General features: G+C 43.3%; 54 protein-coding genes and 2 tRNA genes (1 of these 56 only partly in view). 22 read left to right on the forward strand and 34 right to left on the reverse strand.

From position 1 onward, the window contains the following. A protein-coding gene (locus NWE93_04495; protein MCW3999476.1) for a methyl-accepting chemotaxis protein crosses the window boundary here: on the reverse strand, positions 1-742 show its start. Its footprint begins 752 nt before the window's first position; the window shows 742 of its 1,494 coding nt (coding positions 1-742); the start codon lies at positions 740-742; its stop codon lies off the left edge, out of view. A gap of 117 nt (positions 743-859) precedes the next feature. Continuing rightward, positions 860-944 (reverse strand) — tRNA-Ser (locus tag NWE93_04500). A gap of 95 nt (positions 945-1,039) precedes the next feature. Here NWE93_04500 and NWE93_04505 point away from each other — a divergent pair. Continuing rightward, positions 1,040-1,471 carry a Mov34/MPN/PAD-1 family protein gene (locus NWE93_04505; protein MCW3999477.1) on the forward strand — a complete coding sequence of 144 codons (432 nt, stop codon included), beginning with the start codon at positions 1,040-1,042 and terminating at the stop codon, positions 1,469-1,471. A 318-nt stretch (positions 1,472-1,789) separates the two neighbouring features. Beyond that, complete coding sequence (locus NWE93_04510) at positions 1,790-2,806, forward strand: hypothetical protein (GenBank protein ID MCW3999478.1); 1,017 nt, start codon at positions 1,790-1,792, stop codon at positions 2,804-2,806. A gap of 56 nt (positions 2,807-2,862) precedes the next feature. Here NWE93_04510 and NWE93_04515 read toward each other — a convergent pair whose 3' ends face one another. The 5 genes from NWE93_04515 to NWE93_04535 form a co-directional block, all read right to left on the reverse strand. Then, positions 2,863-3,237 carry a hypothetical protein gene (locus NWE93_04515; protein MCW3999479.1) on the reverse strand — a complete coding sequence of 125 codons (375 nt, stop codon included), beginning with the start codon at positions 3,235-3,237 and terminating at the stop codon, positions 2,863-2,865. A 12-nt stretch (positions 3,238-3,249) separates the two neighbouring features. Further along, the gene (locus tag NWE93_04520) at positions 3,250-4,497 is read right to left on the reverse strand and encodes a DUF2400 family protein (GenBank protein MCW3999480.1); all 1,248 of its coding nucleotides are present in this window, start codon (positions 4,495-4,497) and stop codon (positions 3,250-3,252) included. A 99-nt stretch (positions 4,498-4,596) separates the two neighbouring features. After that, complete coding sequence (locus tag NWE93_04525; protein ID MCW3999481.1) at positions 4,597-5,952, reverse strand: DUF3131 domain-containing protein; 1,356 nt, start codon at positions 5,950-5,952, stop codon at positions 4,597-4,599. Positions 5,953-6,123: 171 nt separating this feature from the next. Then, the gene (locus NWE93_04530) at positions 6,124-6,642 is read right to left on the reverse strand and encodes a hypothetical protein (GenBank protein ID MCW3999482.1); all 519 of its coding nucleotides are present in this window, start codon (positions 6,640-6,642) and stop codon (positions 6,124-6,126) included. Positions 6,643-6,848: 206 nt separating this feature from the next. Beyond that, positions 6,849-7,688: a CBS domain-containing protein gene (locus tag NWE93_04535; GenBank protein MCW3999483.1), complete on the reverse strand. Its 840-nt coding sequence runs from the start codon at positions 7,686-7,688 to the stop codon at positions 6,849-6,851. Positions 7,689-7,863: 175 nt separating this feature from the next. Between NWE93_04535 and NWE93_04540 the strand changes: the two genes are divergently transcribed. Next, entirely contained in the window at positions 7,864-8,358 is a 495-nt protein-coding gene (locus NWE93_04540) for a hypothetical protein (GenBank protein MCW3999484.1), read from the forward strand. 37 nt (positions 8,359-8,395) lie between these two features. Here NWE93_04540 and NWE93_04545 read toward each other — a convergent pair whose 3' ends face one another. After that, on the reverse strand, positions 8,396-8,584 hold the full coding sequence (locus NWE93_04545) for a hypothetical protein (GenBank protein ID MCW3999485.1): 189 nt from the start codon (positions 8,582-8,584) through the stop codon (positions 8,396-8,398). A 531-nt stretch (positions 8,585-9,115) separates the two neighbouring features. Further along, positions 9,116-9,520: a PAS domain-containing protein gene (locus tag NWE93_04550; GenBank protein ID MCW3999486.1), complete on the reverse strand. Its 405-nt coding sequence runs from the start codon at positions 9,518-9,520 to the stop codon at positions 9,116-9,118. Positions 9,521-9,723: 203 nt separating this feature from the next. Here NWE93_04550 and NWE93_04555 point away from each other — a divergent pair, with 203 nt between their 5' ends. Both NWE93_04555 and NWE93_04560 read left to right on the forward strand, forming a co-directional pair. Continuing rightward, positions 9,724-10,098 carry a hypothetical protein gene (locus tag NWE93_04555; protein MCW3999487.1) on the forward strand — a complete coding sequence of 125 codons (375 nt, stop codon included), beginning with the start codon at positions 9,724-9,726 and terminating at the stop codon, positions 10,096-10,098. Positions 10,099-10,195: 97 nt separating this feature from the next. After that, a complete protein-coding gene (locus NWE93_04560) occupies positions 10,196-11,668 on the forward strand; it encodes a PAS domain S-box protein (protein MCW3999488.1) in 1,473 nt (490 codons plus the stop codon). 92 nt (positions 11,669-11,760) lie between these two features. Here the strand turns inward: NWE93_04560 and NWE93_04565 are convergent, their stop codons facing one another. Next, positions 11,761-12,339 carry a hypothetical protein gene (locus NWE93_04565; GenBank protein ID MCW3999489.1) on the reverse strand — a complete coding sequence of 193 codons (579 nt, stop codon included), beginning with the start codon at positions 12,337-12,339 and terminating at the stop codon, positions 11,761-11,763. A gap of 299 nt (positions 12,340-12,638) precedes the next feature. Between NWE93_04565 and NWE93_04570 the strand changes: the two genes are divergently transcribed. Then, entirely contained in the window at positions 12,639-13,910 is a 1,272-nt protein-coding gene (locus tag NWE93_04570) for a hypothetical protein (protein ID MCW3999490.1), read from the forward strand. A gap of 302 nt (positions 13,911-14,212) precedes the next feature. Here the strand turns inward: NWE93_04570 and NWE93_04575 are convergent, their stop codons facing one another. The 4 genes from NWE93_04575 to NWE93_04590 form a co-directional block, all read right to left on the reverse strand. Further along, positions 14,213-14,572, reverse strand: a complete 360-nt coding sequence (locus NWE93_04575) for a hypothetical protein (GenBank protein ID MCW3999491.1) — start codon at positions 14,570-14,572, stop codon at positions 14,213-14,215. Positions 14,573-14,686: 114 nt separating this feature from the next. Continuing rightward, positions 14,687-15,406 carry a hypothetical protein gene (locus NWE93_04580; protein MCW3999492.1) on the reverse strand — a complete coding sequence of 240 codons (720 nt, stop codon included), beginning with the start codon at positions 15,404-15,406 and terminating at the stop codon, positions 14,687-14,689. A 583-nt stretch (positions 15,407-15,989) separates the two neighbouring features. Then, the gene (locus tag NWE93_04585) at positions 15,990-16,121 is read right to left on the reverse strand and encodes a hypothetical protein (GenBank protein ID MCW3999493.1); all 132 of its coding nucleotides are present in this window, start codon (positions 16,119-16,121) and stop codon (positions 15,990-15,992) included. A 272-nt stretch (positions 16,122-16,393) separates the two neighbouring features. Beyond that, a complete protein-coding gene (locus NWE93_04590; GenBank protein ID MCW3999494.1) occupies positions 16,394-17,101 on the reverse strand; it encodes a DUF4013 domain-containing protein in 708 nt (235 codons plus the stop codon). 259 nt (positions 17,102-17,360) lie between these two features. On the opposite strand from NWE93_04590, the gene NWE93_04595 reads away from it, so the two are divergent. From NWE93_04595 to NWE93_04605, 3 genes are read left to right on the forward strand one after another with little or no spacing between them, the layout of a single operon-like run. After that, on the forward strand, positions 17,361-17,684 hold the full coding sequence (locus NWE93_04595; protein ID MCW3999495.1) for a metalloregulator ArsR/SmtB family transcription factor: 324 nt from the start codon (positions 17,361-17,363) through the stop codon (positions 17,682-17,684). After that, a complete protein-coding gene (locus tag NWE93_04600) occupies positions 17,681-18,331 on the forward strand; it encodes a 4Fe-4S ferredoxin (GenBank protein MCW3999496.1) in 651 nt (216 codons plus the stop codon). Before NWE93_04595 ends, NWE93_04600 begins: the two co-directional genes overlap by 4 nt. Beyond that, a complete protein-coding gene (locus NWE93_04605) occupies positions 18,321-18,572 on the forward strand; it encodes a hypothetical protein (GenBank protein MCW3999497.1) in 252 nt (83 codons plus the stop codon). The genes NWE93_04600 and NWE93_04605 overlap by 11 nt, the downstream gene beginning before the upstream one ends. A gap of 504 nt (positions 18,573-19,076) precedes the next feature. Here the strand turns inward: NWE93_04605 and NWE93_04610 are convergent. The 3 genes from NWE93_04610 to NWE93_04620 are packed head-to-tail and all read right to left on the reverse strand — an operon-like array spanning position 19,077 to position 21,673. After that, a complete protein-coding gene (locus tag NWE93_04610) occupies positions 19,077-19,889 on the reverse strand; it encodes a metal ABC transporter permease (GenBank protein MCW3999498.1) in 813 nt (270 codons plus the stop codon). Beyond that, the gene (locus NWE93_04615; GenBank protein MCW3999499.1) at positions 19,879-20,664 is read right to left on the reverse strand and encodes a metal ABC transporter ATP-binding protein; all 786 of its coding nucleotides are present in this window, start codon (positions 20,662-20,664) and stop codon (positions 19,879-19,881) included. Before NWE93_04615 ends, NWE93_04610 begins: the two co-directional genes overlap by 11 nt. 46 nt (positions 20,665-20,710) lie before the next feature. Further along, positions 20,711-21,673: a zinc ABC transporter substrate-binding protein gene (locus tag NWE93_04620; protein ID MCW3999500.1), complete on the reverse strand. Its 963-nt coding sequence runs from the start codon at positions 21,671-21,673 to the stop codon at positions 20,711-20,713. Positions 21,674-21,795: 122 nt separating this feature from the next. Here NWE93_04620 and NWE93_04625 point away from each other — a divergent pair, with 122 nt between their 5' ends. Continuing rightward, positions 21,796-22,191 (forward strand): CopG family ribbon-helix-helix protein, encoded by a 396-nt coding sequence (locus NWE93_04625; protein ID MCW3999501.1) that lies wholly within the window; start codon positions 21,796-21,798, stop codon positions 22,189-22,191. 32 nt (positions 22,192-22,223) lie between these two features. Here NWE93_04625 and NWE93_04630 read toward each other — a convergent pair whose 3' ends face one another. From NWE93_04630 to NWE93_04645, 4 genes are all read right to left on the reverse strand, one after another. Next, a complete protein-coding gene (locus NWE93_04630) occupies positions 22,224-22,841 on the reverse strand; it encodes a class I SAM-dependent methyltransferase (protein ID MCW3999502.1) in 618 nt (205 codons plus the stop codon). A gap of 12 nt (positions 22,842-22,853) precedes the next feature. Then, a complete protein-coding gene (locus NWE93_04635) occupies positions 22,854-23,606 on the reverse strand; it encodes an ABC transporter ATP-binding protein (GenBank protein ID MCW3999503.1) in 753 nt (250 codons plus the stop codon). After that, complete coding sequence (locus tag NWE93_04640) at positions 23,606-24,619, reverse strand: iron ABC transporter permease (protein MCW3999504.1); 1,014 nt, start codon at positions 24,617-24,619, stop codon at positions 23,606-23,608. The genes NWE93_04635 and NWE93_04640 overlap by 1 nt, the downstream gene beginning before the upstream one ends. A gap of 163 nt (positions 24,620-24,782) precedes the next feature. Beyond that, entirely contained in the window at positions 24,783-25,874 is a 1,092-nt protein-coding gene (locus tag NWE93_04645) for an ABC transporter substrate-binding protein (GenBank protein ID MCW3999505.1), read from the reverse strand. A 267-nt stretch (positions 25,875-26,141) separates the two neighbouring features. On the opposite strand from NWE93_04645, the gene NWE93_04650 reads away from it, so the two are divergent. Then, on the forward strand, positions 26,142-26,894 hold the full coding sequence (locus NWE93_04650; protein MCW3999506.1) for an integrase: 753 nt from the start codon (positions 26,142-26,144) through the stop codon (positions 26,892-26,894). Between the two features lie 4 nt (positions 26,895-26,898). Here NWE93_04650 and NWE93_04655 read toward each other — a convergent pair whose 3' ends face one another. Continuing rightward, positions 26,899-27,717, reverse strand: coding sequence for a hypothetical protein (locus NWE93_04655; protein MCW3999507.1), 819 nt, complete (start codon positions 27,715-27,717; stop codon positions 26,899-26,901). Between the two features lie 141 nt (positions 27,718-27,858). On the opposite strand from NWE93_04655, the gene NWE93_04660 reads away from it, so the two are divergent. Further along, positions 27,859-28,902, forward strand: coding sequence for an endonuclease NucS (locus NWE93_04660; GenBank protein ID MCW3999508.1), 1,044 nt, complete (start codon positions 27,859-27,861; stop codon positions 28,900-28,902). Between the two features lie 13 nt (positions 28,903-28,915). Here the strand turns inward: NWE93_04660 and NWE93_04665 are convergent, their stop codons facing one another. From NWE93_04665 to NWE93_04695, 7 genes are all read right to left on the reverse strand, one after another. Then, complete coding sequence (locus NWE93_04665) at positions 28,916-29,371, reverse strand: hypothetical protein (protein ID MCW3999509.1); 456 nt, start codon at positions 29,369-29,371, stop codon at positions 28,916-28,918. A gap of 16 nt (positions 29,372-29,387) precedes the next feature. Further along, positions 29,388-31,829, reverse strand: a complete 2,442-nt coding sequence (locus tag NWE93_04670) for a hypothetical protein (protein MCW3999510.1) — start codon at positions 31,827-31,829, stop codon at positions 29,388-29,390. 7 nt (positions 31,830-31,836) lie between these two features. Next, positions 31,837-33,558, reverse strand: coding sequence for a hypothetical protein (locus NWE93_04675; GenBank protein ID MCW3999511.1), 1,722 nt, complete (start codon positions 33,556-33,558; stop codon positions 31,837-31,839). Positions 33,559-33,572: 14 nt separating this feature from the next. Beyond that, positions 33,573-33,860, reverse strand: a complete 288-nt coding sequence (locus NWE93_04680; protein ID MCW3999512.1) for a hypothetical protein — start codon at positions 33,858-33,860, stop codon at positions 33,573-33,575. A gap of 90 nt (positions 33,861-33,950) precedes the next feature. Next, the gene (locus NWE93_04685) at positions 33,951-34,388 is read right to left on the reverse strand and encodes a hypothetical protein (protein ID MCW3999513.1); all 438 of its coding nucleotides are present in this window, start codon (positions 34,386-34,388) and stop codon (positions 33,951-33,953) included. A 213-nt stretch (positions 34,389-34,601) separates the two neighbouring features. Further along, positions 34,602-35,072, reverse strand: coding sequence for a hypothetical protein (locus tag NWE93_04690; protein ID MCW3999514.1), 471 nt, complete (start codon positions 35,070-35,072; stop codon positions 34,602-34,604). Next, positions 35,065-36,405, reverse strand: a complete 1,341-nt coding sequence (locus tag NWE93_04695) for a hypothetical protein (protein MCW3999515.1) — start codon at positions 36,403-36,405, stop codon at positions 35,065-35,067. The genes NWE93_04690 and NWE93_04695 overlap by 8 nt, the downstream gene beginning before the upstream one ends. Before the next feature lie 359 nt (positions 36,406-36,764). On the opposite strand from NWE93_04695, the gene NWE93_04700 reads away from it, so the two are divergent. The 5 genes from NWE93_04700 to NWE93_04720 all read left to right on the forward strand — a co-directional run bounded on the left by NWE93_04700 (position 36,765) and on the right by NWE93_04720 (position 45,395). Further along, the gene (locus NWE93_04700; protein ID MCW3999516.1) at positions 36,765-37,499 is read left to right on the forward strand and encodes a hypothetical protein; all 735 of its coding nucleotides are present in this window, start codon (positions 36,765-36,767) and stop codon (positions 37,497-37,499) included. A gap of 545 nt (positions 37,500-38,044) precedes the next feature. After that, complete coding sequence (locus tag NWE93_04705; protein MCW3999517.1) at positions 38,045-38,419, forward strand: hypothetical protein; 375 nt, start codon at positions 38,045-38,047, stop codon at positions 38,417-38,419. Between the two features lie 147 nt (positions 38,420-38,566). Next, positions 38,567-41,653 (forward strand): DEAD/DEAH box helicase family protein, encoded by a 3,087-nt coding sequence (locus NWE93_04710; protein ID MCW3999518.1) that lies wholly within the window; start codon positions 38,567-38,569, stop codon positions 41,651-41,653. Between the two features lie 143 nt (positions 41,654-41,796). Next, positions 41,797-44,454 (forward strand): DEAD/DEAH box helicase family protein, encoded by a 2,658-nt coding sequence (locus NWE93_04715; protein MCW3999519.1) that lies wholly within the window; start codon positions 41,797-41,799, stop codon positions 44,452-44,454. Between the two features lie 71 nt (positions 44,455-44,525). After that, positions 44,526-45,395 carry a GIY-YIG nuclease family protein gene (locus tag NWE93_04720; GenBank protein ID MCW3999520.1) on the forward strand — a complete coding sequence of 290 codons (870 nt, stop codon included), beginning with the start codon at positions 44,526-44,528 and terminating at the stop codon, positions 45,393-45,395. A gap of 393 nt (positions 45,396-45,788) precedes the next feature. On the opposite strand, the gene NWE93_04725 is transcribed toward NWE93_04720, so the two are convergent. Genes NWE93_04725 through NWE93_04735 form a run of 3 tightly spaced genes read right to left on the reverse strand, consistent with a single transcriptional unit; the run spans position 45,789 to position 51,093 of the window. After that, positions 45,789-47,138 carry a helicase-related protein gene (locus NWE93_04725; GenBank protein MCW3999521.1) on the reverse strand — a complete coding sequence of 450 codons (1,350 nt, stop codon included), beginning with the start codon at positions 47,136-47,138 and terminating at the stop codon, positions 45,789-45,791. Then, entirely contained in the window at positions 47,131-49,410 is a 2,280-nt protein-coding gene (locus NWE93_04730) for a hypothetical protein (protein ID MCW3999522.1), read from the reverse strand. Before NWE93_04730 ends, NWE93_04725 begins: the two co-directional genes overlap by 8 nt. Further along, entirely contained in the window at positions 49,411-51,093 is a 1,683-nt protein-coding gene (locus NWE93_04735) for a DEAD/DEAH box helicase family protein (protein MCW3999523.1), read from the reverse strand. 310 nt (positions 51,094-51,403) lie between these two features. Here NWE93_04735 and NWE93_04740 point away from each other — a divergent pair, with 310 nt between their 5' ends. Next, positions 51,404-52,873, forward strand: a complete 1,470-nt coding sequence (locus NWE93_04740; GenBank protein MCW3999524.1) for a hypothetical protein — start codon at positions 51,404-51,406, stop codon at positions 52,871-52,873. A 248-nt stretch (positions 52,874-53,121) separates the two neighbouring features. On the opposite strand, the gene NWE93_04745 is transcribed toward NWE93_04740, so the two are convergent. Beyond that, positions 53,122-53,199: transfer RNA gene (locus NWE93_04745), tRNA-Val, on the reverse strand. A 314-nt stretch (positions 53,200-53,513) separates the two neighbouring features. Between NWE93_04745 and NWE93_04750 the strand changes: the two genes are divergently transcribed. The 3 genes from NWE93_04750 to NWE93_04760 all read left to right on the forward strand — a co-directional run bounded on the left by NWE93_04750 (position 53,514) and on the right by NWE93_04760 (position 55,005). Beyond that, positions 53,514-53,792 carry a hypothetical protein gene (locus tag NWE93_04750; GenBank protein ID MCW3999525.1) on the forward strand — a complete coding sequence of 93 codons (279 nt, stop codon included), beginning with the start codon at positions 53,514-53,516 and terminating at the stop codon, positions 53,790-53,792. A gap of 13 nt (positions 53,793-53,805) precedes the next feature. Then, on the forward strand, positions 53,806-53,952 hold the full coding sequence (locus tag NWE93_04755; protein MCW3999526.1) for a hypothetical protein: 147 nt from the start codon (positions 53,806-53,808) through the stop codon (positions 53,950-53,952). Positions 53,953-54,120: 168 nt separating this feature from the next. Further along, on the forward strand, positions 54,121-55,005 hold the full coding sequence (locus NWE93_04760) for a tRNA (adenine-N1)-methyltransferase (protein ID MCW3999527.1): 885 nt from the start codon (positions 54,121-54,123) through the stop codon (positions 55,003-55,005). On the opposite strand, the gene NWE93_04765 is transcribed toward NWE93_04760, so the two are convergent. Next, the gene (locus NWE93_04765; protein ID MCW3999528.1) at positions 55,002-56,639 is read right to left on the reverse strand and encodes a B12-binding domain-containing radical SAM protein; all 1,638 of its coding nucleotides are present in this window, start codon (positions 56,637-56,639) and stop codon (positions 55,002-55,004) included. The genes NWE93_04760 and NWE93_04765 overlap by 4 nt on opposite strands. A 285-nt stretch (positions 56,640-56,924) precedes the next feature. Between NWE93_04765 and NWE93_04770 the strand changes: the two genes are divergently transcribed. Next, on the forward strand, positions 56,925-57,497 hold the full coding sequence (locus tag NWE93_04770; GenBank protein ID MCW3999529.1) for a rubrerythrin family protein: 573 nt from the start codon (positions 56,925-56,927) through the stop codon (positions 57,495-57,497). Positions 57,498-57,671: the final 174 nt, after the last annotated feature.

The raw sequence follows: 57,671 nt of genomic DNA on the forward strand, positions 1-57,671 counted from the left end.
TTTGGCTTGCAATGTCCGAAACCGAATTTGTCATCTGCCCAACCTGATCCACGGAATTTACCATGGAAGTGACGGCTTCAGAGACACGGGTGATATCGGTTTTAATGTTCTCGATAGCCAAAAGACCCCTCTGGCTCTTCTCATTAGCTTCCCTTGACCTTCTCAGTGCCTCGTCGGTTACGGTGCTTGCCTCTTTTGCGATTATCCCTGCTTCATCCATGACTTTTTTGAGGGACTCAGTGTTTCTTGCTGCGCCCTGGGTGAGGTCTGCGAGTTTTTGCGCTCCGGCAGAGACCTGCTGGGAGGCGGTGCTGACCTGCTGCATGCCGATTGCCATCTGGTTAGAGACGCTTGCGGCTTGTTTTCCCATCTCCAGTACACGCCCACTGGCTTTGGTTGCGTTGTTTGCGTTTAAGAATACCTTTTCTGACACATCGCTGACGTTTTTAGCGGCTGATGCGACGCGGTCAATGACTTCAGTGGCGTCAGCTGCAAGTTTCGAAACTAAAGTGGCTGCTTCTTGAACGCTTCCTGAGAGTTCTGCCATCTGGCGGTTTGTTTTAATGGTTTCTTCGTTGCTTGCTACTATGTCTTGGGCTCCTTGAATGGCGTCTTCGAGGATTTTCGCTTGAGACTTTAAGAGTTCAGTATTAACTGTTTTCTGTTTAATTATCTCCTTTGTTAGGGTGTCGATCTTTTTTTCGTACTCTACGATTTTTTTCTGCTCAGTTTCACTTGCCATTTCTATTACTCCATGGTAGAGTACAATTATGGTTTGTGAATTAGTAACCTAACCTGCGTATCCAATCCAACAGACACTCAGTTAAAAGGCGCTATTGTATCAAAACAAAGATTTAGGCGCCGAGAATGGGATTCGAACCCATGCGGAACGGATGTTCCACGGGCTCTCAAGGCCCGCGCGTTAACCACTCTGCCATCTCGGCACCACGAATCAACAGTTTAATCCATCGCTTCTTAAATCTTTACCGAATGATATTTTGGGCAAAGTACTTAACCCGCCGCCATAAACGTAGTAGCCATGCCAAAACAATTAGCCGTGCATATACCAAGCAACATACTCGACACGATCTATGCAGGCGCCAAGGAACTTTACCCGCGGGAAAGCTTCCTTTTGCTGCGGGGCAAAAAACGCAAAGACATCATCAGCGTAACCGACCTGGTTTTGGCGCCCTTTGCCATCCACGGCGAAGGCGAAGTGCACTTTAACTACTTCATGTTCGCAGGCGACTTATCGCTGGTGGGCACCGTGCATTCGCATCCCTCAGGCAACATTTCACCCAGCCACGTTGACCTCAACTACTTCTTTGGGCGGGTGCTCCTCATTGTGGGGCCTCCCTTCCAGGGGATAGGCTGCATAGCGGCTTACGACTCTAACGGCGACCGTGTACCCATAGAAATCACTGCACCCGTCGAGGATAACTGCGAAGAATTCTATGAAGGCATCCTTTGACCGCTTAAAACTGCGCGCTGATACGCCGCAAGGTAATCCACGGCGAATTGTCAGGGTTTCCTTCTTTGCCGGAATGTGTGATTCCTGCTCGCCCGTTATTCTCTACTAGATGATCTTCAGCTATTTCCTCGATTACGCATCGTTTTTGTACCTGAACGCTTACCTACATGCCATATAGTTTTAAATAGCTGTGCTAAAAAAAGAGTTCGTAATTTTAAATTCAAATCAGATAATCAATCTTAAATACAACTTATAAGCCGTAGTAGATGAATAATCAATGCACAAAGTAATCATGGTGAGATATAGATGAATCTTTTCGTGACTGAAGGTAAAATCAAAAATGCCTTGGAAGTTAGTGGTCCACGGTTTTGCAGTCAACAATTTGGGACAAGCGCTCGAAAGCACTTATGCAGCCTGTCGGTCTCAAAGCAAGAATCGCTTGCCGTGAGAAAATCAGCCATCGAGGCGCTAATTCTTGTGGGAATTGATAAAACCATAAGTTATAAACTGCTCGAAGGTTTGCCCAACGACCTTAAAGACACCTTTTACACCCTTGCCTTTTCAGCCACAGCCAACAATGAAACAAAGGAATCCATTATCTACGCGGCAGCCAGTAACACTTCATCCAACATACGCGAAGAAGTTAGCGGTCGCATTCATATAAGCCCTGACCCAGATTTGCCTGTTCTGCTGGAAAAAGAATTGACTGTTTCAATGAAAAAAGAATCAAAGCCAGAAGATCATAATATCACCGATGGATTACGAGCTAACTACGTCGATATGTTGGCTTCAAAGCTGGGAAGCTCCGCCTCGCAAACCTTCAGCTCAATACTAAAAGACGCCGATCCTAGCTCTCAAGTTGGATTAGTTGATCGGTTAGTTGATCACTTGACTGAATGGAGTATTTCAGGACCTGAATATGAAGACCTTTTAATCAAGAAATTTCAAGAATTAAAAATAAACCAATCGTTTGGAGGTTTTGAACGTTCTCTGTTTAGTAACTCTTTTGAGAAAATGTGGGGCTGGAAACCAGACCCCCTCAAGCAGATAATCGAGGCTCTTTCTCAAGTAGGCCAAAAAAAGGCGCTGGCCGCGATGATTAGAGTTCTCATAGAAAAGAAGGAAGACAAGTTCTTCAATAACGTGCACTCACAATATGGCAAAGATACTTCGGATAACCTTGCACTTTTAACGGCGGTGGACAGCACTCAACTAGGTAGCGCAGTAATGGGTCTATTCCAAAGACTGAAAGACGAAGGTCAGTTGCCTCCCTTGGGAAACGTCGCAGAAAAGGACATATTCAGGGTGCTTCTCGAAAAACTAGAAGAAAAGTGATGATTGCCTACCGGCTATGCCCACATGAACCACATAAACATGAAGTTGGTCTATAGCTACGGCGGCGATAAAGTGCCTGTGGAAATATCTGAAGAAGACCTCGTCTTGTACGCTAAAATATATTCAAGTGCAAACTGATCCGCGCCCCTCTCCGTGCCCCGATGAACCATGTCCACGGCTTTGCTGCGTAGGTGATGGTAGAACTCGTGCAATATAACAAAGGGGTTAAGCAGTACTTCGCTGTTGAGAACTGAGATGGTTTGGGTTTGGGCTGTGTAGCATCCGTAGGCTTTATGCTTGTGTCTTTTAGGTAACCCGACCCTAAGCGCTGGAACCTTAACCTTGTATTGTTCTGCGAGAATCACAAGGGCCTCTTCGGGGTTGCCAGCTAAAATCAAAGCAACTACCCGCGCCTTAAAATCCTGCTCCATCCACCGCTGCTCCTATTGCCCGTAGGTGCCCCGCCGAATTTTCTCTGCCAACAAATGAATAAACTCTATCGGCCAAACGTCATCGCAGACGTCGTCGGTGAGGATTTTGCGTTGATGATACAGGGGAATCAGGTCATTTTTAAGCAGTAAAATAAGCAGGAACTCGTGTCCATAGGTGCGTTTAAAGAGAGCGTATTTGCGGGCCTGCCGCTTAGTCATTTCGAAATGGGGTTCAAGAATAATTTTTCTGCCCGCCACCCTCTTCTCCAGGATAAAATCGGGCGTGTAAACCTCGTTTGGCAACGGGAAACTGATGGTTTCATAGCCATAGGGGATATGCAGTTTGAGAAGCGTCAAAGCCGTTTTCTTCTCCCAGCCGCTCTTGTAGCGACTCATCTTCTGATAGTAAGCCTGTGATTGACCCGTGATTTTCTGCATGCGCTCCAAAAAATCCAGCGCCGTCTTTAGGGTGTAGCGGTTAAGGGTTTTTTGTTTAAGCCATCGCCCCAAAAGAAAGAAGGGGTAATCTACTTTGGCTGGGTCCTGTGGGAAAAGCCGCTTGGCATACTGAGTTATCCGTTGGCGTGCGTCAGCGGAGGTTTTTTCGTCGCGCCAAAGCGAAGGGGAAGCATACGAGATTACGCCGAGGCTGGCGGCTACGTTGGCGTTTTCTTTGGTAAGTGGCACATAGAGGTCTTCGGGGAGCATGTGGTCGTAGATTTGTAGGTCAGGCTCGGCGCGAACCATCCAGCGCATGTAAATCCATGCTCGGTCTATGTGGGGGCCAGAGAAGGCAGGTACGTTTTGGGCTAAGTCATCGATGAAGGCTGCGGGTTTACTGAATTTCTGGGCGTACATAAGGAGGTTACGTTCAGCGTTGGTCTTGACGAAGAGGTTAACTGAAGCTAAATTCTCCGATGCAGCCTTCTTGTTGGGACCCAAATCCGAGTAGAAGTCAGCCTTAACGATTTCCTCCTCGAAGAGATGCCCCTTCTTTATTTCAAAAAGGGAACTGCCAAAGGCTGTGTGAAGGTAAGTAAGTAGCATGCGGGCATTTTCGGGGTAACCCACTATCGTATCGTCGAGTATGGAGGCGGCGAGTAAGAAGTAGTGTGCGGCGATGCGGCGTTCCTCATATTTTTCTGAGTAGGGGTTGAAGAGCAGCCGGGGGCTCATGCGCCGGTCCCATTGGACGTCGGCGACATCAGAGTTTTTGTTTATGAAGTCTATGAGCAGCGCTGTGATTTCATCCGTGGCCATTACCCGTTACCTAGATGAATATTATGTAGGACGACGCTTAAAACTTGTGTTATTTTAGAGCAAAACAAGGTCAAGCTGTACAGTTGTCTTTGAAGCATGCTATCTGCAATAATACATAGCAGCATCAAGGATTAAGCCGTTGGTATGGAGAACCGTACTGAAGATGGCGTAACCTGATTCATCGACGCCTTCGCCGTATCCGTCTGAGTAACTGTAGAGGGCATGCTCAATATGCACAGACATGGCTTTCGAATAATTCGTGTTGTACAATGCGAGGAAGCCAAACGCAACTTTCGTGAATATCATGGTTGTGTCGCTTTGGTTTCCTGAGCTATTAAGCACGGTCCATGTTCGGTTATCTGGGAGAACCACCCATTCATACAGCCAAGTGGTGGTGGAGGCGCCTTCGCCGAAAGCCCGGTAGTTCCCTGTTGCTTGATAGTAGGCTTCGTGAGCCAGATACACCTGATGCGTTAAATCCATCAGTTTGGCGGTGTTGTTTGTTTCGAACACTATGCTGAGTAACACGTCGCTTGTAAGTGTCGCATTCGGCAACATAACGCCGCTTACATTCATGGTTCCTGAACTGTATATGTTATCTAAAATATTTTGGGGGTTTATGGGCCAAAAACATGCAAACCCGTATACTGTATAGTAGGTGTAGATGTTGGTGGAGGTCAAGCTTTCAGCTAAAAGACCCGGAACAAGCTTAGAGTAATTTGACCTGTCGCCGTTAAGGTTGTAGACGAGATTGTTGATGCGGGTTGCGAATCCGGAGTCATATGTTCTTAGGTTGTGAAGGGCAACAAGGAGTCTGCCCGTATCGGCGGTGTCCACGACAAACCCCTCTACATCCGAGTTGTTACGATAGATACCTCCGTCCTCAGCCTGATAAAACCAGTACGGGTAACCTGCACTGTTGAGTTCGCGGTTTTCCAGGAAATACAGCACTCTCTCGATGCGGTCATCAAATCCCCAAGCGCCAACATCGCTGATCAAACCCAGCTTGGAGGCATCGATTACCGCTTGGATATAGACGCCCATATCCCAATCGGTGAAGTAAGGGTAAGAACTGCCTGAACATGGAAGCCCCGTGGTGGCGTTGACGCCTAAGCCGGGTCTAAAATAGTTCCATGCGTTTGCTGCAACAGCGCGCCAGACGTTGCTGTTCATGGTTTGAGCTGACTCTATGGGGCCTAGCTTTCGGGGGATAGGTGTGGGATCTGGCGATTTGCTGGAGTCTTTGTTTTTATCGTTTGCCGTGGGCGCCTCAGTGGGGTTGACTGTTGGGGCGGGTGTGGGGGTGCTGGTTCCTTGGGGAGGATTCGTCGCTTGGGGTTCACCGCTGGGTGGCATGGCGGGGTTTCCCCAGTTTAAAAAAGCGAAGACCGGAACCACAATCACCGCTATCAGGATGACTGCCACTGCTATGGTTGTTTTTTGGTTGAAGCCCACTTCGAATCAAAGCACTTAGCTGATTATTTTAATTTAAAGCTATTGCATACATGCCGAATTTTCCCTATAGCTGGAAAATAGGAGATGCCCTAGCGCGCTCTAGTACAGAATGACGTATCCTCATAGCAATGCCTACTGATCGAATACCGCGTAGCAGGAAAAATAGCAGCCTTAAGCGGTCGGGTTCATTTCTCGGAAGCGAACAACCTTACTTTTAGATTTATCGAGATACATCTTGCCCTTCTCAACATTCAAGTAAGCAGCAAGCGTACCCAAGGTAGCCATACCATGAACCACTTTTGAATCGGGCAATGCACTCTTGATGCCGCCAAAACCCGCCATGCAGCATAACGCGATTGCTGTGTCGGAATCCATGAAGGCTTTAGCGATGGCGCCGCGTGCTTTCTGGTTTAGCTGGCAGAATGGGGGGTTTGGAAGGTTGAAGTACTTGATGTTTACAGTTTTTCCTTTGCTTTCAAGCAGCTGCTTTAAGCGGTTTGCTTCCTGACCCATCGGGTAAGGTTCAAAGTGGAAACCGAAAAACGAGGTTTTACCCAGCTCCAATTGATTCTTAGCGTAGCCTATGCTTTGATTGGCGCAGTATGGGCATTCAAAAATCGTTATTGCTTTGCCGTCTCCTACTTCACGCAGGATATATGCGTCGGTTGCAATCTCAGAATAACTACCCATAAAATCACCTACTAGACCAATGTGCGGCAAGATATTTTAAAATTGAGTTTGGCGACAACCTCCCTGCCTGTTTTTTGACGCTTAGATGATTTGTACTGATTTCGAAGAGTTAGATGTAGATGCCCATAACTTTTTTATTGCTAAAACCCGAGGGGAGATGTCTGCAATTCCAAAATTTTCGGTTTCCAGATAAAAAGGGGAAAAGCCTATTTCGAGTAGGCTTCAACCAGGTCCCGTGCGGTGATGATGCCGACGAGTTTGTCGTCTTCTACGATGGGTAATCTCCGGATATGCTTTAGCGCCATGGCGGCTGCGGCTCGATGCACGCTGTCACCTGATTCCAAAACGGTAAGCGGCTGAGAGCAGTGGGGTCCGACGGCGGCGAAGAGGTCTTTGCCCTTGGCAAGGAAGTTGCTGAGCAAGTCTCGTTCGGTAAAGATTCCAAACGGCATGTCTTTGCGGGTGATGATGACGCTGCCGATGCGTTGGCTGCCCATGGTTTTGGATACGTTGATAACTGAGGTTTCTTCGTCTGCAGTCACAACCTCTTTAGTCATAAAGTCGTCGACACATGCTTCGGTTTCTGGCACATCGGGTAGGCTCTTGATTAAATCCGAAGCCGTCACTATACCCACAAGCGTTCCCGCCTCGAAGACTGCCAGTCGGCTCTTCTTGCTGATCATCGCCTGAGCTAAATCCTTGATTTGAGCATCCGATGAAACACCCGCTAAGGGGTAAGACATGACTTCCTCTACGGTTTCGTCTTTAAGAAACAGTCCCAGCGCCAAAACCTTTGACAGTAAATCACGCTCGGTTATGATTCCCACGGGCGTCTGGTACTTGGTTACGATTAAGCTGCCGATGTGGTGCTCGCCCATCAGGTGCGCGGCGTCATCAAGGCTGGTTTCAGGCGTTGCTGTAACTACTTTTTTGCTCATAAGCTCTTTTGCGGTGCGGTACCGTGGCAGGTTGCGTTTGTACTGGTCATAAGCGCGGTCAACGATGCCTGGCAACTGTCGTTTTACTTCAATTTGAGGTGTCGCCAAACAACATCCCCATCCTATAGATATGGCGGAGAAGTCTAATTAAGCTTCCATCAACGGTGCGCCCGGGGCAGTTTGTCATCGCCAAGTATGCTGCTCCTGGGGTCGATGCGGGGAAGATTGGCTTATTAGAGTGAGCGCTCAACACTTAAGGAGCAAAACTAAAAGGAATACTGTCATGGACGATTTCGCCCGAAGCATCGAGGAATACAAACGGCAACTCAAAGCAGGCGCCATCCAGAAAGCCTACAGAGGCATAATGGATTACACCATGAGCCTGCGGATTCACTTCGAAAGGCAACACCCAGATTTAGCGGTTTCCGGCAGCATATACTTCGGCTACATGGACATGACCTATTTTGCTCTGGTCCCTGAGCCGCTGAAACAACGAAAACTCAAAATTGCCATTGTTTTCCTGCATGAACCCTTCCGGTTTGAGGTTTGGTTGGCAGGCGCCAATAAAGCGGTTCAGAAGAAATATTGGGCGCTTATCAAAAAAAGCGGCGAAGCCAAATACAGAATCCCCAGCGCCGTAGAAGGAAACGACTCCATCGTTGAATCCATTCTGGTTGAGAACCCCGACTTCAGCGACCCCGACCAGTTAACGTTGCAGATCGAAGAGGCTGCTCTGCGCTTCATCGATGAAATAGAGGAGTTCCTCTCAAAAAACTGAGCCCTGGGGAAAAAGCTATTCTGCATCAGCTTGGCACTTATGCTTCTGTGTCTGGGCGAGGCTTGAAATGGGGGCAGGCGGTTTCGTCTGCTTTTAGGTTGGTAAAATGGGCTACCTTGCAGGTGCCGCCCTCTAAGTTTTGGCATTCGCCATGCTTGTGTTTGTAGAAATCCAGCTTTGGGGCGCCACTTCCAAGCTTTCTTAGCGCGTTTTTAAGTGAACCCATGTCTTCTACCGCATCCACGCCTACGGGATTTTCAATGTAGTAATAAGATGATTTAAAGATGAACCCGTCAGCTTAGGAAAATGCGCTAGAACATGAATAATTTTGGGTCAAAAATTAGATTGTAAATGCACGTGCAGCTTACTTTTTTCTGCACTGCTTGGGAGTTGGGATCTGCATGCCCCAGCTGCTCTCGAGGGATCTTCGGCATTTCTCCGCAATGGAGGTTTCGTTTTGGCAAAAAAGCGTTTCTGACATGTCAGTTCCTCCTAAGCGTTTGATAGTACTAAGTAGCCTACATAGCCCATGACTGTGAATACAACTAAGATTCCGGCAAGGCCTAAAACCGCTTTAAATTGGTCACACATAATTATCAACCTGTTTCTTGATGACTCAATCTTTGAGACTCGATATAAGCAAAATTTCGACAACAGAACTATTATACAGTCAAGGATATATCGAAAAGAAAAACAATTTAACCCTGATAATAAATCAGCAACTTATCAACTGAAAAGAATGCAAAAGGGCAGGCAACTAGACAGCCCGTACAAGATGAATAAAGCCGATGCTGTTGCCTTCGTCATCTTTCAGAAAAGTCGTCGATACTTCCAATGTGGTTTCTTTGCCGTTCTGAAGGCAAATCCGGAACCGCTGAGTCATCCCCTGATCGTTAGCTATCGCGTCCAGGGCGCTTTGGATGGCGCGTGCTTTTTCTTCTTTAGCCAAAAACTCTAAAATGTTCCTTCCGATGAATTCGCTTTTATCGTGAGCCCCCATGATTTTTAGGAGCGCGTCGTTGACGTCGCTTATGTAGCCGTAGAGGTCTCCGATAACGATGCCTTCGCTTCGGGTTTGGGTGGCCTGGTTGAGCTCGAAATCTAAGCGGCCGTTCTTGTTGGTTATGAGAACCAGATTTCCTTGCTGAGACCTCTTGAACATACGCTTCCATGTTTGTTGGTGGTAGAAAAGTTTTGCGTTTTCCTGCCTGCTTATGACCATGCCATTTAGGATTTCAGCGGCACATTGTGTTGCTTGGGGCCCGTTATGCAGAAAAAAGGTACCGTGAATCTGGATGCTGCATCCGTAACTCTTTAAGCAGCCGACCCTCATAATTGGGTAACCAACCGTAAGAGAGAGCAGAATTGTCTGAGGCAACCACTGCAAGTTTGCTGCGGAATCTTTCAGTAACCGACTCCTTAGCGGCAGCTTACCTGATCTGCGGCGACACCCAAGGCGCCATCGAAATAATCGTTCAATCTGTGGCAACCATACGCAAAGCCCACCGCGCCAACGCATTGTTCTTTAACGGGAAAGCAACCCGCAGCATCATCGGCGGACTCCTCTACCTTGTCTGCTTCAGATGCTACCGCAGCATTAACCAAAAAACCATAGCTGACGTCCTTAACACCTCCGACACAAGCATCAGACGCTCTTATCGAGAGTGGCTCCGGGTATTCCCTGACCTTTTTGCTGATGTTCAGGAAAAAATCGACGGAAGATGCAGCAGCGGCAACTAATGGTTTAACCGCTGTTCCCCTAAACTTGGGATAGTCTCTTTGTTTAATTTACCAAATTGTATATTATTCCCTAACACTCTCTTTAGGTGACAAGAAAATGTCTTTTTCTGGCCAGGAAACTAAAGGCTCTTCAAATGGGGTTATGGACAGTTTTCACCGATTCATCAGTAGGCTTGATGAGGGCTTTGAATTGTTGGAATTAGCTGACAGTGGCCCTGGCGGCGTGGTTGATTTCGTTTTTCTTGAGGTGAATCCTGCATTTGAAAGTTTAACTGGCTTTAGGGCAGCAAACATAGTGGGCAAGCGTAAACGAGAGGTGGACCGCTTTGGGGAAGAACGCTGGTATGAGTATGCTCTGAAAGCATTAAAAACCGGCAAAACACTCCAGTACGAATACTTTAATAGCTTTATCAAGCGGTATTTTGCGACACAGTTTATTCCCGTATCAAACAACAGAATAGCGGTTCTCTTCAAAGATATAACTGAGCACAAAAAGGGCGAATTCGCTCTCCAGGACAGCCAACAGAGGCTGAAAATTTACCTAGAAAGCTCGCCTACAGCCATTTTTGTTGCCGACCCAGACGGGAAATACGTCTTCGTTAATGAGGGGGCCTGCCGATTGCTGCAGTACTCAAAGGAGGAGCTGTTAACGATGAATATTTCTCAGGTCTTAACACCGGAAAACCGTGACGCGGGGTTTAGGCAGTTCGCGTTGGTTAGCCAAACTGGCAGAAGCAGGGGCGAGTTGAATCTGAAAAGAAAAGACGGCTCGATGGTTGACGTGATTATTTCTGCTGCCAAGTTACCGGATGGAAACTTGATTGCGAACTGCGAAGACATCACTGAACGGAAGGATCTGGAGATGCAGCTTCAAGCCAAAGAGCGATTGGCGGCTATTGGTTCAACGGCAGGGATGGTTGGGCATGACATCCGTAATCCACTGCAGGCCATCATAGCGGATGTTTTTCTGCTTAAAGATTACTTGGCGTTTATGCCTGACTTAAACATCAAGCGGGACGTAGATGAGAGCTTAAACGGCATCGAAAAGAATGTGCTTTATGTTAACAAAATCGTTGCTGACCTGCAGGATTATGCCAGGCCGCTAAACCCCGAATACTCCTCTGTACTGCTCTCAGACATCATAAGCAGCGCTTTTAAAACGATTGATTTGCCCAGTAACATTAAGCTTGCCATTAACTTAAAAGATAACGCCCAAGTTAGAACTGACCCCGCATTCATCCAAAGGGCAATCACTAACTTAGCTAACAACGCGATTCAGGCCATGCCCAACGGAGGCTACTTAACGGTGTCGGGGTCAAAAAATGAAAGCAGCATATGCATCTCTGTTGAGGACACCGGCGGGGGGATACCCGACGAAATTAAAGCGCGGATATTTACGCCTATGACTACCTCGAAAGCCAAAGGCCAAGGCCTTGGATTGGCAGTTGTTAAGCGGTTGGTGGATGCATTAGACGGCACGATAAGCTTTGAAAGCCAACTTGGCAGGGGAACCACCTTCACCTTAAATTTGCCTAACCAAAAAATCAGCGGTTTGTCCCTTAATTCGTAAAATATTAGTTATTTTCGCTATTTTTGGGGCCAGATGGATTGTTGGGGTTAAAAAAAGAGAAAACGGGTGTTGGCCGGCATGTTTGTGGCGCTCTATAGTGACCATCCACGGATATAGCCAAACATGTGTCCATTTAGGTTCATGTCTGGCGGTGGATAACGTCCGTTTTGTAGCCCAAAGCCATTCACTGACGTAAACTGTTCGGTACCTGTCAGCTGGAATTCCCCGTCTAGTTTGGTGTTGTTAAATGAGCCTGTGGCTGTGGAGGGGAACCCGGAGACTCTGCCGACTCCCCAGACTGTGATGCTGGCATTGTTCGCCATGTTAAACGTTAAGGTGTTTTGTACTCTGACGATGCCTTCTCCAGTGACAGCGCTATATTCCATTTGGAAAGTACTGTTTACGCTGAAATCCTGAGGATAAGAGTATGTTTTGCCGTCTACGGTAAGGTTGCCTTGGATTAGGGTGTTATTTCCTGTTACTTTTATGAGGTTTGGCGCACTGGCGTTATCTACGACGCTGACGCCTCTAAGGTAGACGCCTTGAAAGTCGAAGCTGACGTATTCAGATTTTGATGGGAACCAGGCTTGAGAAACCGCGACCAAAGATGAAACAGCGAGTATTGAAGTCAATGCTATTGCTGTGATTAAAGTCAAAATCTTTTTCCTCATATCTTCACCTCCTTTTGCGATAGTTAGGTTCTCAGGAACTGGCTGAATTATCCAGTGAGGGAAAAAACTTTTCACCATGACAAGCAGAGACTGAAAATAACTGGCAGTTGTATGAATTAACGGTTATTTATTACTATGCAGCCTTGTTTGTTTCATTGTCATGGACGTGAAATCCCATAGTTGCCCCCGTTTGCGGGTATGGGGACTTAGGGGCAAAAAGGTGACTTGCCGGGCCGATTTTACTCTGTTAACAAGGCTTATATTCTCAATTGATTCAAGTAGTCTATCAGGAGAGCGGTATGAAGGCAAAGTTACTTGCAGTTCTGGTGGTTGTGGTGTTTGTTTATGGTTCAGTACTTGTGGCTTGTGCTGAGACAGTGACTAGTGTGTGGCGAGATGATATGAGTTATCAAAGCCTCACTGAGCTTAAGGCTGCAGGCTGGACAGTGACGCATGAAGATGGCGTGGGCTTCACAGGCGGCGCCGTAACTTTAGATGGCACCTCCCAAGACACCGCTATCCACTATTCGCAGCAATTTTCATCTGGCATCTCCGACTGGAAGGTGGAGGACAAAAACAGATGGACCCTTGGTAGCCACTGCGGAAACAGCGTAACTGCAGTCACCAGCAAACATTCCTATACTTTCATGGCGGATGGCTGGTACGGTAACTATGTGTTTTATCGTGATGGACAAAAAACAACGTTTGGAAGCTTCCAGGAAAACCAAAACACATGGTATACCCTGGCGATAGAGAAACAGGGCAACCAAATCACCATGTACTATAACGGCGAAGTAAAAAGCACCTACACCGAGAAAGATACCTCAGCTTCCCAGCTGGTTGGCGTTGACGCGGTTTCTCCCTGGAAGGGCGGTGCCCAATACGATTACTTTGAGGTCTATCAAATTGGAGATGCTAGCACCCAAGAAGCACAGAATTCCCTTCTAAGTAACCCAATCGTTATCGGTGGAATAATCGGGGCAGTCGCCGTTGGGGTGGGGGGTGCACTGTATTTCTTTGTGTTCAGTGGAGGAGCCGCTGGTAGCGCTGGAGGCGCGGCGGGTGGAGCGGCGGGAGGTTCGGGTTCATCTGGCGGCGGTTCAGGTAGCGGAGGCGGCTCAGGCGGTGGTGGCGGAGAAAATCCTATGCTGCACCCCTCAGGAGGTACACTCATTCATCCATCAGGCAGCGTACCCAGCACCCTGCAGAGCAGCACCCCAAGTACCCTGCACAGTACTCAACCAAGCACGTTAAATGAGGTAGCAATGAATAACACAAGCGGACTGCAAATTGATATGCAGGCTAATCCCATGAACCAATATGCAACACAGCAGTCAGACTCACAAGTTCAGATGCATCAACAATTAAACCAAAAGATCGAGCAGGAAGCCGGGAATACTGATAGGTTAAGACTCAACCAGCAATTACAGGACCAAATAACTAAGCCGCAACAACAAATCCAAAATGACAAAATCAACACTCAAAACAAGATCAATCAACAAACAAACCAGCTTCTTCAGGGTTCAAGCGGCGAAGTAGCTGACAGCGGCAGCTCAAGCGGAGAAAGCTAAGCCCCTTTTTTACTGTTTTGCCTGCTGGGCTTGCTTCTGCTCTTCTTTGTCGTCCCGCCTGTTCTTCACCATTTTTGCAGCAACAATTCTTCGCACCAAACCAAAACACCTCCCATCTGACATGGCGTCTTGTGCGTATCCATGCCTTGGAATTAACTGAGAATCACGGTTGTTTATACTGATATGTGGTTAACACAGCGTGCATACAAATGGGCGGTCATGCTTTCTCAGAAGCCTTCGAAAGAGGCAAGGGTGAATTGGTGCCATGACAAGTACGGATTCGCACCGCTCCCACGCAAACACTATTGCGGGCAAAGCGTTTTTTCGCTTTTAACCTTAACCTTACCTCTGAGTCGCCATGTCACCCAGAAAACCGCCAGCCACAAGATAACCGTTAGGATAATCAGCACGCCCGTTTGGATAATGATTTGGTAGTACAAGGTGTCGGTTTGGTTTAGAAACTCTATAACTGAGATGTTAGGTCCAGTCGGCGTCGTCGGCCAGGGAAGAAAAGTTGACCCCGCATTCGCCCAACCCAAGCGACCAGCATACGTTTGAACATAAGACGCTACCCAATAAGCAAACGCCATGTAAACAGTTACAACAAGCGCTAATAGAACCGTTAAAGCCAACCGAATCATTGCCCATACAGCGCCATGCATAGGGGCAGATAGATGTCATCGTTAATTAGACTTCTGTTTTCAGTGATGTCGCCGTCCCAGCCTTAGGGCAAAGTAATTTTCTGGGACTAATTACTGATTAGCTATTGCATGTTTCTAGTTATAAGGTTTTAGATAAATCCTTTTCTTCGCAAAAAATGCAATTAGAGATATCATTGCAAACAAAGAAAAGAATGCGACAAAAGGTAACTCTGGCACTGAAGGGGCTGGGTTAGTATTATTGGCTGGTTCAGGAGTGCTTGTGATTGTTATTGTCTCAGTGTCGCTCCAACCACTTGGATTATAATAAAAGATATTGTCTGATACTGGATAAAATCCATCATAAGTAGTTTCTGTATATTGATATGCTAACAACGCTTCTATTTGAAAATCAATTTTATCTCCAACTCGATAGTTCGCTGGAAAAGTTAAGACAGTATTACCCGTGTTTGATTGAACTGGAAGGTCATCCGCATAATTTCCCCACATACTCTTATCGCCAGTATACGAAGGGTCATAATAAGCCGCCCAATCTGAAAATGATGTGTTTGGGTACGTCCAGTTTTCTGCAAAGTGACCTTTAAAACGAGTAAAGTAATACAAAGTAAGCGTATTGTTTCCTAAGGATGACGCATGCGGTTGATTCTTGATGGTCATTTCAATTAAATAATTTTCAACATGGCGTCCAGGTGTAGTGCTGGTAATTGTCTCTCCGTTATAGGGGTCTATGGTCGTAGTTGTCTGTGGAGGTATATCATAGGATTTGTCAACATATCTTAAACTAAATTGGGGAACCTGCGGTTTAGGTATTGGCTCTGCAACAGTTAGTCCAACCATTAATAGACTAGAGAATGCGAGGATTACGACTAAGCAAATTGAGAGATATTTGCCCAAGCTACCCATATTAGAAATTGATGGTTTTGTTTGGTTATATAATTTACTCGTTAAACCTTGTGTTTAGTCGGCGGCAACCCTTGTGGTGCTCGCTTAGACAAAACCCAACTTTGAAGGGGCGCTTACGAATGCAACACACTGCAGACAGGTACAGAAGCACATGCATAAGGATGCCCCCAAGAGAACTACAAGCGCCTAATAACTCGGCCGCCGACACTGCATCTGCCCAGTTTTAGCCAAGAAAACATTGCATTCGGTGAGCCTATAAATAGAGGGGGGATAGAGCGTGGCAAGCAACAGAAGCATAACCCGTCGCGGATAAGTTGAAGGGTTTTTGAGAGCAAATGAACTTGGGTGTTTGTAACCTTTATCAATCTGAGTTGCTGCATATGTCGTTGGGGGATGATGTCGCCGTCCCAGTCTGATCGGGAAAGATGAAGAATTCGACAATTGACAGACCCCAAAGGATGCTGGATAGCGAGAATTGGCTTACAAAAAATGGGTGAAACTGTGGCGCTGACTGGGGCTACTTTTTGCCTTTGGCGGCGTGCTTGGCAGGCAGCGATACCTGTTTTTTCTCTTTGCGTTTCTGCTCTTTTTCACGCAGAAGTTGCTTGTGTTTTTCTAAACCTTCAGCTTTCTTGGCTTTTTTAGACAAAATCTCTCAACCTTGCACATTAAGGGTTGCAGACGCTCAAAAACGTTGCCCTCAAGGATGACGATGGAATATTTAAGGGAGAAAGGCAAGATATGCTTGGATGGATTGCTGATGCGTTGCCCAAAATGTGGTTCACCCCGAGTGGAGCGCCAGAGAAACCAAGAGGTCAAATGTTTAGCGTGCGGTATGGTGTTCTATTTTGTTACGCCCGATACGGGTTCAGCGGATTTTGACCGCTACCAACTATAAAGAAAAGAAAGGCGCCCAAACCGCTAGGGTGGAGGTGGCGGTGGGGGAAACTGGTAATTGTCGTACAGTACGCTGATTGCCCGTGCCAAAAAAGTTATGGGAAGCAACGCAAATATGCCCATTAAGCTTACGGCGAATAAGCCGATATGAAGGAAGTTGCCAAGTTGGGAACTGACAAAAATCACAATAAGCCATGAGACCAATGAGGCAAAGATGAAAAGCAAATAGCGCACCCAGCCTATGCGGGAAATGCTGCCCAGCAGGTCTTTGAAGGCAAACCCAGCCATCAGATTCTGGCGCTTAATCATGTTTACCTCGCTTATCACCGCAAATATGCCTACCACAAAGAACACCGCCATAGACGCCAACGCGGCGCCAAGCACGTTTGCACTAAACTCCTCAGCCAGCCGCAAAATACTGCCAAACCCGCCGAATATGCCCACGCCAAAACCCAAGCCCACAACAGCCATCAATGCAACGGCGATGACACCCCAAAGTGCGCCGACAGCAGCGATTTTTAGAAGGGACATGACTAGTTCGGCCCAGTTGGGTTTTGTCAGCCGAGGCGGTTTGGTGCTGTTGGTGGGTTGCTTTACGATTTTATCAACGTAACGTATTAGGACAAGTATGTTTAGGAATGGTATTAAGCAGGCTATGATTAGGATATACTGGTTTTTTTCGATTACTCCGAGTGTGTACTGGTATGCGTTTTTAAATTCTGATGTTAACATTTACTCCCCTTTCCCTTGATTGATTGCTTGCATAGGTGAATTTAAGATTTTTGGCGAGGGCTTAAGTGGGTTTATGCTAATTTTTGACGGTTTTTTTCTTCAGTTAATGCATATTACTCTAGCATATGGGTTATGCGGTTCCATCTGAGTTTAGAGTGTTGATTGTGTCCTGAGCCCTTTTGTAGTTTATGCCCCACCAACAAGTTTATATGAACAATACAACATATGAAATATAGTTCATATTAACAGGCGTGGAAAAATGAAAAAAAGCCTAAACCAAACCTGCTACCGCTTCTTCACCAACCTCGCAAACCCCACCCGCCTCGCCGCAATCGAACAACTCCTAAAACAACCCATGAGCGTAGGAGAACTCGCCACAGCACTCAACCAAGAACAAAGCATGATAAGCCACAACCTCAAACCCCTCCTCGACTGCAACATCATCACCATACAACGAGACGGAAAAAAACACATCTACCTCGTCAACCGCGAAACCATAATCCCCATCTTTGCCGCCATCGAAAACCACGCCCAAAAATATTGCCCCACAGGCGGAAAATGCCTAAGGGAGGAACAAGCATGAAAAGAAAAATCGTTAACATAGACGAAAACCTCTGCAACGGCTGCGGCGCATGCATCCCCAAATGCGTCGAAGGCGCACTGCAAATCGTCGATGGAAAAGCACGAATAGTCAAGGACACCTACTGCGATGGCTTAGGCGCATGCCTGGGACAGTGCCCGCAGGGAGCCATAACCATCACGGAGCGGGAAGCAGACCCCTTCAGCCAAGCCGAAGTCCACGAATTCCACAAAGCCCAAGCCGCCAAAACCCCCATCGCCCCCGCCACAACAGCAGCCAATGTACCCAAAAAGCCCCAGTGGCCAGTAAAAATCAACCTCGTCCCCCCCAAAGCCCCCTTCTACGAAAACGCGCATATCCTGCTTGCCGCCGACTGTGCACCTGTGGCTCTGAAAAGCTTCCAGCAGCACATGGCAGGCAAATACGTCATCATCGGCTGCCCCAAATTCAACGATGCACGAGCATACGCAGAGAAACTCACCGAAATCTTCCAAAACAACAACATCGGCGCAGTCACAGTTATGCATATGGAGGTGCCCTGCTGCACTGGACTTAAATGGGCAGTCAACAAAGCCCTGGAGGCATCCGGCAAGCATATTTCAGTTAAAGAACTCGAAGTCAAAGTGGGAGGTGAAATCGTTGAGCTCTGACAAACCAGTAGCCAAAAACCCCGAGACCTGCCCAGGACTGCGCGACATGCTGCAGCCCAAACCCGCCTACATCAACTGCCACGTCTGCGGCTCAGAACTCGAAATCTGGAGCGACGAAGACAAAACCACCTGCCCCAGCTGCGGCGCCGAATGGAAACGCCCCGACCCCTCCGCGGCATGCCTTGAATACTGCCAGTACGCGGACAAATGCCGAGCCATAATCGATTCCCGTAGACACTAGGCTCTTTATCTTTAATTTTTTTATATATTTGTAATTAATCTTGGATATCCGTAAACCCTAAAAGGCATCGTGCCAGAATGTATTTTGGCTTTCACTTAGTGCCGCTTGGTATGCACGCATAAAGCCCCTTACCTGTACCCTATCCGTAGTCTCTATGTGAACTCGGGAGGCCCAACTTTGACATTAAGCGGGTTGCGTGGACAAGCGCCAGTGAAAGCCACTTTTCTGTTTTTTGAGTTTGCTTTTTGAGGGCTTGTTTGGTGTTTTGGTGTGCTTGGGGCGGAACGCTTATATGTTCGTGTTACTTTCAAGTAAAAACGTAACACCGAAACCGGGTGCTACTTAACTCTACCAACAACAAGTCCCACCGGTTGTGCGCCAAGGCAAACCTTTCAGCTGGCAGTAAACGGCTGAAACCCCAAAAAGGCGTCTAGACACATAAACCCCCGATTTAGTGCCTAAACGGGTTTACCTTGCCGCATTTCTCTCCATTTTCCTGCCGAATCAGGACAGCTTCTTATAAAGCAGCGTCAAGAGGAAAAACATCACCAAAACAAACACAATAACCCCTGCAGTCACGATGTTAAACAGGGCAGAGAGCATAATCCCAATAACGGTGCTAATTATGCTAAAGCAAACCGCTGCCAGCAGAGTCTTGCGGAACGAAAAATTCAGTTTAAGCGCGCAGAGTCCCGGTATCACCAGAAGCGCCACCACAAGGATCGTGCCGATGACCTTAATCGACAAGACGATTGTGACGGCTACGAGTAAATCAAAAACCATCGAAAGCGCCCTTGTGGGTATACCCATAATCCGCGAATCCTCCTCATCAAACACCATCGAGAGCAGTTCCCGCCGGAAAAACCCTATGAAGAGCAAAACCGACATACCCAAAACCGAAACCAAAGCCAAATCGGCCCAGTCAATGGTCAATATGGAACCGAAGAGGTAACTGAAGAGCTCCACGTTAAACCCGCCGGCTAAACTAATCACGATTAACCCAGTGGAGAAACCCAGCGCCAACATAACCGCAATCGCGGAATCCGACGTCGTGATTTTCCGCCGCCGCATATACGAGATAGCGAAAACCGCCAGCACCGAGACCGCCAGCGCTGTTAAAAGCGGATTTATGCCCAAAAGCAGTCCTAACGCGATGCCGCCAAACGCCGTGTGCGAGAGGCCATCGCCCACCATGGCTTCTTTCTTTAAAATCAGAAACATCCCCACCAAGCCACAGGCAACCGCTGCAATTATGCCGCCGACCAGCGCATTCTGGAAGAACTGGTAGCCAAATAGGCTCAACGGATCAGCGCTCATGTTCGAAAACCCCTGTGCATTCATGTCGATGGAATACAAAGTGGAAGTGGTCGCCGTAGGCACGTTTAAGCAGTTGGTTGGCGTCTAAGTCCTCGGTTATTTGGGCTACTTCTACTTGTTTGTTGACGCATAGCACTTTTGACATGCGGCAGAAAACCGATGCTAAATCATGCGTTACAATAAGAATGGTGGTTTGCCGCTGGGTGTTTAGGTCGCTGAGTTTCTTGTAGAAACGCTCTTGCGCAGTCGAATCAACACCCACTATGGGCTCGTCGAGAAAAATCAACTCAGGCTTTCGCGCCAGCGCTTTTGCCACAAACACACGCTGCTTCTGCCCGCCTGAAAGCTGCCCAATCCGTCTGTTGGCAACGTCACGCAGCCCCATGAAATCGATGCTTTCATCCACCGCCGCCCAATCTTCATGTCTAAACCGGCGCCCCACGTTGCCCTTGCGGATGCAGCCCAAAGAAACCAGCTCCCTTACAGTCAACGGAAACTCGTTTTCGAAGCTGGTGGCGTTCTGGGAGATGTAGGCAACTTTTTCCCACGCAGTGAATTTGGTGGTTTCTGTGCCAAAGAGGCGGATGGTGCCTTTTGCTGTGGGTAGAAAGTTCAGGATAGCGCCTAGAAGTGTGGTTTTTCCGCCTCCGTTGGGGCCCACGATACCGACGTAGTCGCCTCGGTTAACTGTGAAGCTTGCATCTTCGATGACGGGGTCGCTGCTTCGGTTAACGTAGAGGTTTTGGACTTCTAAAATAGGGGTGGTTTTTGGCATAGGTTTCTGCTCTACCATTTTGGGGTTCAGCAATATTTACCTAGCGTTAAGCTGCGCCCAAACCAGTTTTAAGGTTGGTGAGATTTGTCTGCATCTGCTCCAGATAATCCATGTTGTCGGTTTGTCCCAGCATCAGGTACAGTTCAAGGATGGTTACGCTGTGCCCAGTTTGCGCTTGGACTTCGGTTCGGATAGTATTGGCGTATTCACTTGAGTAAACGGGGTCAACGTAGACCACGTAGATTTGTTGCTGCTTCATTTCGCTGACTAATGCGGCTATGGTGGCGGCGCTGGGCTGCTCATCGGCGGATAAACCGATAACGCCATGCTGCTCAAACCCGTAGCGTGAAGCTAAATATCCAAATGCCTCATGAGACACAAAGATTGCGCTCTTATTTGCCTCAGAAAGCCCTGTTTTGTATTCACTGTCTAGCTGCTCAAGTTTTTCTTCTAAACTCTGCCAACGCGATGTATAGTAGCTTTCATGCTCAGGGTCAACTTGGACTAGGGCATTGTAGATTTTTTCTGCCTGCTGCTTTGCCATGTAGGGGCTGACCCATGTGTGGGGATCATAGGCGCCATGGTCATGTTCTTCTTCGGCTGCTTCATGTTCATGCTCATGTTCCTGATTGGCTATAAGAGTTAATCCAGAGGTAGTCTCGACTACGGTTCTGGTTTGGGTATCTGACAAGGCAGGTAATACGTCGTCTTCCATCCAGTGGTCTGCGCCTGCGCCGTTATAGATGATGATGTCTGCGTCTTGGGTAGCGGCGATGTTGGAGGCGGAGGGTTCCCAGTTGTGGATTTCGGTGTTGCTGGGGATAAGTTGGGTTACTTGGACTTGGTCGCCGCCGATTTGCTCGGTCAGGTATGCGAGTGGGTAGAAGGTTGCTACGACTTGGAGTTTGTCTGTTTTGGGGGTGGCTGTGTAGAGGGCGGCGGCTATGGCTGAACCGACGATTGCGATTATGATTATGGCTGCGAGGAAGATTTTTTGTTTGCTGTTCATAGGGACGCTTAAACCGAGGCATTATTAAACATTCTTAAATCATTAATAATAATGGGGGCTATTTCAGCAAAAATTAATAAAAGCTATTAACGTCTACCGTCAATTCTAGCAAGGCGAAAATAATGGTAATCATAAGCCTCTCAATCCCCGACTCCCTCATACAACAAATCGACCAAACCATAAAAGACAAAGGCTTCGTAAGCCGCTCCGAACTCGCACGGCAAGCCCTACGGCTATACCTCACCGAGGATCTAAAACTAGACGACTTAGAAGGCAACGCCGTAGCCACCATAACACTCATCTACAAAGAAAACGCCGACCGACGCCGCCTCCTCGAAACCCAACACGTCTACGGCGGGTTAGTCTCCACCTTTCTCCATGCGCACATCCACCCGGGCTTTTGCTTGGAGGTCATAATTTTAAACGGGCAAGCTGAGCTTATTCGGAAATTCGTCGATAACCTGCGGCAAAACGAGCAAATAATGCAGATAAAAATCTCCGTGCTAACTCAGAAATAGCCAGTTTAGGTGACTGCAAACCAAAAATGGTGTCACCTGTGCTTTTCAGCTATGCATATGAAATAGCTTTTGTCATCCCTTTCAAAAGTAACCTCAAGTCCATTCTCTCTCATCATCTGCTTAAGCCGCTCGATGCTGGGCAAGAAGTCATTCTTTATTTCTACCCCGCCGTTCATGTGGACGCCGTTGATTTTATCGGCTGAATCTGAATGCGCCACTGCCAAGCGCCCCCCCTTCTTTAGTGCCCTAGTCAATATCTGTATGGCTAAGGGCTGGTCGACGAAGTGGGGGAAACAGGAGTAACATACCACTAAATCGAATTCCTCAGAGTAACCCAATCCATATACATCGCAGACATGGAAGCTAACTTTAGGATGGAGGCTTTTGGGGTACTTGGCTTGGGCGGCCTCAATCATCTTCTCCGAATAATCAATCGCCATCACACAGCCGTCTGAGAGGTGTTTTTCGTAGAAGGAAATCATGACACCGGTGCCTGTGCCCACATCTAAAATCTTATCCGACCCTTGAATGGCGAGTAAATCACTTATGTACGCGACTTTTTCGGGGTTATGAATGGTAATTTGATCCCATACCGCTGCTTTTTGGTTGAAGAAGTCTTTTTGTTTCGGATTGATTTTTTTCTGCTCCATTGCTTTCTCTCCTTACATGGGGATTACCACAGGTATCCCTCGGACAGTCTCGACGTAAGCGTCGATGTTGTATACTACCCGAATGTTTCCCGGCGTAATGATTTCGTGTCCGCCGACCGCATAGACGCCGCCGTCCTTCATCAGAATGAACTTGTCGGAGTGACGGAAGGCCAAGTTGAGGTCATGGATAATCATGATGGCGGCCATGTGGTTTTTCTTAACTATGTTTCGGATCAGATGCATTATCATGTGCTGATTGGAGAGGTCCAGGCTGCTTGTGGGCTCATCGAGCAGAATTATCTTGGGCTGCTGAACCAGAACCCTTGCAATCTGCACCAGCTGATACTCGCCCCCGCTGATCTCGTCAACATACTTGAGGGACAATGCATCTAGGCCCAGCAGATGAAGCACTCTGCCCGCCAACCGTATGTCTTTTTCACTTGCATCCCACTCGAAATGCGGCTTGCGCCCCAGCAGCACCGAATCAAACACCGTCGTTTTGGAGGTCTCGCTTTTCTGCGCCACGTACCCGATGTTTTTGGCGATGTCTCTTTTGCTCATCCCATGAAGATCCATGCCCTCGATGGATACTGCGCCAGCGTTTGGCGTGAGCACCTTGCTTATGCATTTAATTAGGGTGGTTTTGCCCACGCCGTTAGGTCCCAAAATCGAGACCACATCGTCTTTTTCTACGGCGAAGGTGACTCCGTCTAGGACTTTTTTGCTGCGGTAAGCAAAGCTGACGCCGTTGACTTCGAAGAACATTACCGCCTATACCTCCTAATCAGCAGGTAGATGAAGAGGGGTCCCCCGAGCATCGAGGTGATGATGCCTACGGGGATGACGGCTGGGTAGAGGATAACTTGGCCGACTGCGTCTGCTATGAGCAGGATGATGGCGCCTATGATAATGGAGAGGGGGATGAGGTAGCGGTGGTCGCTGCCGATTAGCATACGGGCGATGTGGGGCCCAAGCAGCCCTATGAATGCTATGATGCCGAAGAAGGAAACAATCACGGCTGAGAGCACAGCGGTTAATATCATGCCGATGATGCGTTCCCGCTCCGTGTTAACACCTAAGCCTTTGGCGGTGTCTTCCCCTGCGTCGAGGGCATTGTAATCCCAGCGTTTGTAGAAGAAGTAGAGTACCACAGGCAGAAACACCACCAGAATCAGCGTGTTCCATGACCAGGTGGCTTTGCCTAAGTCACCAAACGTCCAGGATACGATGTTGCCCAGCTGCGAATCCGTAGCTATATACTGCATGAAGGATAGCCCCGCGGAAAACATGACGCTTATGGCTACCCCCGCAAGTATCATGGTTTCGGCGCTGACGCGGGTAACTTTGGTGAGCAGCAGGATGGCGCCGGTGGCCAGCAGAGAAAAGGCGAATGCACAGATGGTTGTTACATAGGGGTTGTTGATGGAGACCACGTTGGTTAGGCTGCTGCCGGCTCCCAGAAAGATGATGGCGAAGGAGGCGCCAAAAGCGGCGGCGCTGGAAATCCCCAATGTGAAGGGCGAAGCAAGGGGGTTTCGGAGGATGCACTGCATCACAACGCCTGCGACGGCTAAGCCTGCGCCTGCGGCTAGGGCGCCGACGATGCGGACCATGCGGATGTTCCAGATGGTGCCGCCCATTCCAGAGGTGTCAAAAGTGAAGAGATACTTGATAACGTCTTGGAAAGGTATGTTTATGGGGCCATTCATTGCGGCGACGATAACGCAGATAAATAGCACAAGTACGCCGGCGATGAGGAAAAGGCGTTTGCGTTTCACAAATCCGCGGTATACTTTGGAGATTTGGTTGCCTTCTTTTTGGTTGTCCTCGTAGATGTCGAATGCTTCTTTGTCGCCTTGATGCTTCGATATCGGTTTTCACTCCACGGGTTATGCAACTATCGCAAAAAAAGATGAAAAAGAGGTTAATTAACAAGCACGTTTACAGCGTGACTTTGCTGCATCCGTTGCCTGTCTGGGCAGCCGCTATGTCCTGATAGGTCATGGTGGTGTCGGGATAGAATAGCTGCAGGATTTGGTTTGCTTTATCCTCGAAGTTCCAACTATACTGGTTGCCATTCAAGACTGATGCGACGTAGTAGACGTTGATTAGCTGGTTATCCCAGTTGGTGCCATAGCACTTATACACCATCGTCGAGTAGAGGTTGCCGTCTTTGATTGCTGTAACGCTGCCTAATCCGGTTTTGGCTGCGATGCCCTCGTTGATAGAAGTTACGCATGTACTAACGCCGATGCTGTCGATGAATATGTAGTCGGGGTTTGCGGCTATGAGGGTTTCCAGTGTGATTACGTAGGGTTGGCGGTTAGCGGCAGGCTCAATGGCGTTGGTGACGTTGGAGTAGTCAAAGGGCAGGTAGTTGCCTGAGCCCTTGAGGAAGGATGCTCCACCATAGTAGAACATGCCGCAGGCATATGCACTTTCGCTGCCATCAGCAGGTGCTGAGGTGATGTCGTTGATTAAGCCTGCGATGCCCTCGTTAAGCTGATTTGCCCTGGCCGATTCGCCCAGCAACGTGCCCAGCGAGGTCATTTGGTTATAGAAGGCTTGTCCGAACTCGAGATTGGCGTTGATGACGTAGACGGGGATGCCTGTTTGGGTTTGCAGGGTGTCCGCGGTTGCTGTGTCCTCTGGGAGCGAGGTGATGATGAGGCTGGGGTTGAGCTGCAGGATGGCTTCGGGGGTGTTGGCTATCTGGGGCAGCTTGGAATAGTCGGCTTTGTTGATGAGGTAGTAGGTTTGGTCATCTAAGGTGTTAAAGGTTCCTGCGGGCTCTACTGCCTGGACCTTGTCGGCGGCGTCGAAGTAGGATACCAGCCGCAGCGAGCATGCGCCAACGCAGTAGATTGAATCTATGTTTTCGGGGATATCAACGGTTCTGCCTAATGCGTCGGTGACTGTGGTGGCTGCGGGTTCAGGGGGGGCTTGGTTTTGGGTTAGGACTATGGCTGCGCCTATGGCGGCGACTATCACTATTGCTATCGCCGCAAAGGCGAAGAGTTTGTTTTTTCCCATCTGCTCACTTTCCTTAAATTACCGAGTTGTTACTAATTTTAAGTTGAGTAACACACAATTGGCGAGTGCTAATAAATATTTCTGGAAGCAACAACCCAATATTCAACCCAGACATGGCGAATCTCAAAAATAAGCAAGAAGTGGCGGGCCGAACCGGATTCGAACCAGCGACCTTCTGCACGTCAAGCGCGCCATCAAGACCTAAATTGGGACAAATACAAAGAATGGGTCTACCACAAATACGCCAAAACATGGGCACCAAGCATCATGACCTACAGCAAAAAATACAGCCACATACTCCTAGAAGGAAGCATAAAAGACCTCGACCTAATTCCACCTAAAACCAAGAACACAACTGTAAAATCACTTGTCATTTTATCAAAATACTTAGGAATCCACGAACAGTTCAAAGCTGAACTAAAAAGCTATGGAATCAAACTGTTCAGAGCAGACGCCTTTGGTTCCTTTATGCGCTTGTATACCAACCCTGCCTCAGACCTAATGGAGTGGTACACAAAAGCCTCCTCTGTTCTTAGACCTAACGAAAAGCTGTTCTTCCAATTTCTAAGATTAGCAGGTCTTAGAAAAATCGAAGGAATAGCAGCCTTTAACAAAATAATAGAGCTAAACCAACAAGGCAAACTATCCGAGTACTATAATGAAGAAAAGAGCTTGCTTGAGCATTTCAAGTACAAAGAAGTCTTCTTGCGCGGTACAAAGAACGTCTACATATCGTTCTTACCAAAAGAGCTTGTTCTAAGCGTAGCAGCCAGTGAACCAGTAAGCTATGATGCAATAAAGAAACGACTAAGAAGAGCAAAAATACGCTGCCGAACAAATGAATTAAGAGACTACTTCGGAACCTTCATGGTAAGGAACGGCTTAATCAAAGAAGAGGTTGATCTGTTGCAGGGAAGAATACCGCCGTCAATATTTATCAGGCACTATTGGAGTCCTTCATTTGATGAACTAAAAGAAAGAACCCTCCAAGCCATCATGAGTTTAGGGGAATCAAGTTAGTAAATTATGGCGTGGCAGGATTCACTGCAATTCTGCGCTGTAAACATGCTGTACCTACTCTAACGCTTTCCTTACCGTCCTCCACTGGAAATAGTAACCATAATCGATCAGCTAAATCTTCTACTGTTATACTGTAGATCAAATTTGAGATAAAATATGAGAAGGAAAGCTTCTTTCCACCATTTACAGAAAAATCATAAAGACCATAGAAAGTCTTACAACCATTATCCGATACATTTTCAGGTCGTTTTTCGGACCAATATTTAATGAATATTGAGGACCCCAAAGAAGTATGATTTACATACTTCCCATCTTCACCTAAAGGTTCTAAAGCTTCACTTAAGCGTTCGATTGAAGCATTCCCGTATTCATAAGAAAATACTCCATTAAACTTTAGGCAGTCACCTACCATTTTTGCATTTTCAATAGATTTCCTCAGGATTCCCTCAATTTCATTGTTAGCAATCTTTGTTTTAACCTCAATTATAGCTCTAACACTACTAGATGAAACAATTACTAAAGATCCCTCCGAAAATAAAACAGGCACCCGATTATCGTATATAATTATATCAAGTTGATTAGAAATTTCCATTCGCCCATTGTGAGGGGGTCTTCCTTCAGCTTTTAATATGAAACCAGTACCGACAGACAAGTTTGATGGAAGAAATCGCTTGATAATTTTCGTTAGCACAGCTTCCTTATACCGTCCATCTTCACCCCAATTCGCATTTCCTATAAGATTTCTAACTCGGTCCTTTACCGCTTCTAGCTCTTTAGTGATAGATTCTTGAAATGCTTCTGGGTTAACTTGAACTTCAGCCATTTTTGCACTCTCTGGTTATCGACTGTTTCCGGTTGATTTGTATAAAAGCGTTTGGCTAATTAGGGATTGGTAATTGGTGGATTGCCTAGATTTTTATTATTAATATCTTATGCTAACATCAAGCATACGGGTTAATGTTCGATGTCCCTACCTAATAGTACTAACGCAGTTTCTTCTATCCAGACAATTAGACTTTGGAAAATAGAGAAAGAGAGCCTTAAAGAGATCACCAAATCCAAAGTAGGTTTAGAAGCGAGACTGCAGAGCTGGATTATTTCTGACATTTCCATTATCTCGCCAGATTATCTTGTTATTGGTCGAGAAGTTCCCACAGACTTTGGTGGATACATCGACGTATTATGTATGACTGAAAATGGCGACTTAGTAATAGTGGAATTAAAGCGCGATAAGACACCACGTGAAATTTCAGCTCAAATCTTAGATTACGCTTCTTGGGTTAGGTTTTTGACTGCAGATAAAATTCAAGAAATTGCAGAGAAATATTGCCAACCAAGCCTAATAGAAGTCTACCAAGCCAAGTTCAATCATGATTTACCCTCAATCTTTAATCAAGAACACCAAATGCTTATTGTTGGCTCAGAAATCGATAGCTCGACAGAAAGGATAATTCATTATCTTTCTGAAACCTATGGAGTTCCTATAAATGCCCTGACCTTCAACTACTTCAAAGATGGCGAAAACGAGTATGCAGCAAGGACTTTTTTAATTGAACAAGAAAAAGCAGAAATTGCGCAGATTTCAAGACCATCTAAGAGAACAAGTAATTTAACAATGGAGCAACTTCAAGCTATAGCTGAAGAAAAAGACGTTAATGAGCTATATTACTACCTTGTTGATAGGCTAACACCACTATTTGATTATGTAGGCACTACTAGATCAACCATAGCTTTTGTAGGAAACATACAAGGAATAAACAAAACAATTCTTAGTTTGGTACCTGGCGAAAGTAACGCTCAAGATGGAGTTAAATTCAAAGTTTATCTCAAGAGATTATTAGAATACTTCCGGCTAAGCAAGGAAGAAGCTGAGTCAATTCTACCTAGTAACAAGCAACCTTGGGAATACCAAACAAGTGCAACTGGCGAATATTCTGGTTACGAGGGCTTCTTTAACAAGGCATCTGAAGCAGCCGATTTCATAATAGAACTAGCAAGACGGAAATGATAATGTGATAATGCTATAACCGTAGACGAGTTCCTTTGCGCATATCTTGAGGTGACAGACGATTTTTGGACTCAAACAACTGCCTATACTTAGTAACATCAAACATCCATGCTTCTTGTATTTTGTAGTTTCGGTCGTAAAGTATCCAAATTAGTTTATCCCAATCATAATTTTGTGCTTTGCCAACAAGCGTAACTACGCTCCCCGTTTTGCCGCTTGGCCGGTTAGATTTAACCTGATACCTTTCTTTACCAATACAAAAATCACAACCTTTAGTCACAGCAGTGTCTTCGGTTTTTCTACCTAACCCTATCTTTAGACTCGTTTTAACAAGTTTTGCAGCATCATACTCGGCGATATCACAAGTAATCCGTGGTGCTACAGCAAACCTCTTTTCCCATTCTAACGCTAACTGAACGAGTGTATCCCTAAGTTGATCATCTTCAAGCTCTAAAGGTTTATTTCGCATTTATAATCCTCCTACGTTAAACTGGAAGGTAAAATTTAGCATCTGTCTCCTCTCTTTTCATGCCATCTCTAGGGCACCATTGAATAGGTTTGCTGCCCTTCATTTGCGTTTTTTCCCAACCTCTGTAACCGCATTTAGGGCACTGAGTAAGGGCAAAATATTCACCCGGACGCTTCAAAAGACTTTTAGCACATTCCGGACAGAGAAATTCTTCAGAATTAATTCTGTATCGTGTTGATTTCTTGCAAGCTCTGCAAAATTTTTCCTTTATTGGCGCCTTGAGCATTGCGTTAATCTCCATAATATCCTTCGGAGAGAACGACAAGTTTTCAAATTCCTTGTATTCAGCAATGGCTTTTTTCATTTTTTCCAAAGGTATCGATTGAAGACCAGTTTGTTCCTCGCCATTAAAGCTAGCATTTTGCAATAGTTCTGTAAGATGTCTTTTTAAAAAAGACCTTTCTTGGGGCTGACTATTTACAAGCTTCAATATGATCATTGAAAGGAGCACAAACTGAGGCAAGACATCTAAACTTTCAATGATTTTTAGGAAATGTTTGTTTCCAATTTTGCACTTGAGCTTTTGAAAGTACCCAATTTGATCTCGATAATACCAGTATCGGTTGTTACTTCCAACCAATCGTTTCATCCTTTCGATAATCTCAATAACATTTGATGGGCTCGTATTTTTTCGCAAAATAAACCAAATTATGATTTTTTCAATAAAAATAAAGAAATCAAAGATATCCCTTACTCTTTCTTCGAGATCTTGGTTAACCATTACTTCTTCAGTTAACTCTACAAAGCGTTTCTCGTTTCTGGATAGTATTGTTTTTAAAACATCCGTAGCATCGAGCACAAATCCATCGTATATCTGAGATGAGTCCTCTAATCCTTCTTCACCAGTTCTATGAATAAACCTTGCTCTTGCTTCATCCAAGGTTTCGGCTAGAATTCCAAAATCCAGGAATCTTAAGTAATACAACAACATTGTTGGGATATCGGCTGCGGCATCATCCAACCGATTAAGCAACGTGATAAACCCGGCTCGCCCATGGGTTTTCTCAATTAAGCGTATCTCTCTTTTTCTAGGAAACTTTTCAAGCATTTCGGTTGAAATCCAACGCTTGTTAGAGACTATTTTACAAGAGGCGTCATTCGTTAAAGTGAGTGTTACATAAGCAGATTGTTCACAGTATCGACTAGTTTCTTCACTGAGATTTTCAACGAATTGTCCGTTTTCAGTGATTCTACCGTTAAGAAGTATAGACTTTGTTTTTGAAGGACTGTTAATCTCTACAAAGGCTTTTTCGAATACTTCTTTTGTAGGCTCAAATTCTAAGATAAGCTTACTGCCCTCGAGCCTTGCATCGTCTAAATAGAAATCAGAAGTCTCGCCATTTGACGACATACCTCCAATATTAGGGGTAAGCTCGTTAGGGAAGATTTGTTCTAAAATCAACTCATTATTGTTAAGCAGGTATTGAAAGGCAGTCTTATCCACATTATATTGTAAAAGACTTAATTCGATATTCCCACTATTACTGTTTAACATTAAAGCGTCGCTTGTGCTGTTAGCGCTTCCAGTTAAACAGTAGGTTCCCCTATCTGTTTCAAATATGATCACTTTTGCGTGAATAAACCTATTAGGGCTGCCTTTGAACGAAGCTTTGTATACTTTAAGCTTTTTCTCTTCGTTTGCTAATAGATCAATTACTTCGGTAGGAACATTATACGCTCGGTCAGGTTGTAGATAAAGTTCTATTCGTCCTGAAAAATTACGTGTTATATATTTTAATACGGTCCCAGCTGTGTCAAAGAACGGAGACAAGATTTTAATGGTCCTTACCTCAGTTCCTGATAGTATCTCCTTTGTTTGTTTTAGAATACCGTTGTCAAGATTATGTAATATCCAGTCGGTTCTTTGAGGAATAATTGGCGATTGGTTAAGCCAAGGTACCTGAAGCGTCTTGTTTAAACGGTCAATGTGTTTATCACTTTTTATGTACCCCTTAGTCACTAAACCTTTTAGAAACTCCTTCATTTCAAAGAAGAGAGAAAGTACTGTTTTGTCGTTTTCTGATTGAGTGTATTTTATTAGCGTGAAAATTTCAGCATCTTCTGTTAGACCGTTTTTCGTCATGTTAGCGCTCGAAACTATAAGTGTACCTTCGAATTCTGACGTCATTAAGACAAATTTAGGGTGAAAGAGTCTATGTGAAATGGGCTCAATAAAATAGGAAACGCCAGCATTTTTAGCGCTCTTAAAAGTACTCTCATAATGAGAGCGATCGATTAATGAAATTATTGTACTAGCGTCTTTTGATTGGAATATGTTTAAGAGAACATCCTCAAAAAAAGCACAATCGAATCCATAAGTACCCAGTAGAATATTGTCGAAGTCACTATCAATTTCTTTAAGAGTGGTAATAAATTCTTTATGAATTGGCGGCGACATAGTGATTTCACAATAATAGTTTTTTCAACCAAATCTTTCCATCAATAGTGAGTTCGTGAATTCCGTTGTCAGTTGTAGTTAAGCCTAAGTCATCCAAAATAGACGTGCATGTGCTAAATCGTGAGTTTCTCAATCGTGGTGTGTAGTCTCTATCGAGCCTATAGACACTTCCATCCTCATGGAACCAGGTTTTTGGGAGATTATATAATGAGGAGTTACGTTCTTTTACGTTGTTAATAGTAATCGCCTGAGTAATAATGTAATCATGGGAGATCCAAAAAACAAAATCTTTTAGCGAAAATTGGTTCTCTAGCTTTATGGTTAATTCATTAACGAAACGTGCAACGCCAAGGTCAGTTTTTTCTCTCGACCTATCTTTAGATTGTATAATTAACCATCTCCATGATTCATTTGTTGATGTCAATCTCCAGTAGAATCGCAAGTAAATTAAAAGGAGAACGACAGAAGCCTGCGTTAAGTGCCACACCAAATCAGAGGTGCCTGCTCTAACTTCCTTGTATAGTTCTTGAATTAATGCGCTTTCATTGTATTCTACAAGTAGATTGCATTTCAAGTCAAATTCGAGACTGGTGTTTCTGTCCCATTCGCTTTGGTCCGAGAGGACCGATTTAATTAAGAAGTTAATAATTCTGGTTAGCTGAAGGTCACTTGGTTCTCCTTTAAAGTTAGAAATTATTGATTTATTCAATTCGTCAATTGACTGCTGAGTGTTGAAAAGTGCAACAAACTGCTCTAAAGACAATCCGTCTTTCTTGTTTATGCTCAATTGTTTTAAAAAGCAGCATAGAAAAGTCTCGCAAGCGAAAGAAAAATAGTCGTGCGCTCTAAACTGTTTCCATTTATCAAGAGTGTCTTCCAATGGTTGAGGGCAAGAATAATCCGTAGCATTTTCATCTAAAAGGTATTGCCTAAAGTATAGAATATCTAAAAAGACTTGATCATTAACCCTTTCGTACTTACTTCCAATGCTATCAACAATATGCATTAGCAATGCGAGGGTACGCTGCCTGTCCTTGTTATTACCAAAAAGTATCGCTTCTTCGTTTGTTCCAAGAATTATTTCTCGGAGCATGTTCCTTTCTAAATTGTTCTTTGGGAGCAAACAAAGGCAGCAATTCTCTCCGTAATCATAAAAAACGGATTTAGGTATGCTATCTTTTCCAATAAACTCTGTAAAATACTTAGTCTTTGCTATGTTCTCTTCAAAAGCATTAGCTAAGCGTTCACCTAAGGGAGTGAGTGTATGGCGTAATTGATCTTGGTTAGTTAATCCTAAGTTAAAAATTGATGCTTGATAATAATAGCCGTAACCACCAAGGTCGTTATGTAAGTGTTTAAAGTTTTTAAGGTCAATATTAGATCCGCTATTTCGCCATTTTGGGTTTGAATCCCTTAATCCTTGAATACTTGAGTGACTTTCATCATTATGCATTATGTCGTTATGAGCAATACATGCCATAGTGTATGCTCTTTCACGGTCAAAGAAAGCTACTTGGAAATCCTTGAGAGTTTTTAGTTGTTCTTTTTCTATCACGTTCTTGATTGCCCAAACATAGAACGAATAATAACGAGCTCTAGTGGTTAAAGCCACTATTCCAGTCAGCATATCAGTTGTTATTCGGTCAGCTATCTTATCAAAGCCCAAAGGATCAAGTGTTTGTGAACCAATAGTCATTTGTTTTGTCCAGACTGGATTAAGCGTTGACATGTTAATCCCAATAACTATTTGACAAACCCAAAGTCTCTAAGAATAGCCCATGCATAAGCCGGACGCTCGTCAGCTACTAATCGCCTATAATCCGCTGGTCCTCCAATTACAGTGCCTTGGCTTAGTAGTTCAACTGCTTTTTCTAGATTTTTTCTGCTAACGTATTGCTCTTTAGCAGGAAGGTCTATTATTATTTCCTCCTTAGTTATTTTTAAGACCTTAAATGACTTGCCCGTCTTAGTTTTACTAATAGAATTGCTGCAAAATCTACTTTCAATTACTTTCCAATCTAATTTGGACATAGTCCTTAGTTGCTAGATCGGTAAATAAAGTTTGGTATTATAACTCGAGGTATCGCTAATTTGGCAAGCTTTTTCCTTATTTACCGCTTTCTATTTCGATAGCCTGACTGCTTGTACCATTCTACCCTTAGTGTTCTTAGCCTTGGTATATGAAACAATGTTTGCCAATGATAAAATATCACAAATATGAGGGGCAGTTTTGTACTGGGATAAGGTGCTGTTTCTCCAGATTTCATCTTCCAAGGAACCGACTTCATAAGGTGGTTGCAATTTAGCACCTATAACTACCGCATGTTCCCGATTAGCTTGAAGGTATTCGACTACTCTTTGAAACATCCAAAAATAAAGTGGTAAAGCTGGCCACTTGCTACCAACGAATTCAACCTTAACACGTTCATTATCAACACAAATAATTCTTATGCTGTACCTTCTTCTCCTTGAAAAACCGGCTCTTGGCGATTCGAATTCTTTACCGATATTAGCATTAAGCCATTCCAGAGCCTTTTCTAATAGAATGTCTTGACTCAAGACAAATCACTTACTTACAGTTAGCGCTATACACTTAAGAAGCTAACTAATTGAAATTAGTAAAGCGCACGCTCATTGCAACATACCACTAAAATCATTGTAACCGCTTTGTTGTTTACTAATTTCTAAATCTTAAATAAGCTTCATTTTATGTTTATTCTAAAAATTTAAGCTAATAATAAATTAAAAAAATAGGAAATAGAAAACATCTGGTTAGGGCTTTCCAGAGTTCTCCTTTTCCTCTTTACCTGTTTTCGGGTCGTTGTCTAAACCAATGATTTTAGTATCAATGTAGGATCGGTTTACTATATCTTTGAAATAGGGGCAGGTCGGCATTGAATTATCCATTATGCAGTCGTTTTCTGGGCATTTTTTCCAGTGTTCAATTGTTCCACAGCAATGAAGGGCATGTGCCAAAGCATCATAGGTTCTAATTGTGCCATCTGACATTGTTTTTGTTCTAATCGTCCCCTCAGCTTCACGCTTAGCGATATGCTTCAGCAATTGAAGAACCAGTAAGTGCTGTTCTACGAATGGTTGTGGAGCGAATAGCTTCATTTCTTCCATGAATCGATCTCTTTTTCTGTCATCGTAGTAGGAATGTTCTATTTCAAGCATTATGAATTCATCGAGGAGATCGCTTATCCGCTGCTGATATTGTTTTAAATTGCTTTTATTATTCACCAATCAAACCCCCATCTTCAGCTTCAGCGCTATAGAGCGCGTAAAAGCCATGCTTCGGTTGGTAGATCTGTTTTTCATTCACCATTTGGCTTAGTGTGTTGCTTATCGTTGCAGTGCATACAGAAGTATGGTCGTTAGCGTATCTGTCGATGTCCATATGTTGTTTGGGGCCAGACTTGAGGAGTTCCAATATTAGCTCTTTTACTTCTTCTCGCGGTCGCTTTTTCTTCTTTCGTGAGGTTGTAAAGTCTTCGACAAACCAGGGGTTTACCTTGAACTCAATAAAGTGACCGAGTCGTTTCATTATGAATTCTTCGTCTTCAGCAGTGTACTCAACCTTTTCTAAATTGCTAAAATTATTTTCAACCGCGTTTCTTATGAAAGCGTGAGCTGCCATTTCTCTGAGGATATCACCCCAAGTTCTAACGTTTATGATGTCAGCGAACCGTTTTTTCTCAACTTTGAACTCGTCTTTAATTAGGTCCGATAGCGATTCTATGATTGTTTGTTGAGTGCTTTTTGAAGGCGTATTTAGAGTCTTAACCGAGACCTTGGAAAGCTCAATATTTGTGTGCTTTAGTTTTTGGCGTAGTTCCAAGTCCAGTTTTGTATCCTCCATAAGAATGCTCTTCGCCTGTTCGTCAGAAATTTCATTCTGAACGACATGATATCGGTAGAGGTGGCCGGAAGCTTTTAGGTAAGTGTATGTTCGGTTGTCTATTGGTCGTGTAGCTGCCCAAAATGTCGCTCTTGAGCAGAAGCTTAATTCACCTTTGCAGGGGTCATAAAGAATCCCTTGTTCTCGTAAGGCACTTATTTTTTTAGCTGGGAACTCTTCTTGGCTTAATTTTATCAGGTGTCTGCTAACTTGCCCATTTTCCATGATGGTGTTGAGAACGTTTACTTTGTCGCGCATTTGGGTACTTGAGCCAAGAAAGCTTGTTAATTCGTCGATTTTTGCTATGTCTGTATCGACAAAGAGTGGTGGTGTTATGTGTGTTCCATCATTGCTAATGCTACCAAACAAGACCTCGGTACTGCACCCACTAACGTTTTCGATTTTGTAGCTTTCAGGAATGCATTTGATGAACTCGTCGATGCTTGTGCTCTTTAGGTAACCTTGGTCTCGGTATAATAATACGTGCTGATTTGTTCGTATCGTTGGGTTGTTGCTGAATCTTGGAAGTCTTGTAGTTGCAAAAGATAGTTCGAGTTCCATAAATGTCTCTGCGCCTATTTCGCCAGCGATTTTCCGTCCGTGCTCTTGGGCAATGTCTAGGGGATTTTGAGAAACATCAGATGCCATTGTTATCCTCTCGTCCGTTATTTGCAAATTTTTTGCAACACCTCAACCATTCTACTTCGGATCGTCCGAGTTCATAGAAATCAAGAGCGAAGTCGATTGCTTGTGCAATATCCACTTGGCCACTAAAATCGGCCACAAGTTCCCTACAATCCACCATTTTATTATGATGCTGAAGCCTTACTCTTACAGCAATTGTTTCTCCCTCTGCTATAACTTTAACCTCACAATCTCGCCTGTCTTTCCAAATAAGCTCCGATTGCTTAAGGGCTTCAGCGTTTTCTTTTGCTTCTTGTTCTTTATTTAACGTTTTTTAATTCACCTTAGCTGACGAATGGTTTAAAAAATATATCATCATTAAGCCAAGAGTCCCTTGGAAGTCCGGCATAATGGCACGCAATAATTTGATAGATAAAAAAGCGATTATCATTATGAAAGCACTTGCATTGAATGGTTTCGCGTCAAAGTATACACTTGCTGGCAGATCAAGCGGAAAAACCAAGGCTGGAATAACCGAAATACCACGATCAACAATACTTGAAAGATTAAGCATTCTCTGTGACAACGGGTACGTGAAAAAATGCGGACAGCAAACCAAGCCACCTAGCAGCCCAGGAAGGCCAAAAACACAAAAAAATTCTCTACAAATCAAGCACGAGAATGTTGATTTATATTGTCTAACTTGGCGCGGGCTCGAACGCATCTTTATGGCGGATCGAGAAGTAAGGCAAAAATGGGGTACGGTGCAGCAGTATTATCCAAATGAGACATTCAATCCGTGGTTTAGCTTTGCGTCCGAATGGGAAAACAATCAAAAGCTTAGTCAAATCTTTCCACTAAAAATAAAATACTGTTTATCACCAACAAATCACTATAAACCAAGTGCAAGTCTTTTTGTTGAAAGCATTATTTTCTCCACCGCTAAAGAAGGGATATTCACGGAGGGACTCTCTGAAGCTATTGGTTTAATCGGCAAATACGATGATAGGCTAGACTTTGACTTGAAGCGTGTGCTTAACAAAGTAATACCAGTTTACCAAACGGTAGTTCAGCAGGGTAATAAGTTTAAAGAGATACTCCATTCCTATCCGCAACTTTCTAGCAAATTTGAAAAAACAAATTAGCTTTTGACTGTTAGTCGCTTACTTCAAGACCACCCGATTTCTCAAAAAAACGCTTTCCATATACCAGCGATAATTTGGTTTTTATCTTCTATTTTCTATTTTTAGATTTTAGTGTCCTTACTTGACCTTCCATTGTGTCGTATTTAATCAGTTTTTTTTGATGATTAAAATGAGTGAGATAGAAAGTATTGAACGTAAGTTAAAGATTCTAAACTTGAATAAATGTCTGAATTGCGCCGTTTTTTCTTCTTGCGAGGAGCCATTAAAAGAAGACGTCGCCGAATGCGAGTTGTTTGATGAATTGCCCGATAAAATGCAGGTTATAATTACTAAGCTGGTCGAATAGTCATGAATAGAAGCAACATTGTGCTGAGACAGAAGAAAAGCATGTTAGAGCGGTGTATAAACTGCTTAAATCTCGATAAATGCTGTTTAGCCAACAAATGCACTGCTGTCTGTCAAGAGTTTACTTCTGTTGCTTTGGTTGACCGTCTAATTTTTGTTAATTTGTTAGAGTTTAGCAGAAACTAACCAAAGGTGTTTTTATGGGAAAAACTAAAACAAGCTTCGAGCGTTTCCTAAGGGCAAGTTTAGAGAATCGACTCGTGTTAACAACAAGGCAGATTCAGCTAATTCAGCCAAAAATTACTTCATATGAGGTAGAAGAAGCAATAAGCAAAGCTAAATGGCACATCTTTGAGGAAAAAGCCCAAAACGGAGTAACAACCTACACGCTTATTGACCCGAGTTTTATTTGCACCTGTGGACAGCAGCCGATTCATTGGCATGAGGATAAAGCTTGTTGTGGGTCTGATGATTGCTGTCCTGAAGCGCAGTGTCCTGATGTTGATGTTGAAATCGCGTGGAATATCGGTAAAGTAAGGCAGATGCTAGAACAAAGGCGCATTGTTAACCAGTAAATAAGCTCTATCGTGCACTTTACTTTTTCACCTCTTGTACGCAGCGATGCTTATTCATAAATTTCCGGATATTCAGACGGTTAGCAAATTAGTAAACAAACCAAAAAATTCTTAAGCCCACGCCACACCGCTAACTAAGCGGTAACATTGCCTGATAACAAAATTAGTGAGATGATAGGCAAGAAACTTGGCATAGAAGTCATTATGCCAAAACTATGGCCCCACCAAAGAGAGGCCTTATCTACAATAGACCGATATTTAAAGGACTTTAAGCGCGCAGAAGACGGATCAGCACTTATTCGTATGCCAACAGGTACCGGTAAGAGTGGTGTGATAGCAGTACTATCCCAGTATTCTTGGCAAGGATCAGTTTTAATACTTGAGCCATGGGAGGCAGTGCGAACCCAGCTGCGATATGAGATCGGTGATGATTTTTGGGAAAAAATTGGTTATGGCGATGCTATTCAACCAAAAGTTGTTCGAGAATTTACACCTTCAACAATCGAAGAAACCCTGACTCAAACCAAAGGCAAAGATGCCATTTTTTTATGTAACATACAGACGCTAAATGAAATTTATGCCAACAAAAATAAGGATAAGAAATATAATGAATTAGGAAGTAGGATTAGTCTAGTCATTTTTGATGAAGGGCACCGTGAACCAGCTCCCGAGTGGGGAAAAGCCGCCAGGAGTTTCAACGTTCCTGTAGTATTGTTAACTGCAACACCTTATAGAAACGACCATAGAATGTTCAATGTAAATCCTAACTTCATGTACATTTATCCTTATCAAAGAGCGCTTAAGGAAAATTATATAAGAGATATTAAATTTCAAGGCTTGAAATGGAGTTCAGCAGAAGAATTTGTCTCTGAGTTAGTAAAGTTTTATAATGGCCCAGAATTTGCTGCCGTTAAATCGCAAGTAAAAAAATCCTTAGGTAAAGAAGCCCGTGTTATCGTTAGATGTGAAAGCGGTGAAGCAGTACGTCTCATTGCTAATTTGTTAAATCAAACTGGCGTCAGCGCTATAGGAATTCATGATATCTTTTGCAGGAGCGGTTTTCTCTACAAGAACGTTCCTCGACCTGACAAGACAGATGCAATCTTTTGGGTACACGAAAGTAAAGTAATGGAAGGAATTGATGATCCCTCTTTTTCCCTTCTGGGAATCTATCAACCATTTAACAATGCACGGTCAGTAATCCAGCAAATAGGCCGGATAACACGAAATGCTCAATGCGTGCCAAACCAAACAGTATATGTATTAAATAATATCTTTGATGGTACGCAGAAAGCTTTTTGGGAAAACTACCTTGCGTATGAATATAGCTTTGAGGAAAACCCGCCTCTCTATGAGCGTAGGTCAAGGTATGACTTAAGCGTAAATATTCAACCAAATTATTGGTACATTGATGGCGATTTCAGAAAGAGAATTGACGTAGATTCTGAAAATGTTCATGAGTTCTTCCGTTTTCCTTTTTCTGCGAATTGTTACATAGCTAAAGACAACTTTAGTTTTGATGACTTAAAAGAAGCGATTGAGAGTGAATGGGAACGTTCAGATGTTGAAATCAGAAAGATTACACGCCCTGAAATGGATACTCTGTTTGTGGCATATGTTTGGGCTTATAATTCGCCCGTATTGTTAAAAGGGTCTTACATAGAATTCCACCTGGGCTTTACTGTTTGTAAGAAAGTTGGCAAGTACATTTTTTTCTATGATTCAAATGGGCTTTCAAGCAAATACTTATCCAAAACAACCAAGCGGGTAGGGCCTGACATACTAGAAGGCCTTTTTACAAACGACGGAAAAATAAACGAATTATCGCTATTTAACAGTGACTTGAGCTCTAGCAGTTTTAGGCGACGAACGATCGAAGCTTATTCAATATCTGAAATTTCGCCTAATCTCAGCGATTTTTATTGTTTTCCTACGACTTCAAGAGGCTACACTAATTTTGACTCCAAATTTACTAGAAGATATGTTGGACTTTCAAGAGGAAGAATTACCGACTCATCTTCTTCAGATATTTCATACGAAGAGTATTGCGAATGGCTAAAAAAGATAGAGACGGCGCTTATTAACATCGAAAGCAATTTGAAAAATCAACCGAAATTATTGTCCGTTTTTGATAGATATGCAAAGTTCATAGACGTCTCAGGTAATCCAGAGCCACTTAGTATTTTGATAGATTTTGGCGAAGCTCTCGACTATTTTGAAACAAAACACCCTGAAGGACAAAAGGGGCAGCCATTGGATTCACCAAATCTTCATTGTGAAATCTTGAATCGCAAATTTCCATTTGAAGCAAATTCAGTGAATTATACTATTGATATCAATTACGATGAAAAGCGTAAACGATACCGATTAGAGTGCCGCTCTCTTGATTTGGCTTACGTTCCTAAAGAAAATAACCCTAAAATTGGTAATAGTATCATTGGTTATCTTAACAGAGAGCAATGCTTCCGCATCGTATTTGATGTTCCAGAACTTGTTTATGCCCACTCCAATTTCTATAAACCAAATATACCGATTGGAGGCGTGCTTTCCGGTGGCATTGATCTCCTTAAAATCCTTAAACCTCTAAAGATACTAAAAGAAATTAAAAGTGAAAAGGGTACTGCTGTCGTTAATTACAAAGGACGATCGACGTGGGAAGAGAATTCTCTTTTTGGGTTCATAGACCGATTTGATGAGTACGAAGAGCTGAAAGAACTGCATAAGATCGATCTGCTTGTTTGCGATGACATGGGACGTGAAATTGCTGATTTTATAGCTCTCGATGAGAATAACAAACGGGTGATACTTATTCATGCAAAGGCTGAGGGTCCCCACAAAGTATCGGCGTCTGCTCTTCAAACAGTATTTGGTCAAGTAAAGAAAAATTTGGCTTTTTTACAACCCATGAATGTTCAAACGCCTCCAAATTTAGCTCTATGGTCTGGTCAGTGGAGTTGTAATAAAGTAGCCGGTATTGTGGATAGTCGTATTAGAAAAGGCACTGGGGAACCGGAAGAACTATGGAAGAGGATCACGAAGGTTGTTAGAGACCCGTCGTCAACTAGGGAGGTTTGGGTTCTTCTTGGTGACGAATTTTCTTATACTGAATTTGAGAAAAAGAGAAATGCTAAAAAGCCTTCACCTGAGATTCTTCAAATAGAGTTTCTTATCCTTTCAACTTGGCAAGCTATTTCTGAAGTCGGTGCCAAGTTTAGTATTTTGTGCTCTTCATGATTGTTTTTTAATTGGTATTGGAAAGCGGTAGTGCAACAATGCGTGCAGGATTAACACATTTAATTTAGGATATCTACCATCAGCATGGTTGTTGGATGTTGAAAAAATAATCTAACGTTTAACCTAAAAAGATCGCGTTTGGCTTGACTTTCGATGAACTTATTAAAAAGATAATTCCTTATCGTATAAAAGTGAAGCAAACGATGTCTAGTAAGAGTCCTTTCCGGCGAATTGAATCAAGAACAGCCCAGTCTTGCGATATAGAGTCATTATTTAAGGATCTAAAAAATAGGTCGCCAGATATAAAGGAATTATTTGCACCACAAGCGGATGTCTTAAGAGATTATCAAAAGAGCTATATCAAGGCCAAAGATGTTAGCATCGAGCTTCCAACCGGTTCAGGTAAAACACTTGTAGGTTTGCTGATTGCTGAGTACCGGCGAAGAATTTTAAGGGAGCGAATTTTATACCTTTGTCCAACAAAACAGTTAGCGTATCAAGTTGGAAAAAAATCAGAGGAATACTCCATTCCAGCCAAAGTTCTGGTTGGCCGAAGGCGGGATTTTAATCCGATAGATGTGTCGTCCTATCGGTCGGGAAAATCAGTTGCAATCTCAACATACAGTGGATTGTTTAATTCTAATCCCGAATTTGATGACGCCCAAACTATTATCTTAGATGACTCACATGGCGGTGAGGGCTATATATCCTCGCCTTGGTCAATTACGATCAATAGAAGAGATTCTCCAAACTTATATCAGAATTTCTTATCAAAATTCGATAATGACTTACCGAGCCTAACAATACTCTATGGCTCTGATACCCATGGAAAGTCACCAAAGGTTGACATGATACCTTATGCAATTTTTTTTAAAAGAATAGATGAAATAAAAGAACTCTTTGAGAGCAATCTGTCGCCGGACATAGATCCTTCAAATTATTATGCTTGGCAATCTATCAAGGACAGCCTGCATGCCTGTCAGGCATATATTTCATGCGACCAGCTGTTAATTCGACCATATATTTCGCCCACCCTTACACACAAACCATTTGATAATGCAAATCAACGAATCTATATGTCCGCTACTTTAGGGAGCGGGGGTGAGCTTGAAAGAATTACGGGTATCAACCATATTGAGAGAATACCCACCCCCAAAATTTACCTTAAACATGGAATCGGTCGTAGGCTATTTTTGTTCCCTGATTTAATAAAAGAGAGTTCTGAGTACGAACCTTGGCTTGTTGCATTAATCGGTTCATCGCAAAGAACTTTGGCGCTCTGCCCAACAGGTAAGGCCTTGAGAAATTTAGAGCAAGTTTTGCAAAGTAGTAATAAACAACTGTCGATTTTGGAAGCCATCAACGTCGAAAACTCTATTGAGCCTTTTTCGGAGTCAAAGGACGTTGTTTTGGCACTGACGAACCGATATGATGGCATTGATCTACCAAGTAAGAAGTGTAGCTTGCTTGTAATGTACGGTCTTCCTACTGGAACAAATCTTCAAGAATCCTTCTTAGAAGATAAGTTGGGTTTGGATGTTCTCTTAAGGGAAAGGGTAAAGACAAGGATCGCTCAAGGGGTAGGTCGTTGTACCAGAAGTGCAACTGACCAGTCATTAATTGTTATGGTTGGGAAACGGTTACTTGATTTCTGTAACAAACGGGAGAATCAGCTTCTATTCAATAATGAAATTAGAGGGGAGCTTGATTATGTGCTTGGATTAGAAATCAAAGAAATTGATGATCTTAATTCAATGATAAAATCTTTCTACGATAAAGACTCTGATTGGGGTGTCGCCGAAGAAGCAATTGCTGAAATACGTGACTCCAATGAACAGCCGGATACTAAAATAACCGATATTCTTTCTTCTTGTGTTGCAAATGAGGTTAACTTTTCTTATGATCTATGGTTTGGCCGCTTTAAGGACGCTGTAGAGAGAGGGATAGCAATAACTGACAAATTAACTGACCCCCGGCTCTCTTCGTATAGGGCTTTTTGGTATTACTTAACAGCTTGCGCGGCTTTTGCTGCTTCCAAGGAAAACAAATATTATTCGAAAATTGCTGAAAAGCACATGAGCGATGCTATTAGTGCTTGCAAAACTGTATCATGGTTCGCTGGGGCATTGAAATCCATGTTACCATCCGATAAAGTACGGTCAGTTGCAAGCGAACTTGAAACGCTCGCCATTGAAGGAATTGCTGATACTTTAAAGGAATTGGGTGTCGCGGGACATGGGATTCCGAGAAAATTAGGTGTAGTCGGAAAGCTACTAAGTGAAAAGAACCATTCAAAATTCGATAGTGGTATGGCGGAGCTTGGCCTTTTGTTAGGTTTTAATTCATGGAAGACAGACGCTCAAGCAACACCCGATTGTATTTGGCAGCTAGGGGACGAGATTGCATATCTCTTTGAAGGCAAATCTGAGGCTAAACCAGAAAACGCTATTTCAGTTGACGATTGTAGGCAAGCTAGTGGGCATTTGAAGTGGGCGAGCGTTCAACCAGAATTGAAGAACTGTAAGGCTGTAAGAAGCATACTTGTAACCCCTCGGACTATCATAGATAAAAATGCCGTGCCACATGCGAACAATCTGTACTTTATGACTCCATCTGACATGCTATCGCTTTTTGGGAAAACAAAAAATTTGATCACTTGCATTCGAGGAGTTATGACTAATGAGTTTGATGAGGAGTTTAAAGAAAAAATTCTATCCGAGTTAGTCCAGAATGATTTGACGCCCAAGGCAATCCAAGCATTCCTGCAAAATAAGCCAATAGAAGCATTAAAAACGACTTAACGTTGAGGCGAAATCAAAATATTTCGTAATTATGCTATACGATAACTTACAATAAGCGTAAAAGTGATTACATGAAGACTGAACGATCCGATGTTGATCATCCACTCTGGCGAAAGAAAGTTGATTCATCGCTTTTTAGACAGAATGGGACAACGATTCCTCACTGGGCTTGCAAAATGTGGGGAATCGAAGACGACTTTTCGACATGCAATTCTAAGAGTATGGCAACATCTAAGATTCAAGTTGAGTTCAAGGGTATTGTCTACGATGGATGGGTTACAGTCGCAAAAGAGGGTGAACGGTCGAAATCTCCAGCTTATCGTCTTTGGTATCAAAGACAGCTATCACATGAACTTAAAGACGCTTTTCTAATGAGCTTTGCAAGAGACATTGAGTCAAGGTTGAGGCGACTAAAAGGGCATCAAGAAAATGTAGAGGATGAAATCCCCTTTTGGGAGTTCATAGACATCGAATACGATCGAGCGATCAAGAGGTTTTATTTTAACGCATATTATGTTCACAAACCTGCATTTTCAGAGTTGTTCAAGCGGTTAATCGAGTCGCCAGTCCTGCATAAAATTGATGATGAATTGGAGCAAAAGCCAACTCTTAGAATTCAAAAAATCAAATGGTATAAACGAGCAGACTTGACAGCCCAAATCGGCGCAAACAACGTGATATACTTCTTGATTGACACAAAAAACAAATTGCTTTACATCGGAGAAGCTATGAATCTTGTTGATAGATTAAGTAAGGAGTACCCATCTATCCCTAATTGGGACTACTTTAGATATAACGTATTACCTGATGAATTGTTTGACCATAGAGTAACACTTGAAAGAATGGTTATCAGAGACTACGCTTCGTTGCTTCCAAACTCAGTAACTGAAACAAAAGAAATATCCGATTACAGACTTGTTAATGATAAAATCGATAACTGATGACTCTAAATGGATTATAGACCATTATAGTTACCTCAGATTATTATCTCTATTACCTTCAAATGTAGGCATAATAGCGCATTGGTTTTCTATTTTTTATTTTCTATTCTCTAAGAATTTTTAGAATTTGTTTATCCTTCAATCTGCCTTATTTAATAAAAATGTCCCCTTGCTGTTATAGCAGAGGGTCATTTGTTAACTAATATTAAAAAGTGCCATAAGCTCAGACATTTGGATTAGCTAAATAGGCATCGAGAATCTCTAACTTGCGTTTCCAAAGTTTTCCTTCCCACCAAAACTTGTTCTCTGCTCTATCCAATGCCAAGACATTTACCACTTGAAAGGTTAGGCAAATGGGTTTTTAGAATATTGTGTAAAATTGGATTAATGGCTTTAATTGTAACCCAAGGCTTTCTTTGTGTGCTCGAAGAGTTCAATGGCTGAGACCTTCGTAAAATATTCAAATGATTTGGAGGGTTGGAAAAGGAGAATACAAACACCCCTTAAAGCGGGGACTCTTCCTATTCTTCCAATTCCTTGAATCAGTCTTCGTTCAGCAATTTTTGCATATTCAGTTCTTTTTACTTCAGCCAACTCCAACATAGTCGGTTGAGGAAAAGGTATGTAAGGGATTAGTAAAAGCCTCAGCTTCTTGATGGTAATCCCTTCCCAAAAAACGTTTGATGAAGTTATTAAAATTCTATCATCTGTTTCGACAAAATTTTTGTACGCTTTGTTTCTGTCCGAATAGCAAAGTCCCGAGTCTATTTTTACAACTCTATTATTGAATACTTTCGAAAATTCGGAAGTCCATATTTCACTATTGAACTTATTATTCATAAGAATTAGCGTTGGCATCGCTTGATTGATGTTTTTCACTAATTCTATGCACGTTGCTATTTTCTCGGTATCCGTACAAACTAGGAAATTATAGGTAACATTTGATTTGGGAGTGAAAACTGTCTGGTTTTCTCCGAACGTTTTGACAAGCGACTTTTTAATATTACAGTAAAAACTTAACTCTTCTTCATCCAATCGAGTTGCCGAAAATAGCAGCAACCGTCCATTCGGTAAAACATCTCTTTTCTTAGGGTCTGCTTGAAGAAAGTGAAGGGTACATGTATTCCCGTAAGAAACACAGAAAACACGCCATTGTGTTAAGGTTTTAAGCAGTTGTTTTGAAACGGCACAATGTTCAGTATCACTAATTTTCTTCAATATATCCGTAGTTGTCTCGATATTCAATTCTCGAGTGCTGTATTTTTTAGTTATTGCCCGAGGCACCAAAACCTCATAGAAACCATCTCCTTCTTTAAAATGGAAGGATCTTAACATTTTGTCATCTAGATCTAATGCAGTACGTAAGTTGTGCGCTTCATCCATCAGAGCATAATCAAAGCTTGTCTTTAATTTTCTATATGCAGGTATTGATAACACAGCAATGGATGGATTTTCAATTTTGATCTGTTTTAACTCTTCCTTAAAATCTACCGATAATTCGCCGTTGGGTGTAACAATGCATGTTTTACCGCCTTTTAGGGACAAATAAACTGCTGTTAAAACGATTACATGTGTCTTCCCTGACGCAGGAGGGGCGGTAAAACTAACAACTTTTTCGTTAGTTTCTGTCAAGGCTTCATAGATTTCTCTCAACAGTTTGAGTTGGGCAGGTAATAGACTTTCAAATTTGGATAAGCCTTGCACGTTGCAAAGCCACAGCTCATAGTCGTAGTCTTTAGACATAGAATATCTTTCGCTTTATTGATGGGTTCTCAGGCATTCCAAATTTGTTGATGTAGTAACCAAGCGACTGTAGGTAGTAAAGAGGCATCGGTAATCGAGTCATGTGACCGCTTGCTCTTCCCATCATGCATAATGCCATAATATGGTTCGCAAGTTGTTCATTATTCCAACTTGTTCCTTTGCTTTCTCCGATTATGAATTGAATGGGCGTTGGGCAACCCCTTTTGAGTGCATCTTTTTCAATAGTTTTCCCAGTTAGTAAATAGTACGTGTTTTCATTTGATTTGAGTATCCTTCCTTGCGGTGCGCTCTCAAAAGCCTCAACAGGGCATTGAGTTAATTCTGGCAAATTCTTTCCGAAGACTGGAGCTTTCCTTGGAGCAAATGTTTCGAAGAATCTGAACGGTGAGTTATCAACTACATGAGTAAAGCAATACTCGTTTGATGTTTGATCAAGCCTCTTTTTCAGCTCATCGAATAAAAGGAACCTGTCAAAAGATGTTAAGTAAATAACACGTTTGTAAGTGCTATTTAATTCTAACAATTTTTTGAGAGCATCATCAAATCTTTCTTCTGTAAACGGTTCCGACTGTTCGAGAATATGACCCTCGTTATCTACCCCCAAGATTAGAACATACTTCTTTTCTGTAAATGGATTAAGATAACTATTCACTGAAATAATTGGGGGCAATTCATTTTTAGGCAATAACCATGGGTCTCCGCCTAACTTAAGGCATATCTGCATGACTAATTGCATGATTGAGTTTTCATCGGCATTTTCTAAAGTTACGTTTTGGTGAGGTATCCCTATTTTATTCTGCAAAATTTGTTTATACCATGAATATCTTTCCTCATCCTCTTCGCTATCAGAACCTATCGTTAAAACCAAGTCATAAGTTGTATATTGATAGGTTTCATCTGGTTTTAAAGGGGCATGCCCATAAATAATTGATGTGTTAGTTCGTCGCTCATATTCAGCAGACAGTTGTTCAAGAAAGTTCGTAATTAGTTGAGTTTCCTTTTCAACGCACACCAATATCTTGGGGGCTGGAATAGCTTTCGAAAAAGTTAGTGCTTTGTTTGAGTAACTGCGATAGAAATTAGTATCATAAGGTGGTTTTATCGAAATTTCTTTGTTGGCGAAGGCTAGTTTAATTTCCATTGGTTGAGATACCAAGGATGAAACATCTATAGTTTTAGTTGAGATTTCAACTAAATTAGGATAAAGCTCTGGAATGTTTCTTCGGAGATTTCTATCTATTTCCACGATGATATCAAATATTTTATGAAGTTGGTTTTTGCAATCAGGATGAATACTTCCCCAAACCTGTGTTCTTTGCCATCTCGAAATTCTTTTTGCTAAATCTTCAAAATTATGACCAACCGATAGAATTTGAGGAATTTGATAGCGCACCTTGCCGTCCCCCGTTTCGTACACAACTAATGGTTGCTTCAGGTCAATGTCTTTTATTCCGTAAGTGTTTTTCAGATAATCAGCTGGTGTGTCGTTCATGCCTGGTGTTTTATCACCAGCTCTAAAACTCCAAGTTATGCTGTTGATTTTTTTAATACTTGGCCCTGGATATGCCGAGTGTGCTATGTCAGCGGCTTTACCCTTCAATAAGTAATTAGCAAATGACACAAAGTTTGGTGGAGGGTCGTAGAAATCTATCTCTGTTTCGTTTTTTTCTTCAAATGTTTTCTTAATGCTCTTTAACTCGATAAGCAGATTCTTGTTAGACCTTAACTGTGTCTCTCTGTTCAGAACAAAGACTATTTTACCATTAAGATTCATTAAGCCTCTGTAATAGCTCTTGGAATCCAGAATTCCAGTTTTTTCAATCAAACCTTTATCAAAATAGGGTTCATCTCTAAGGATGTTTGGGGCTTTAGGATGAAATTTATAGTATTCTTTTGAGTAAATAGTTAAGGCAACGTCAGCTAAACGGTTAACTAAATGGCTGTAATTTTCAAAATCGGATAGACCAATTTTTGATTGGTTAAGCAGTTTTAGGGACACTATAAAGTTTCCAACTTCTGGAAGAGAGACAGAATGCTCCATTGGTCCTGAAATCGGCGTTGGCAGAGCTTCAATAAGTCCCTCGATAGAAACTATGGGTATTCTTTGTTCATACATCAATCTTTTTGCTAATATTCCGAGAATTTGATAAAATTGAGGATGATTTACAGGTTCGGGTTTTATTACAGCCCCATAAGTATAAACTGGCAAATCATTTGCTTTTGTAAGTTCGAAACCGTTTGCATGATACATTTAATGCTCACCCTTTGTTAGAGTTTCGTTGATAATGCCTAAAACGTCTTTGCTTTGAACAAATTGAACTTGCTTGAACATTCTTTTATCGAAAGCTCGTCTTCTCACATACTTATCAAATCTATTATCCATAAGTACTGCTATCCCAAAATCAGAGGGGTGTCTGATAATTCTACCGATACCCTGCTGTAATCTGATTAGCATTCGTCGCTCATCCGGATGTGTGCTCTTTTTTCCAATAGGCGGTCTAATGAAAGGTGCAGTCACCACTACCGCTATTCTAAGGTCTTTGATGTTGATTCCTTCCCATAGTGTTGAAGAGGCAGAGGCAAGTGAAATTTGACTCCTACTTGCTAAATCCTCAACGAAATCAGATTCTTGAATTGAAGAATCAATGAAAAACAACTTATTTTGAGCAAAAATCTTTGCCAGTTTATCATTGGCTTTCTTTTGGTCTCTATAATTCTTGAATAGAACTAATGCTCGCTCCGACCTGTTGGTAAGTATATCTGTCGTTAGACCGATAGCTTGGTTAAAAGAGTCTGTTTCTCTTGTATCGCCTATATCTGTGACCACTAAGATACGTAACTTTTCAAACCAATTTTCAATTTCGGGATAAACCACTTGTCTTGAGGGAGTTATTCGTAAATCTCCTTCACGGTAATCCCTCAATGAACATGTGCTAGCATGCTTAATGGCGTCACCCGGTGTTGCAGTTGCATAGGCAATTGAGCTATTGCCAAAGCGTTTGTTAATAAGAAAACCGATATCCTCTTTTATGGAAATTAATTCACTTGAATCGAAATCTTCTTTATCATACCAGTCAACTCTCACGAAGAATTGGTACTCACTTGATTTTGAGCACCTTGTGACAAAATAATAAATGTTCCAATAAATGTCTCCTTCTCTGGTGTATTGCAATTTTGCTATTTCTTGCTCTAGTTCTTTCATATCGTAAGTTGTAGTCAAAGCGCTTAATTGTGAAATGTATTCTTGGCTAATAGGTCCATCAGAATCGCCCGGATTTATGCAGCGCGAAAAGACTTGGCTATATATACTCATAAAATCTGTAAGAAAATCCTGAAGCTTGGGTGCGCCAATTTTTGCCTCATAAAGGTTTTTTGCAGGTCCTCCCTGAATTGAAAGGTGATATGCCTGTTCTTTGCTATTTTCAAAGCTGTGAGAATCATCCAAAATAATGATGTCGTACGGTGTCTCCATTCTTGCGAGCAGAAATTTTGAGAAATTGCTTACAACAAGACTTCGTTCATTATACTCTTTATCCGATTTTATTACATCGCATTCAATCTTTAGCTTTCTGCATTGCTCCTTTTGCTCTCTGCAATGCAAAGGTTCCGCTCTTCTTTTTAATAGAGGGCAATCATATTCTTGCATGCCAAATACAAGGGCTGCTTTACCTTGAAGTAAGAATTTGTCGATTTCGTTGCCGACTCGTCGCTGCGCTTGTTTTGTAGCTGTCAGCACAAGTGTTCTTAATTGTTTTTCGCTTGCATTGGCAGCAATAGGGCTAAAAACCATAGTTTTTCCAGCGCCAGTTGGCAAATCAATCAGAATATCGGATTTATCATTAAAAGCTTTGACAATGTCCTTAATGCAGGCAATTTGATACTCGCGTTGCTCGACTTTTGAATATTTTGCTAAGACGTCGTCAATATCAATCATACGCACACCTGATAGACAAGTTAGATTTGAATCAACCGTATTCATATTAAAGACTTTTGATAAAACAAGCCTTTTAAAAAATGCTTAGCTAAACTTATTTTTTCTATTTTATATTTCCTAACCTGTATGTATTCTTAGAACTTGCTTGTTCTCTTAGAGGATTAGAATTTAGAAATTAAAAGTTATCATTTTCTGTGTTTTTTATAAAGAAAATATAAGAAAACCCAAAAAGTTAACGTTTGGAGAAACTAAACCTGAAAACTAAAATAGCCTTTCAAACGAGTTAGTCTTTAAACGGTACCTGATAGTTATGCCTAAGGCTTTAGACGTAAGAACGCTAATTCAGCTTTATTGTGAATCCGCCGAGATAGCGCAAAATTCTGGCAAAGAACAGGTTTTCAAAACCACAAACAAAAGCTCCTATGCGCTTAGTGAAATAGACATACCATGTGATAAAGAAGGCTTTGAAGATCTGGTGAAGAATTTATTCATCATATTAGTTGAAGCCTCAGGTTATTCAAAACGTATACCTCAAGACATTGACCAAACGTTATTATCAAAAATTAAGGAATTACGAAATCATTTTGAGCATGATCGTGAACAAGGGACAGCCTCTGAAGTAAAGAGAAAATTTTCTAAGATTGGCGATATCTACGAATTTTTAATTAAAAAAAGGTATCCTGCTGGAAATCAGGACTGGATACAAGCTGGTAGTTGCTTAATTCATGAGGCAGTTGATTTCTTAAAAAAACTAAAAGAATATTTAACGAGTAGTAAAGAAGAAAAGGGTAGTTCTCTCCATGAATTCTTTGAACATGATATAACGGTATTTCCTTCGAAAAAGGAGAGATTTCGTGTTTGTAAGGCTTCTAAAGAGATCTCACATGGAGATAGCATCCTACTGCTTCCAACATTCAGTTATAATTCACCAGCTGAATTTGGGGATACTAAATCAGCTATTCACTTGACCTCTGAGGCACAATCGGCTGATTTTAACTCTTTCAAAGATTTTTTACGTGAGATAGAGCGTCTTTGGACGACAGATGCTTATACTGATTTCTCGCCAGCTTCAAAATTATTTCCTTGGTCAATCACCGTTGAAGGTGAGGTAACATATGGATCAGGATCAGAAAATCTGATAACAGTTCTTGAAAAACGCTATGAAGATATTCGAGCAGTTGTTTCTATCGTTTTGCAAGGAATTTTCGGAGAAGATAACAACCATACCTTTTTTATCGTAATCGGGAGCGATATCAGAGGTGGTGCCTTTACTTACAACTTTTTAGACTTTTACCTCAGCAGTGTCCCGCTTGACTGGAACTGGATTAATAAATTTAACAATGCCCTTGATAAGCTATCCGTAGATAATCAGAAAGCGTCTAGTTATGTTCTCAAACAATATGTGTATAGTAAATGGGAAAGTAGTGCTGAAATAGAACTGAAAAAGGGCGTTATTGCGGGTATAGGAAGAACTGGTTATGACCAGCGGAGGGAATGGGATGTTTTTAAAGCACTTATTCTGAAAAAGACTGATTTAGACATCGATTTTTCATTGGATGATGACTCATGGAAGTTATCATATGAACGAGTTGATCACCCTCTCAAATTTCTTGATGAGTATACTGTGAGCATACCTAAGGTATGTTATGAAGAGATCACAAAGGGCGAATTGATAGGAATCCGACGACCTACCGTTTTCATGTTAGGTTTTGAAGGGAAGGGTTGGGTAATATATGCATTAAACATTAGAGCTGCTTGGGCAAAACTAAAGCATGAATAAATTAAATATTAACCCATAAAAGACCAAACATAAAACAGAGAACTCCCTTCGCATGCCCTTGGATGCGAATGCAAATGCCAACCAAAGGGAATGTGGTATTATACTTAGACAAGGAATTGGTCGAAAAGTCGAAAGAACTAGGTTTCAATTTAAGTAAAACGTTTGAAAACCACTTAAAACAACTAATCAACGGAAATACACCAATATTACAACAAAATAATAGTTTTTCAGAAAGTGTTAAGATCAAGTGGTGGGCCGGACCGGATTCGGACCGGCGACCTTCTGCACGTCAAGCAGATGTCCTAACCAGGCTAGACGACCGGCCCACGCGTTTGCACCTGTTTTCTATGCGCCTTTCCTATATAGGTTTAGCGTTTCAGAGATATGCGCTTTGTATTGCAACATAACACTTACACTGCATAAACAGTTATGACACAAAAAAGGGGAACATCAAACCTTCAATCATTTAAACCAAAAACACAATAGCAAAATGGCGCCACTGAAAATTTTGTAAAAATCAGAAATAATCTTTCTCCGTGGAACTGCTTAGGGAATGAGCGCCTTGTTTAGTTATCGGGGAAGTTTTTGATTCAAGATACAGATAAATAAGGGTAATATTTAATAAATTTCTGGTGGTCAAATGTCTGAAAAAACAAAATTGCCTCAATTTAAAAGGCAATTAGATGAAATAAGTCGATCAATAAATCGTGGTCCCCTAATTATCTTTGTTACCTGTCTTGTCGGCGGGCTTTCCCTTGCTCTCAGCAGCTATCTTTTTGCGGCGGCTTATTTCTCTTACAGTATTCTTGCGGTAGGCGTCACAGTATTCGGTGTTTGTACAAGTTTAAGTATGTTCTTAGCTAGGCAAGAGAAAGAACAATTTAAGAAACTGGTTGAACAACTAGAAGTTAGCCCATGATTCAGGACAAGGTTTGACTTCAGGCTTTCCCCCAACTTATTCAACCCATCATCCAGCCTCCAAAAAGGAAAGCGATAAGGGCTTTCTGCTTGTGGCGGGCTCCACAACCAGCCTGCAGTATGCCAAAATGCCTGACGCCAAAAAGCATTGTTTTGCATAAGCCTTAGGTTGTTGTTGTGTAAAGAGGGGTCCCCACAACAACAACTATACAAAAACAGATTCCGCATAATCCACAATTGTTTGTGAGAAAAACGATCAGACGAAAACCGCTGCTGCGACTTCAAAGCTTAAATGGGGCAATCGGTATTTCACATCTCGAGGATTAAAGTTGGCTCAAGAACTCATCAGCGACGGCGACTACGTGCTCATATACCTAGACGCCCGCAGAACATACATGATAAAGGTGCAAGCTGGACAAACCTTCCACACCCACAAGGGCTATTTGCGCCTCGACGAACTCAGAGGTAAACCCTACGGGGAACCCATCAAAAGCAGCCTAGGCGTAACGTTTGCAACCCTAAAACCCGCCTTAACCGACTACATCATGAAGTCTGGACGCAACACCCAAATCATCTACCCCAAAGACGCCTCACTAATCGTTATGTTCAGCGGAATAGGACCCGGAAGCCGGGTCTTCGAATCCGGTACAGGCACCGGAGCCCTCACCACTGCACTTGCCCACTACGTGGGGCCAACAGGCAAAGTTTACACCTATGAGCTGCGCCCAGAATTCCAGAAAAACGCCGCCAAAAATATTGCGCGGGCCAAACTCAGCGGCAACGTCGAAATGAAAAGCGGCGATGTCACCTTGGGCATTGAGGAACGTGACTTGGACGCGGTGATTTTGGATTTGGCGGTTCCCTGGCTGGTGGTGCCCCATGCTTACGTGGCGCTTAAGCCTTCAGGCATTTTGGTTTCGTTTAGCCCCACCATCGACCAGGTTGTCCGCACCACTGAGGCTATGCGTGAATGCGGCTTTGTCTTCATCGAAACCGTCGAGTGCCTCATGCGCACCATGCAGGTGGAACGCGGCAAAACCCGCCCCAACACCATGATGACTGGGCACACAGGCTACATAACGCATGCAAGAAAAATCATCAAGCCACCCCAAGAAACCAGTCCACTCCCGCCGGAAACCGCTCTTGCGGAGGCGGAACCTGAAAGTTTAGAAATAGAAAACAGTGAAGAGATAGCAGAGCAAGAGTCTGCTTAAGCCTCTGCTTTAGCTTTCCCTTTCACTTTTCTGCCGTTGTCAGGTAGGGGTAAGCTGAGTTGGTAAACTGCCTGCTTGAATTGTTCGCCGCTGCTGCCCCGTGTTAAGCCATAGTATGTGCCTAGGATTTTGCCGAAGTAGGGTATGAGGAATTTGTCAAAGGTCTTATACACCATTGGGTTTGGCAGGCGATTTTCCAGGAAGGTCGGCTTCCAGATTTTGATGTTGTATTCCCAGCATTTGATAAAGAAGTCCCAGCGTGCCTTGGAAAGAGAATCCATCTCTGCGCCCTTCTTATTCATCAGAACGCAGTTTTCCAGCGGCACAAAGAACAGCGGCACATAAAATGCGTTGTAGCCCTTGAGTTTATCCATCAACTCGAGGGTTTGAAGCATATCTTCCTCTTTCTCGTCAGGCAACCCGATAATGAGTGTTGCCAGCGGGTACCAGTCGTTATCGTTGAGAATGCCAAAGGCGTTGGTGACTACGTCCTGCCACTGCTCAGGCTGGAACGGAAGCATCTTGCCAGCCATGTACTTCTTCATGAGGCGTGGACTGCCGGTTTCAACGCCGGTTTCAGCGGTTATGATGGGTTTCTTGCCAAATGAGTACCAGGATTTCTCGATGAGAACCTCGGCGAGTTGCTGAACCATCTTGGGGTCATGCCAAACTGGAGCCAGCGACATATGGGCGGCTTGGATGCTTTTAACACCGGGGTAATCAGCCACGGATTTGCAGAGCTTCACCACGGCTTCGCGGTTAGGCACAAACTTGGAGTCTTTAGAACCATAGATAAACAGATCCTCAGTGATCAGCGTTATGTGGTCACTGCCCTGAGCGGTGCTCAATGCCACTTCCTTCATAATTTTTTCGAGGGGCACATCGATTTTATGCTGCATAGTCGGTGTGCAGAACGCGCAGTTTCTGCCGCAGCCCTTGCTGATTTCCACGGCGCCGTGAATCGCGACGTTTTGGGTGATGGGCATTTCCTGGTTGTAGTTCCAGTTACCGATGAATTCGTCTGCTTTGGCGATGCGGGGAAGCGGTTCGCCGCTGACGGCTTTCTTGAAGATATCCACGATTGGACCAGGTCTGCCACCCATCAAAACACAGTCAACGCCATAGCTCTCGGAAACCTTTTGGCGTTCAAGCTGCCATGAGCCGTAGCCGCCAACGATGACTTTAAGGCTGCCTTTGTATTTTTTGATGGCTGGATGCATGACGAGTTTGCGGAATTCGATGCGGTTCATGGGTTCGCCGCCACCGACGATGGAGCTGTAGGTTTTGCTGACGTATCCCATGCCGGTGGGGTCCATGCTTGAGATGCCCACAACTTTGGTTTGGGGACCCACGAATAAGTATAGATCTTCAGGGTTCGAAACGGCAATGTCGTCTCTGGAAAATCCACCTTCCAAAAGTATTGATTCTACTTTTCTTAGTCCGTATGGCGCATAGCTTGCTTGTCCATCGGGTCTTTTGGGGCGGTGCGGATAGAGGGTTTTGCGCACATAGGAGAGTGGGATGGGGCCTTTGCCGAATCCGCCGACGAAGGCGATGAAGGGGTTGTTGAGGAAATCACTCATCTCTGTGGCTGATGCGGTGAGGACGATTTTTTTGCCGGTTACTGTTTCCAACCTTTCGCTTCCTGTAGTAGAGAATATGAATTGTTCGGAGGGCTTTTAAAAATTGCTATCGATTGAACGTTTGTCTTTTTATCAATGGAGCCTATGGGGGAGAAAATATGTGCCGTCTGAGTAACTCTGAGTTGTCATCCCGTTAAGTCAATTTAATGCCTTCTCATCATCCGGCAACACATAAAGAGCGATGGGAAAATAAAAGCCTATACATTCACAGCGCCACGTAGGCGGGATACGCTTTTATTTCTGTTTTAAATAAAACCATTGCAGGAGTCGAACAGTATGGATTTTGTTGGAAGCAAAACCGAAAAGAACCTACTAGCAGCGTTTGCGGGCGAATCACAGGCACGCAACCGATACACCTTCTTTACCAGTGTAGCCAAAAAAGAGGGCTATGAGCAGATAGCCGCGATTTTCGAGGAAACCGCAGCTAACGAGAAGGAGCATGCGGAACTCTTCTTTAAGCACCTTAAAGGCGGCATGGTGGAAATCACAGCTGCCTACCCAGCAGGCGTTATCGCATCTACAGCGGATAATTTGAAGGCTGCTGCGGAGGGCGAAAAGTTTGAGTGGGGCACGCTTTACCCGAATTTTGGCGATGTTGCAGAGCAGGAGGGCTTTATGGATGTGGCTACCACGTTTAGGATGATTGCTAAGGTTGAAGCGTACCATGAACGCCGATACAGCAAGCTGCTCGAGAACGTCAAAGCGGGGAAGGTTTTCAAGAAGGATGCGCCAGTTAAGTGGAAATGCAGAAACTGCGGCTACGTGTTTGAGGGTTCTGCGGTTCCGGATAAATGCCCAGTGTGCGCTCACCCCAAAGCGTACTTTGAAGTTTGGGCTGAAAACTATTAGCCTTAAATCAACCCTTTTCTTTTTTATTGGCTGTTCTGTGTTGTGATTTTTTTCTATAGGCCCCTTTTATATAGGCGGCATACGGAAACGTATGCGCAGCCAGTAGCAGCTTTTTTTGCGGGGTTTTTGGGTTGGGATGGTTTTTTTGGTTTGTTTTGGGGGAAAAGTTATAAG

The organism is Candidatus Bathyarchaeota archaeon (assembly GCA_026014735.1).
In the GTDB taxonomy this organism is placed as follows: domain Archaea; phylum Thermoproteota; class Bathyarchaeia; order Bathyarchaeales; family Bathycorpusculaceae; genus Bathycorpusculum.

Bases quoted from the DNA above. Each gene is read 5' to 3' on its own strand.
- NWE93_04660 (MCW3999508.1), top strand. From the start codon at position 27,859: ATGTCCCTACCTAATAGTACTAACGCAGTTTCTTCTATCCAGACAATT.
- NWE93_04620 (MCW3999500.1), bottom strand. From the start codon at position 21,673: ATGAACAGCAAACAAAAAATCTTCCTCGCAGCCATAATCATAATCGCA.
- NWE93_04595 (MCW3999495.1), top strand. From the start codon at position 17,361: ATGAAAAAAAGCCTAAACCAAACCTGCTACCGCTTCTTCACCAACCTC.
- NWE93_04615 (MCW3999499.1), bottom strand. From the start codon at position 20,664: ATGCCAAAAACCACCCCTATTTTAGAAGTCCAAAACCTCTACGTTAAC.
- NWE93_04515 (MCW3999479.1), bottom strand. From the start codon at position 3,237: ATGGAGCAGGATTTTAAGGCGCGGGTAGTTGCTTTGATTTTAGCTGGC.
- NWE93_04735 (MCW3999523.1), bottom strand. From the start codon at position 51,093: ATGATTGATATTGACGACGTCTTAGCAAAATATTCAAAAGTCGAGCAA.
- NWE93_04580 (MCW3999492.1), bottom strand. From the start codon at position 15,406: ATGGTTGGACTAACTGTTGCAGAGCCAATACCTAAACCGCAGGTTCCC.
- NWE93_04575 (MCW3999491.1), bottom strand. From the start codon at position 14,572: ATGCATGGCGCTGTATGGGCAATGATTCGGTTGGCTTTAACGGTTCTA.
- NWE93_04770 (MCW3999529.1), top strand. From the start codon at position 56,925: ATGGATTTTGTTGGAAGCAAAACCGAAAAGAACCTACTAGCAGCGTTT.
- NWE93_04545 (MCW3999485.1), bottom strand. From the start codon at position 8,584: ATGGGTTCACTTAAAAACGCGCTAAGAAAGCTTGGAAGTGGCGCCCCA.
- NWE93_04655 (MCW3999507.1), bottom strand. From the start codon at position 27,717: ATGGCTGAAGTTCAAGTTAACCCAGAAGCATTTCAAGAATCTATCACT.
- NWE93_04675 (MCW3999511.1), bottom strand. From the start codon at position 33,558: ATGTCAACGCTTAATCCAGTCTGGACAAAACAAATGACTATTGGTTCA.
- NWE93_04680 (MCW3999512.1), bottom strand. From the start codon at position 33,860: ATGTCCAAATTAGATTGGAAAGTAATTGAAAGTAGATTTTGCAGCAAT.
- NWE93_04635 (MCW3999503.1), bottom strand. From the start codon at position 23,606: ATGTTCTTCGAAGTCAACGGCGTCAGCTTTGCTTACCGCAGCAAAAAA.
- NWE93_04530 (MCW3999482.1), bottom strand. From the start codon at position 6,642: ATGGGTAGTTATTCTGAGATTGCAACCGACGCATATATCCTGCGTGAA.
- NWE93_04560 (MCW3999488.1), top strand. From the start codon at position 10,196: ATGTCTTTTTCTGGCCAGGAAACTAAAGGCTCTTCAAATGGGGTTATG.
- NWE93_04670 (MCW3999510.1), bottom strand. From the start codon at position 31,829: ATGTCGCCGCCAATTCATAAAGAATTTATTACCACTCTTAAAGAAATT.
- NWE93_04740 (MCW3999524.1), top strand. From the start codon at position 51,404: ATGCCTAAGGCTTTAGACGTAAGAACGCTAATTCAGCTTTATTGTGAA.
- NWE93_04730 (MCW3999522.1), bottom strand. From the start codon at position 49,410: ATGTATCATGCAAACGGTTTCGAACTTACAAAAGCAAATGATTTGCCA.
- NWE93_04550 (MCW3999486.1), bottom strand. From the start codon at position 9,520: ATGTTCAAGAGGTCTCAGCAAGGAAATCTGGTTCTCATAACCAACAAG.
- NWE93_04650 (MCW3999506.1), top strand. From the start codon at position 26,142: ATGACCTACAGCAAAAAATACAGCCACATACTCCTAGAAGGAAGCATA.
- NWE93_04610 (MCW3999498.1), bottom strand. From the start codon at position 19,889: ATGAGCGCTGATCCGTTGAGCCTATTTGGCTACCAGTTCTTCCAGAAT.
- NWE93_04505 (MCW3999477.1), top strand. From the start codon at position 1,040: ATGCCAAAACAATTAGCCGTGCATATACCAAGCAACATACTCGACACG.
- NWE93_04625 (MCW3999501.1), top strand. From the start codon at position 21,796: ATGGTAATCATAAGCCTCTCAATCCCCGACTCCCTCATACAACAAATC.
- NWE93_04590 (MCW3999494.1), bottom strand. From the start codon at position 17,101: ATGTTAACATCAGAATTTAAAAACGCATACCAGTACACACTCGGAGTA.
- NWE93_04520 (MCW3999480.1), bottom strand. From the start codon at position 4,497: ATGGCCACGGATGAAATCACAGCGCTGCTCATAGACTTCATAAACAAA.
- NWE93_04705 (MCW3999517.1), top strand. From the start codon at position 38,045: ATGGGAAAAACTAAAACAAGCTTCGAGCGTTTCCTAAGGGCAAGTTTA.
- NWE93_04665 (MCW3999509.1), bottom strand. From the start codon at position 29,371: ATGCGAAATAAACCTTTAGAGCTTGAAGATGATCAACTTAGGGATACA.
- NWE93_04600 (MCW3999496.1), top strand. From the start codon at position 17,681: ATGAAAAGAAAAATCGTTAACATAGACGAAAACCTCTGCAACGGCTGC.
- NWE93_04540 (MCW3999484.1), top strand. From the start codon at position 7,864: ATGGACGATTTCGCCCGAAGCATCGAGGAATACAAACGGCAACTCAAA.
- NWE93_04720 (MCW3999520.1), top strand. From the start codon at position 44,526: ATGAAGACTGAACGATCCGATGTTGATCATCCACTCTGGCGAAAGAAA.
- NWE93_04725 (MCW3999521.1), bottom strand. From the start codon at position 47,138: ATGTCTAAAGACTACGACTATGAGCTGTGGCTTTGCAACGTGCAAGGC.
- NWE93_04750 (MCW3999525.1), top strand. From the start codon at position 53,514: ATGTCTGAAAAAACAAAATTGCCTCAATTTAAAAGGCAATTAGATGAA.
- NWE93_04570 (MCW3999490.1), top strand. From the start codon at position 12,639: ATGAAGGCAAAGTTACTTGCAGTTCTGGTGGTTGTGGTGTTTGTTTAT.
- NWE93_04700 (MCW3999516.1), top strand. From the start codon at position 36,765: ATGGCACGCAATAATTTGATAGATAAAAAAGCGATTATCATTATGAAA.
- NWE93_04645 (MCW3999505.1), bottom strand. From the start codon at position 25,874: ATGGGAAAAAACAAACTCTTCGCCTTTGCGGCGATAGCAATAGTGATA.
- NWE93_04565 (MCW3999489.1), bottom strand. From the start codon at position 12,339: ATGAGGAAAAAGATTTTGACTTTAATCACAGCAATAGCATTGACTTCA.
- NWE93_04630 (MCW3999502.1), bottom strand. From the start codon at position 22,841: ATGGAGCAGAAAAAAATCAATCCGAAACAAAAAGACTTCTTCAACCAA.